Below are 55,081 nucleotides of genomic sequence, written 5' to 3' on the forward strand. Positions count from 1 at the left end.
CGGAAATTACAATTTTTTCAGAACCCAAATTTAATAATAATTTTTGCAGTATTGATTTATCTTTAAATGCCAATGTACCTAAAACAACTCTGCTACAAATTTTTGCGATGTCAATAATAGTAGATTCATCTCGTAATCCACCAGCTACTTGAATCGGAATTGAAATCTGATCAAGAATTTTCTTAATTATTGGTAGATTTGAACCAATTCCTAGAGTTGCATCAAGGTCTACCAAATGAAGCATGTCAGCACCGTTTGCTTCCCATTTTTTTGCTACTTCTACAGGATTGTCACTGTATACGGTTTTCTGGTTAGGATCACCTTTGTAGAGTCGTACTACTTGGCCATTCATTAGATCAATTGCAGGAATAACTTTCATTTTTTACACACATTTAAAAAATTTTGAATCATAATTTTTCCTACATTACCTGATTTTTCTGGATGAAACTGTGTTCCAAAAAAATTATCTTGTTCAATAACTGCAGGCACCTTAATTCCATAATCAGATTCTGCAGTAATAGCATCATAATTAATTGGGTTTACCCTATACGAGTGTACAAAATAAACCCAAGATTCATTTTTAACTCCTTCAAGGATTTTTCCAGATTTTTTAATTTCCAAATTATTCCATCCCATATGTGGAACTTTCATAGATTGTGGAAGTACTATCACATCTCCTTCAATTACACCTAATCCCTTTTCATTTCCTTCTTCACTTTTTTCAAAAAACATTTCCATACCAAGACAAATTCCTAAAACAGGTGTGTTGTCTTTGACATACTCATGAAAGTTAATTTTTGATTTAGATATGCTCTTGATTGCAGGATCAAAATTTCCTACTCCTGGAAGTAAAAGCCCAGAGTAAATGTTAGGCTTGTCAAAATTTGTAATAACATCTACAGTAGCTCCTGCTTTTTCAAGTGAGTTTTTTAGACTAAAAATATTTCCAGCTCCATAATCAAATATTGCTAAATTGACCATTACATAGAACCTTTAGTACTTGGAATTCCTTTTTGTTTTTTATCATATGAAGATGCTTCTCTAAATGCAACTGCCAATGATTTGATTGCAGCTTCAACTTTGTGATGATCATTATCCCCATACTTTACAGTGAGGTGAACACAGATGTTTAGATTTTGTAAAAGAGATTGGAAAAAGTGTTCTAAATCTTCTTTTGAAATACCTTCAATTGTGTTTCGTTTAATTGATAAAACTAGTTTCCAAAATGGTCTTTTAACTAGATCAATTGAAGCCTCAGCTAGAGACTCATCCATCGGTACTGATGCATAGCTAAATCTAGTAATTCCACTCCTTGTACCCAAAGCTTTGTCAATTGCTAAACCTATTGTAATTGCAGTATCTTCAATTAAGTGATGCTCGATTTTATCATTTGATTTTGCATTAACCTTCAGATCCATCATTCCATGTTTTCCAAAAGCCGTAATCAAATGATCAAGAAAACTAATCCCAGTTTGAATACTAGTTTTTCCAGTTCCATCCAAATTCACAGATGCCGATACTGTAGTTTCCCTAGTACTACGATTTATGGAACTTTTTCGTGGTTTCATATTTTTCACAGGAGATGTACTTTGTATTATTCTAAATTTAATACCTTCGGAAGTAAATGAATAGACTCTATTACCAACATTGCACCATTATTCTCAAATAATTTCAATTTTTCTTGTGGATTTTTACTAGTACCGATAATTCCACAAAAAATAACTTTACAACCTTGCTCTGTTGCCTTTTTAGCCATAATAAAATCCTCCATAGAATCTCCAACATAAATACAACATTTAGAATTCATTCCTTTAATTGAACGAATTAAAGATGCAGGGTTAGGTTTTGCAAGTTCTCTTGGCTCATCTTCTAAAAATACAGAATTTTTTTGATCAAATTCATCCAAAAGTATCTTAAGTGAATGCTTTACTGATTCTTTTCCCCTTCCAGTAACAATTGAAGGTTTTTTTGTAAATTTGTTTTTTAATTGTTTAATTAATAATTGATCAAGTATAACAACATCGTTTTCTATCAATCCAGATTCAGAAAATTGAGAGTGTTGTTTGAAAAGCTTCAAATACAATTCAGGACCATAAAAAATTTGATCAAATATTTTGTATAATGGATTATTTTGATGAGTTCCAGGATATGCTAATTTATTTTTAATATCACTAATGTCTACAAGTTTTTCAACATATTTTTCAACGGACAATATTCCTGAGGAATCAGCATTAGATATTACGTCAAAAATAAATTCATGTTGATCTTTTTTTAATTTTGTAGCAGCTATTAGAGAAAGAATTGATGCATATGTCAAATCAACTTCATCGTTAAATCCACCACTTGATTTGAATCCATCAATAATTTTAGAATCAATTTTAATACTATTTCTAATTTGAGAAAAATTTTCTAAAACATATTGTACAGTTTTATCTATTGCAAGATCATATGATTTTGTAATATCAATTAAAACTCCATCACAATCAAATATTATTCCATCTGTTGAAATGAGATCATCTAAGATAGAATCATCAATGTGTATTCCTAGTTGTTTTTCTGATAATATCATCCTAACAGATCTCGAATTGCAAGTAAAAATTTAGAATTCATTTCCTTTGTTCCAACTGTAACTCTAAGACACCCATCATGTTTTCCAATTTTTCCTAATGTTCTAATCGATATACCTTGCTCTGCAAGTGCATTGTAAACTCTTTTGTGAGATCCATGAGCGTCAAATAAGACAAAATTAGCCTTAGAATCAAAGACCTCAAATGCTTCATATTTTTTGAGGTTTTCAATTATTCTTTTTCTCTCATCTTTGATTATTTGTACAGATTCTTTCATTTGACTTGATTGATCTAATGCTATAATTGCAGATTCTATTGTTAGTGTACTTACGGGATATGGGTATTGTAGAACACGATTAAAAACATCAGTGAATTTTTTGTTTGCAATAAAATATCCTAATCTTAATCCAGCTAAACCAAATGATTTTGATAGTGTTTGAACTACAATCAAATTATCTTGAGTTTTTACCATGCTAGATAATGAGAAATCACCAAATTCCCCATAAGCTTCATCGATTATTATTAGTCCATCAAATGATTTAACTAATTTTTGTAGATCATTTTTTTGAAATTGAAATCCTGTTGGATTGTTTGGAGAATCGAGATATAGTATATCAGCACTTTTGGATAATTTAAGAAAATCATTAATGTCTAGCGTCATAGTACTGGAAAAAGGGATTGCGGTAACTGGAATAGAATATAATTTGCATCGTTCTTCAAAAAATCCAAATGTCGGATTAGATGTAATAACTTTGGTTTGTTTTGATGCAAAATTTGAAAGAATCAAATCAAGTATTTGATCAGAACCATTTCCAACACCGATCATAGATGAATGTACTTTAAGAAATTTTGATAGTTGATTAATTAGACGTTCTACTCCTCCCAATGGATATTCACGTATATCAGAATTTTTTTTAGCATTAGTAATTATATCCTGTTGAAATTGTTTTGATATAACATAATTTTCATTAGAATCAAGTTTAAGAGCATCAGGATGCATCTCAGGTTTTTGATATCCACCAAGAGAGCTTAATTCTTTAATCTTTGTTCCAATCCAATCTTGCTTCATTGTATTCTACCTCGAACAGCTTCATAGTGATTTGGAAGTCCTTCTGCTTCGGTAAATAGTTCCATATGTTTTGAAATTTTGGATAAAACTGGCTTTGATGTAGACACCTCAGTGTTAGTCTTGATAAAATCTAAAACAGATAATGAACCTCTTGTTTTACCAAATTTGTTTGTAGGTAAGATATGATTTGAGCCTAAAAGATAGTCACTTGCAGATGATGGAGTATCATGTCCTAGCAATATCAGTCCAGAAGAAGTGATTTTTGATGCAAAAGAATTAGGATTCTTTGTCATAATTTGCAAGTGTTCAGGTGACAATTCATTTGCTAGTTTTATCATCTCGGAATTATTTTTACATATTGCAATAAAGCCATTTTCTTTAAGACTGGTTTTGACATAATCACTTCGCTTAATTTTATTAATCAATTCTGTAATAATTTTATTTACAGATTTTGCTAGTTTTTCTGAATTTGTTATCAAAAAGCAAAATGTATCATTACTATGTTCTGATTGAGAAATGAGATCTAGCGCAACATATTTTGGATTTGCAGTTACATCTGCAATAATTCCTAATTCAGTAGGACCTGCAAGCATATCAATGGATGTCTTATCACTAATCATAGATTTTGCAAGTGTTACAAGTGCCCCACCAGGTCCAACTATTTTATCTACTTTAATGATTGATTTTGTGCCATATGATAAAGCGGCAATTGCCTGAGCACCTCCAATGCGATAAATTTCAGTTGCACCACAAATTTTTGCAGTTACAACAGTAAGAGGATCAACATTCCCATCAGAATTTGGAGGAGATACAACTACTATTCTTTTTACACCAGCAATTTTTGCGGGAATAACAGACATGATAACGGAACTAGGATATCTGGCTAAACCTCCAGGAATATAACATCCAACACTTTGAATTGGAATAAATTTTTTTGATATTTTAATTCCATTGGCATAGATAGTTTTGTTTTTTAGAATTGATTTTATAATGGATTCAGTTTTTTCTAATCTCACTTTAGCTTGTTGTATTGCAATTATTTCTTTTTTAGATACTTTGGAAAAAGCGTTGTTAATTTCATTTTGGGATAAACGTAATGAAGTGATTTTAGCTCCACTGAATTGTTTTTCATACTTTCTTATTGCTGAATCTCCATTTTTTTGTACATTTTTTAATATAGATTCAACTATGGATCTATTTTTTTGAGGCTGTTTTGGCAATATTTGAGCTGAAAATTTTTCAACATTAGTTACTCGAATTATTTTCATCAATTTTCTTCATCACGCTTAATCTCCTCTAGCTCTAGAATTTGTCTCGGTTCATGAACAACGAGTCCCTGGGCAATTTTTCGTAGTTTTGGAATTAATTTGTGAAAATCTTCTTTAAGAATCACTGTGTTAATTCCATACCATCCTTCTTCACTAAGTGGACTTATTGTTGGTTTTTTAAGAGAAGGTATTTGTTGTAAGAGTTTTTTGAGATTCTGTTCTTCCACGTTAAGATAAATGTGTAGATATTTTCTTCCATGTACTGCACCACGCATAAGAGTTACAATGTCAAATATTTTCTCACGTTTTTGTGGATCTCTTAGAGATTTTTTGTTAACAATCAAGTGTGCAGACGATGTTAGAACTTCATCAACAATTTTTAATTTATTTTGTTTTAGTGTAGTTCCAGTTTCAGTAACATCCATGATCGCATCAACGTCTTCAGGGGGTTTTGCTTCTGTAGCACCAAACGATAAATGAATTTGTACATTTTTGTTTGTACCAAGTCGAAGCCAAGGAGTCACAATTAGTGGATCTTTTGAGCTATAATATTTTTTATAGGATTTACATTGTTTTAGAAATTTGGACGCAGTCGTTAGATATTCAGAGGATATACGAAGTGTTTTTTTCTTTTTGCATAATCAGCAATCATTTCATCAAGATTTTTGTACTTGTATTTATCAGGAAATGCAACAACCAGTCGTATTTTTCCATATTCTAAATCCAAAATTGCTTCAACATCAGCACTAGTTTCACCCACCCAATCCTTTCCGGTGATGCCAACATCATACAGTCCTTCAGAGACAAGTGTAGGTATTTCTTGTGGTCTTAGCATCTTTACTATAATATTTGGATCATCAAGATATACTCGATAAGTCCTATCTTTTCTATTTACTTTGGTCCAAGACCTTTCAAGAAGTTTGAATGTTGCTTCTTCAAGGCTGCCTTTTGGTATAGCAAAACGAATTGGAGACATTTCTTATATGTCTCTAAACTTAGTATATAATAACTTCATTTATTTTTAAAATTATATCTATGAAATTTGTAAAACCAGTCATTTTAGGTTCGATAGCATTATCAGTTATTGTATTAGTATTTTATTTTGGATTTAACATTCAAGACATACCAAAGCAGGACATACCGATACAAAATAACTCCGATCCGATAAATTCAGAATTAATAAAATGGAGTGATGGAATCTTGTTTGATGTTTTTGTATATCCAAAAGATATTGTAAACATAGATGGAAGACAAATACCATTGAAAGGTACTTTCAAATTAAAACCAAATTTATCAGAAACTTATTCTGAAATTGGAGTTTATGATGAAAAAAATAAACCTCTAGTCATCATACCAGTATATACTGCAAGTGCATATTCAAAAAATGGTTTTTATGATTTTTACAGTGGTTATTGTAATACTTGTCTAACAACAAAAATTGTATCAATTGATGAGTTGAGAGAACAATCAAGTGCAAATGCTGTTAAAATTTTAGAATTATTGGGATATGATTCAATTACAGATATTGAATTGGATAAAAATCCAGACATATTAAAAAAATATGATAAGATCATATTGTTACATAATGAATATGTGACAAGAAAGATGTTTGATTCTATAACATCGCATTCAAATGTGATTTATCTATATCCTAATGCGTTATATGCTGAGATATCAACAAATTTTGAAGATAATACAATTTCGTTAATTAGAGGTCATAATTATCCAGATGAAGATATCAAGAACGGTTTTGATTGGGAATTTGAAAATACAGATCCATATGAATACGACAAAGAATGTAAAAATTGGAAATTCTACAATATTACAAATGGTAAGATGCTAAATTGTTATCCAGAGCAGATTATTTGGAAAGATGAGAAATTTTTAAAAGTTTTAAAAGAATTATAATCTAATTCAGACTTTGTAGTATTTCTTTGGCTTTATCAAGTGAAATTTTCTTTTCTTCAATCATTTTCTGAACAATTTTATCAATTTGTTCTGGTTTTGCACCCGCAGCAGCAGCAAGATTTCTTGCATGCAATCTCATGTGACCTTTTTGGATTCCTTCTGTTGATAGTGCTCTAATTGCACTATAATTTTGGGCAAGTCCAGTTGCAATCATTATGCATGCAAGCTCCTGTGCTGATTTAACTTTAAGAATTTTCATGCAAATTTTTGCAATAGGATGAACATTTGCAATCCCACCAACAATTCCAACAGATAAAGGAAGTTCTAATGAACCGACAAGATTTCCGTCACTATCTTTAGTCCAATTACTGAGAGAGCGGTATGAGCCTGATCTTGAAGCGTATGCATTAGCAGCTGCCTCAATGGCTCTATTGTCTTGGCCAGTTGCATTTGCGACAGCTATAACACCATTCATTATTCCTTTATTATGAGTTACAGCTCGATAAACATCGTTGTTGGCAAACTGATATGCTAAAACAATATCATTAACTACATCTTCTCCACCAATTTCATTTTTATCAAAAACTGCTGTAGCCTTTGCAATTCTATGAGTAGAATAATTTGATAAAATACGAAGTAGTGTTCTACCTCCAGTTATTTTTTCTAATAATGGTGAAACAGCTTCACACATTGTATTTGTAACATTTGCACCCATTGCATCACCTACATCAATTAACAGCTCAACAATCAACATTTTTCCAAAATCAGTATCAATTATTTTATAAGATACTTCTTTTGCACCTTTATTCATCTTAGATAATGTGTTACTCGTTGAATTTGCAAGAGATATAATCTCTTTAGAAGTTTCTTGTATTTTTTTAATTGCTAAGTCAATATCGACATCTAATACTTGAATTTGGCCTATACTGTAAGACTCGTCAGCTGTTGCCTTGAATCCACCCTTTATTCTTGCAATTTTTGCACCCTTTGAAGCTGCAGCAATCACGGATGGCTCCTCTATAACCATTGGAACAAGATAATCTTTATCATTAATTTTAAAACTAGTTGCTATTCCCAATGGTAAGGAAAAAGTACCAATAGCATTTTCAATCATTTTATCAGCTTTTTCAAAAGTGATACCACCATCATTGTTTTGTAAAATTTCCAACTCTTCAGCAGTCAAATCTGCAAAATTACCAACAATATCTAATCTTTCTTTTCGTGTCTTTTCAAAAAATTTTGAAATTGATGAATCGCTCATTTTTTTATCCTCAGTAATTTATCATCCATGCTATCTGGAAAACCTTTACCATCAGTATTTGAAGTAATTACATAAAGACTACCATCAGGGCTTTGCACGACATCACGTATACGTCCAACCCCGCTTAGTATGGTTTTTTGAGATGAAAGACCTTCAGAAAAATCTAGTTGGTATAGATTGGTTGCACGTAAGGAAGCCATGACAAAATCAGCCTCTAAAGATATCTTATCGCCAGAATAATACAAAATACCGCCAGGTTCAATGCTAGGATCATAACACATTATTGCATTTTCATATTTACCATTGCCTGAACACTGTTGCTCAGGCCAACCATAATTTTTTCCAGGTTTAATGAGATTAATTTCATCGTTTTTTTCAGGTCCAAGTTCTGACAAATACATTTGACCCATATCATCCCAGGTTATTCCCTGTGGATTCCTATGACCTAAAGAATAGACAGGAGAATTTGAAAATGGATTGTCATCTGGGATTGTACCATCATCATTTAATCGTAAAATTTTTCCCGATAAGGAATCAAGATTTTGTGGTAGATGTGAAGATTCAGATACGGTTCCAGTACCTACATACAATTTTTTATCAGGACCAAATTTTAAAAAACCACCATTTGTAAATACAGAGCCAGGTATTTTATCAAAGATAGTTTTTGCGTCAACTAATTTGTTTTCGGATTCAGTAATTTGGAGTATTTTATTCCACAGTTCTCCATTTTCTTCATATGTTAAAAAAACATAGATTAGATGATTGTTTGAAAAATCAGGATGTAGTGCAATTCCTAGTAATCCACCATCAAATACTTTTGCCGGACGCAATGCAGCAAGTGGCTCATCAAGCAGAGTATTATTTTGAATAACTCTAATTAGTCCATCTTTTTCTGTCACAAAAATTCTATCATCAGATATTGCAATGGAACGTGGTTCATCAAGATTTTCTGCTAAAATATCTACAGAATTATTTTCAGGAATTGGCGAAAGTGGTTCTGGAATTGGTAAAGAATTAGAAGAGAATGTCAAATAAAATATTGAAAACGATAATGCTGCTATAATTCCTGCAATTCTTAGTTTTTTGTCCATAAAAAATCATTCAATTGAAATCCTATTAATTACTTTCAAGAATTTGATAAAGCGTATATACGGCTCGTGCTCATTCACGTATCAGCGGGGTGGGGAAGCCAGACTCTTTAGGGCTAGGTCATCCCGGCGGGCTCATAACCCGCAGTTCAGTAGTTCAAATCTACTCCCCGCTACTTAGTTATCATATACACAAAACCATGAAGATGATTTATCAAATATTGATTCCTTGTTAATTCTACCAAATCTTTGTAACGGTCTACTAAGATGTCTATGTGCAGAAACTATTGGAATATACAGTTGCTTTTTGATTTTTCTAGGAATTTCTATAGTGATTTTATTTTCAGATTTGTTACCACATTTTATACATTGAAAACTTTGATTTTTGCCTTTTGATTTCATCTTTTTATTACATTTTTTACAAATTGGATTAGATGTTATCATATTTTTTTCAAGTTCAATGATATCAATAAACTCAAGATTTAGAATCCTTGGATGATTTTTTGATGCCTTTCTAATACCACCGCCAACGCAAACTTTGTCTCCTTTGATCAAACTTGATGCTACAGATGTTATTCCAGTAGGTTTGTACACAGCACAACGTAATTCATATCCATTTGAATTAATAGAGAAAAAAACATGACCACCTTTTACTATCTTTGGTTCATCAGATATAATACCAGTAATTTTTCCAGAAGCATATGGTTTAATATTTTTTGGATTTAATTCATTTTTTAAATGGTCTCCCGTTCCTTGATTTGATTTGAATATCATATGACCGGATAATTTTTCACTTGTTTTCAAAATTTTGGTTGCATGTAATAGTGAATCTATATTTTCGCCACGTACACCATAAAAAACAGGATCAGGGCCATGAGGAGTAATTAAAACTCGCTCTTTTCTATTATCAAAGCTGTTAAATGTAAACGGTAATGTTTTTTCCTGCATTGTCTTTACACTTTTTGCAGAAAGATTTCGTTCTTTTCCAAATTTAGAATTTTTTCTATAGCTTAATAGCTCCAATGTGTGATCTTTAAAATCATAACCAATTGCTCCAATAGCACCTACAAGACCTTGACCATTTCCTTGATAAAAAAATTCCATATTATTTTTTCTGGCAAATTTTTTTGCATAATTTCTGTTTATCAATTGCCATAAAGCTAATTTACTAAATTTAGAAAACTGATCTGGTATTTCTTTATTCTCATAGAAAACTAACCCAGGATTTGCACCATTTTTTATATCAGAATATTTTTCAACTAGATTTTTAATCTGATTTTTAATTTTAGATGGATTTTTTGTTCTTATTTTCATAGAAACCGCACCGTTTCCTCTTGTTTTCCACGGAATGTTTGGATTAAATCTAATTAATTTTGGAAAATCTAGAAATTCAATATCTTGTTTTTTTAGCAAATCAACAATTTTGTAGGCAAGAAAAGTTGTGCACATTCCTTTTGGAGAATCTGTATCATCAAAACCAATATTGAGTACTTGTGCATCAGCCATAAACAAATAATAGAATTTCAGACATTTTTAGTTGTTGGAAGGTACAATTGGTTTAAATTAATAACGCCATACTTTTAGCTGGAATTGATTGTAATAGATGAAGAGCGTATCTTTAAAGAAATTGAAACAAAGAAGCCTGCATCAGTGTCTCTAAACGGTCCAGATGGAATTCTGCCTCAAGTTCAAGAAACTGCCATAAATATTACTAGACGGTTTGGGATTCCTGCATATGTGTTAGCTGATACAACCTGGGGAACATGTGATCTAAATTCAAATGGTTCCAAGGTATTAGGAGCTGAAATTCAATTTAATATTGGACATACAATAAACACCGAATCAATTGAAAAAAATCTTATTCTAATTAATGCATTTGATGATGTTGAATTTGACAGCGTTGCCAAAAAATGTGTTGATGTTCTTAAGGGAAAGCAAATATCACTGGTAACTGATAGTCAGCATTTACATCAAATGGATAGAGTAAATGAAATTTTAACTAACGGTGGAATCCAAGTGAAAATTGGAAAAGGTAAAGGACAGTTAAATGATGGACAAGTATTTGGATGTGAGTTTTATCCAGCCACAGAACTTAAAGACAAAGTTGATGCATATGTATTCTTAGGACAAAGCAATTTTCATGCAGCTGGAATAGCTCTATCAACTAACAAACCAACTTATGTTTTAGATCCATATTTTAACGAAGTACGAGAAGTAACCGAATTTGCTCAAAAATTAAAAAAGAAAGCCACACTTGCAATATACAAAGCAGCTGATGCTCAGTCCTTTGGAATAATCATAGGTCTCAAAGAAGGACAGTTATCCAAAGTATTTGCTTTAAAATTTAAAAAAGAATTAGAAAAAGAAGGAAAAACTGTTCAATTATTTGCATTAACTGACATCACAAATGAGAGATTAAAAAATCTAAAAGGAATTGATGCATTTATTCAAGTAGCATGTCCTAGAATTTCTACAGATAATCAATTTGACAAGCCTGTTCTTTCAACACCACAGGCAAACGCACTTTTAAAAATATTAAGACATGAAAGCGTTGATGAGTATCTAGAGATTCCTCATTGGCTTTAAAATTAAGATACTAGTTTTTGAAATTTTTGATTCCCAATTAATTTTTCAAAGGATTTAGTTTTTTTTGCTTTGATTTTATATTGAATTCCTTGTGAAATTGCTTTTTCAAGTGCATCAAGTGAATCGTCTAACCTAGAAAGCATTGCAAGATTACAAGATTTGTCAAATAAAACATCGCCATTCTTAGGATAATCCTCTAAAATGATATCGCAACATTGATTTGATTCTTCAAAACTATTTAGTGAAAACAAGATTCTTTCTTTATGATATAGAACTATGTTGTATTTGGGATTATTTTTCAAAATAGTATTGCAATAAATTAATGCATCAGTAAATGTGCCTTTTTTTCTCAAGGAAGATATTTTGTTTACTAAAACAGATAGATCATTTGGGTCTAATTTTAATGCAATATCATAACATTGAATGGCACCATCATAATTTTTTAATTTATTTAGTGCGTATCCCTTGTTGTTAAGCGATGCAATATGATTTGAATCCTCACTTAAAATTTTATCATAATAAACAATTGCTTCTTGTAATTTTCCTTTTAAAAATAATCTATTTGCTTCATCAAGAAGTGAATCAATTTTTGGATTACCAGTCATAATTGATTCTAAATTACGGTTTCATTAAGATTTTACCAAAGAGACCTTTGCCAGTTAACATTTTAGTATGTGCTTCTGCTGCTTGTTCAAATGTATAAACAGAGTCAATAATTGACTTTATTTTTCCCTGAGACATCCAATATAGGGCCTGTTCTAATTCAGATCTAGTTCCCTGAGTTGAGCCTAAAATATTAATTCCTTTGAAAAAAATATGTCGTAAATCGGTTTTAGCATCATATCCAGTTGTTGCTCCAGTTGTAACAATTGTTGCACCATACTTTAACAAAGTTAATTCTTTATTCCAATGCGAACCACCAATATGCTCAAAAATTACATCTATTCCGGAAGAATCACCAAATGGTTTGATAATTTTTTTAGCAATATCACGAACTTCTTTATGCCAATCTTCTTTTCTATGATCTACTGCATAATCAGCACCTAGTTCTAATAATTGATTTAATTTGTCAGGGCTAGCAGTTGCAATTACGGTACAACCAAATAATTTAGCTATCTGAATTCCATAATTTCCTACACCCGAACTGCCACCCATAACCAATACCAATTGTCCAGGTTGAATCTTTGCTCTACCAACTAACATATGCCATGATGTGAGCAAAGTCATAGAAGCTGCAGCTGCAGATTCATACGTTACATTATCAGGTATTTTTACAACATTTACTTCTGGTAAATGTGTAACTTCACAATATCCACCCCAAAGTGGACCAGTTTCAAATCCCCAAATTTTTCTCTTTTTGCAATCATATTCTCGTCCACTTGTACATAATTTACAAACTCGACATGACATATTTCCATGAGATACAACTCTATCACCAATTTTGATATTTTTTACATCTTCACCTATTGCAATTACTTCTCCTGCAGCATCAGTACCAGAGATGTGAGGTAATGGTACAGCTAAAGGTTTTCCTCTCATCCCCCAAATATCATCATAATTCAAAGAGGCGCATTTTACTTTGAAAACAACTTCATTTTGTTTTGGGATTGGTTCAGGAATATCTTTGATTTTTAAAATTTTTGAAAAATCATCATCGGAAGTATAATTATCATATACTAGGGCTTTCATGATTATTTCAAACTTTTTCCAGTTATATGATTTGTCAAAGTAGGTTCTGTCAGATTATCATAATAAAAGAAAAGAACGGGTATTATGTACTGGCTTACAACACAGGATGTATATGATTTCTTGTTTGTTATAGATGATGTCAGTTGTTTTAAGATCTTGTAATCTGACAGAACCCTAAATTAGGCTCAAACCACAAACAATTATAATCATAACTCTAAAAAATACAACATGTCTGAAATTGCTGCACTTCCAGGAGACAAAATAGCATCTATTGAAGAATATGAAACAGGCTACAATACTTTTGATGACGGAGATATGGTCCGTGCATCAACTGTAGGTAAGACAGAACTGGACAAAGAAGCTAGAGTTGCAAACATAAAACATCCAAAGATGATATCAATTCCTAAAGTAGGAGACATCATTATTGGAACTGTAGCAGCAGTAATGTCTTCTATGATAGCAGTATCAATTGATTACATTAATGGTAAACCAACCACTTCTAAAGTTGAATGTATTTGCTCAACAAGAAATCTTAGAAAAAAGAATGTTGCTTTGGTAAACGATATTGTTACACTAAAAATTTTGAATCATCTAAATGGTACAATTCATGCAACAATTGAGGAACCACATTTGGGCGTATTATTTACAAAATGTAGAAAATGTGGTAAAAAAGTAGTCCAGATGCGCGATGCCATAAAGTGTACAGAATGTTCTTGGATTGATGAAAGAAAACTTTCAACAAATTACGGTAATAGTGATTTCGTAAAGCTGAGAGAGTAAGAAATGACTAGTGTTTCGTTCCAAGGCGAACGAGGGGCATACAGTGAAGCAGCAGCTAAGGCATTTTTCAATACTGAAATTAACGTATCTCCTCTTCCGACCTTTGCAAAAGTTTTAGAAAATACAATACAAGACAAAACAGAGTATTCTATTTTACCAGTAGAAAACTCATTGGAAGGAAGTATTGGAGAAAGTTATGATTTACTGTATTCAACATCACTTAATGCCATTGGTGAAATTTATCATAGAATTGAACATTGCTTGATAGGAAGTGGTTTGTTAGAGGAGATAGATACAGTTTACTCTCATCCACAAGCATTGGGACAGTGTAGGAATTTTATCGAAAAACACAACATGAAGACAGTACCTTCGTATGATACTGCAGGAAGTGTAAAGATAATCAAAGAATTGAATAAAAAAAACATAGCATGTATTGCAAGCAAAGATGCATCTAAAATTTACAATATGCCTGTAATATCAGAAAACATTGCCAATAATCTGAATAATTATACAAGATTTCTGATATTATCAAAAAACAATAAGGAAGAAACTGGAAAAGACAAGACATCAATAATTTTTTCAATAAAACATGAACCTGGATCATTGCACAGAATTATAGAAAAATTTTACAACTATAATGTTAATTTAACAAAAATTGAATCACGACCTACCAAGACAAATACATGGGAATATAATTTCTACGTGGATTTTGAAGGTCATGCAAAAAATCCAAAGATTGCAGAGATGTTAGTAAAAATCAAAGATGAAACATTATTTATGAAGATACTTGGATCTTATCCTTCTGCAAAGTTAAACTAGAATCCTTTTGGCTTTCTTAAAGTAAAGCCCATGCTAAAGCCAATAATGATAATTCCAGATATTATTACCATAAGATCATAAGTAAACCATATTGGATCAGAACTCCTAATCAAAACACCAGTAATGGTTAATTCAGAATTACCAGTGTTTTGAATCTTAATTTTTGTTTCACCATCTGCTAAATGAACCCAATCTAAAATCAATGGTACGTCAATTCGATTTTTGAATGATTCCATTATTTTTTCTGAATCTTTAGGAGGAATTTGTAATCCGAGACTTGGACTTTCAAGTTTAAGATCAAAAGCGTCACCTGAAATTTCCATATGTTGCGGAGTATGATTTGGAGCAGGAATTGTATAAAATGTTGAATCACCTACTGCTACAACATAATTTTCATTAATTGTAATTGTTCCAATATGTTGAATTAAAGAAAATCCTCCAATTCCAATAATAGCACTTCCTACAATAATTCCAATGATAGTTCTTTTGGATAACACAAATGAATGATTTGGAATGCAGTTTAAAAAATTACCGGAAAGGAGAATCAATTTTTAGCATGCCACAAAATGAAAGTCATAGACAAATATCTTTCAGATATAACTAAATCATGCAAACTGCAATCCAGTACAAAACCGTTGTAGAGCCATACATGTCATCAATTCTAGTTAGAAGAGAGCCCAAACACGCTCTTCTAACTAGTGAAGTAAAAATTAATCCAGACTTAATGGGGTTATCATGTCTAGTTATGGATGAAGAATATGATTATGCTTATCAAAATAAGAGGAGGTGTACTTGAAAAGAATGAAAACAATATTAGGAATATCCTTAATGGCTATCTTGGTAACTGCTCTAATTGCTCCAGCATTACAAGAGACACATGCTTATCCAGTAAAAGCTGATAATTCTGAAAAATTAAAACCAAAATCATTTGGTGTAAAAATAAAAGATAAGATACCAACAATGGATTCACAAAACATTAAACATAATATCTTTGATGGAATAAAAGAAGAAGAAGTTAAAGCATATAAGAAAATTTACGCAGAGGCATATGCAAAACAAGCTTTGAAAAAACTCTACAAATTAGGATAATATCTTTTGTAGATCTTATTTTTTCATATTTATTTTTTTAGTATTAGATTTTAAAAAAAAATAACTACATCAAAGATACGTCGTGTGGTTGGCTTTCAGCAAACCCTGCCCTAGACATTTTGATAAATTCTGCATTTGCTTGCATTTGTGGAATTGTGTGTGCACCACAGTAGCTCAGACCAGAACGAACGCCACCAGTTAATTGTTTTAAAATATCTGTCACTGTTCCTTTGTATGGAACCATTGCTTCAACTCCTTCTGCAACATAATCATTAAGATCTTCATCAAGTGAAATTGAACCTGTTTCTTTTGATTTTCTTCCTAGAGAAGCTCCAAGGGAGGCCATTCCACGATATATCTTGAATCGTTTGCCATTTTTAGTCAATACAGTACCAGGGGATTCATCAGTACCTCCTAGCATACTTCCCACCATTACAGAAGATGCACCTGCTGCCAATGCTTTTGTGGCATCACCTGATGTTCTAGTTCCACCATCAGAAATAATTGGAATGTCATAATCTTTTCCAATCTTTGCACAATCCATTACTGCAGTTAATTGTGGTACTCCAGAACCCGTAATTACTCTAGTAATACAAATTGAGCCAGACCCTACGCCAACCTTTACTGCATCTACTCCAGCCTTGATTAGATCCTCAGCACCTTGTGCAGTTGCAATATTTCCAGCAATTAATTCACACTTAGGAAATGCCTTTTTGATGTTACGAATTGTACTTATTGCGTTTTCACTATGACCATGTGCAATATCAACAACTAGTACATCTGCACCTGCATCTAGTAGAGATTCTGATCTTTCCATAAAATCTCCTTTTACACCTACTGCAGCGCCAACAAGAGGCCTTCCTTTCTTATCTTTTGATGCAGAAGGATAATCTTCAATATTTGTAATGTCTTTGCTTGTAATTAGACCTTTAATAGAGCCATTATCGTCAATTATCGGTAATTTTTCAATTCTATGTTGATGTAAAATTTTCTTTGCTTCATCCAAGCTTACACCTAGTTTGGCAGTTACAACATCTTTTGTCATAACATCTTTGATAAGATGAGTAGTATCAGTTTCAAACAAAAGATCCCTATCAGTAACTATTCCAACCAATTTGGAATTTGAGTCAATAACTAAAAGACCAGAAATTTCTTTTTCTTCAGCATAATTTATTGCATCTTGAATAGTTTTATCAAGATTAATCACATATGGATTTTCAATCATTACGCTTCCTGAACGCTTTACTTTTAGAACTTCATTTGCCTGTTCTTTAATTGTCAAAAACCTATGAATAATTCCTATTCCTCCAGCCCGAGCCATTGCTACTGCCATAGCAGATTCAGTTACCGTATCCATATTTGCACTAACAAATGGAATGTTAATTGAAATATTACGGGATAATTTTGTTTTTAAATCCGTTTGAGACCTGCTAGTGATGTCAGAATATTTGGGTACGAGAAGAACATCATCAAAAGTTAATCCTTCTTTGAATTCCAATGAAACCTTGTAAAGATGGTCTAAGATGGATTATAAGCCTTTGTGTCGCCCAGACAGTTTTGATGCAATAGTAATGGCATCTTTTGTTTCTGCTACATTATGAGTACGAATTATATCGGCACCATTAAGAACAGATACAACTTCGGCTGCAAGAGATCCAAATAATCGATCTGAAACATTTTCCTTACCTAAAAGTTTTCCAATAAATGATTTGTTTGAAACTGAGATCAAGATTGGATACCCCATCTTAATAGATTTTAAATTTTGAATAATAGAAAGATCTCTGTCTATCCAATCAGATTTAATTTTTGTAAAAAAAGATCCACTTCCAGATTTTCTAAAAAATCCAATAGCAGGATCTAAAACAATCTTGCTTGACAGAATACCAGCAGTTTTTGCAAGTGCAATACTGTCTTTTAAGAGATTTTTGGTCGATTTGGGATCTCCAGATACAGTTTTTGAATCAAACGCACATAAAACAAGTGAGGGAGAATAATCTTCGATCACATTAATCATTTGATCATCATATTTTAAGCCAGAAATATCATTAATTATTTCAATTCCATATTCTAAAACAGACTTTGCAACATTGGCCCTACATGTATCAACCGATATTGGCAGATTAGATACATTTTGAATAATCTTAATTGCATTTAGAATTCTGTTTGTTTCTAATTTTTCAGATATTAATGTCGAAAGATATGGTGCAGTGGACATTCCTCCAACATCAATAAAATCTGCACCATCAATTTCCATCTGTTTTATTGTATTTGCAATCTGTTGTTTTGTTACTTTAATTGATTTTTTGTAAAATGACTCAGGACTAGTGTTTAAAATTGCCATTATTCGAATCTGGTTCTTTCCTCCTACGCCTATATTTCCAAGCTTAGTCACATGATTTATCATAAACCATGTCAATTTGAGTCATATGGTGATTGCCGGGTGGGATGAAAAATATGCAACGATTCGAAAAGAATTCAAATATAGCGAAGAACAAGATAGAGAATCAGCAATAATTTTAGATTCAATTTTAAGGAAAAATATTTCTAATAAAAAAATTAGAGATGAAATATCTGGAAAAACAGTGTTTGTAATAGGTGCGGGACCTTCATTGTCATTAGCCATACCAAAATTGAAAAAATTTAAAAAAGTTGTAAAAATTGTAGCCGATAGTGCAGTAAAACCATTGATAGAGAATGGGATAAAACCAAACATTGTTGTAACAGACTTGGATGGAGATGAGTATTCTTTGAAAAAAGTTGGCAAAACAGATTCAATTTTTGTGGTTCATGCACATGGCAATAATATTAGTAAATTACAACTTGCTGAAAATTTTAAAAATTGTATTGGAACAACTCAAACAAACCCATTTAAAAAAATACAAAATTTTGGCGGCTTTACAGATGGGGACAGATGTGTTTTTCTTGCAGATCATTTTGAGGCAAAGAAAATTATTTTATTTGGAATGGATTTTGGAAAAAAAATTGGAAAATATTCCCAAACAAAAGCATCAGAAAGACAAATCAAATTAAAGAAACTAAGAAGAGCTAAATTGCTTTTGGAATGGCTATCAGAAAATTCAAGATCGCAATTATTTACAACATCAAGCCAAATTAATGGATTTGAAAAAATATCATATAATGAACTTGATATTATAATTACCTAGAATGCATTTAATACCCATATACATATCAAAGAAATTATGAAGTTTTCAGACGAGCAAATACAAGATATTATTGCCATGAGGGACAACATTGTCAAACAAATGGATAAGCATCAAAATGCTATTGAGACATTACAGAAAAATTTGGCAATTTTAGATTCAATATTAAAAGAATCTAGTTTTACAAAAGCTTCTGCCATTAAACAAGCAAAGACATCAGAATCATCAAAAAATATCCCTATTGAGCCTACTGAAAAATTAGAAAAAAGCACAATTCCAATAACTAGTGGAAGTGATGGCAAGATTATTGCAAATGCTTACATCACACCTGATCAAGTTTCAATAATTTTAGCAGAAAATATGGAGATAAATGCAGATACTCCACCCTTCAAATCATTCTTTATTGATAGAATCATTGGAGAGATGAAACGAAAAGATTCTGCGGAAGCTGAAAATGGTAAAATTCAGAAAGAATCAGTTATTGATTATATTATTAACAAAAATGGTTCAGATATACGAGAAATAATCATTAAAAATTACAGACAAAAAGAAAGAGTAAATGAAATAATCAACACCGCGGGATGGTCACTTACACGAATGCTTGAAAAAATCAAAAAGTGATTTTATGGATAAGATAGTAGTTTTAGATTTTGGGTCTCAATATAGTCATTTGATCTGCAGAAGAATAAGAGAATTTTCTGTGTATGCAGAGCTAGTCCCTTTTGATATCAGTCTTGAAGAACTACAAAAGCACAATCCTAAAGGAATTATTTTTTCTGGGGGTCCATCAAGTGTCTATAACTCCGATGCTCCAGTTCCTGAAAATAAAATTTTTGACATGAATCTACCGTTACTAGGAATCTGTTATGGACATCAATTAATTGTAAATAAGTTTGGAGGAAAGGTAAAAAGGGCTAACAAAGAATATGGTTCATCACTACTAACAATTGATAACAATAAGAATCTGTTAAGCGGAATTGGAGGTTCGGTCAGAGCATGGATGAGTCATGGTGATGAAGCAGAACAAATACCGCCAGGATTTAAAGTAATAGGGCACACTGAAAGTGCAAAGGCTGCGGCAATTGCTTCAGAGGAAAGATCAATCTATGGAATTCAATTTCATCCAGAGGTGGTTCACACAGAACAAGGAACTGAAATTCTCAAAAATTTTGTTTTGAAAGTTTGTGGAGCTAAACAAGATTGGACAATGGAGGGATTCATAGATTCTGCAGTGAATAAAATTTCAAAAATTGAAGGAGATGTTTTATGCGGTGTTAGTGGCGGAATAGATTCAACAGTAGCTGCATTACTTATTCACAAGGCAATTGGTAATAGACTAAAATGTGTTTTTGTAAATAATGGCCTATTACGATTAAACGAAGAGATAGAAATCAAAGAGATGTTTGAAAAAAACTTTAATGTTAATTTTACAATGGTTGATGCTGTTCAAGATTTTTTAAGTAAATTAAAAGGCATTGAAGATCCTGAGAGAAAAAGAAAGATCATAGGTGAAGAATTTATCAATGTTTTTACAGATTTTGCAAAAAATAAAGGCCCTTTCAAATGGCTTGCACAAGGTACGTTGTATCCAGATGTAATAGAGAGTGGAGTTTCAAAAGGTCCTGCGGCAGTGATAAAATCCCATCATAATGTTGGGGGACTGCCAGATTGGCTCGATTTGGAAATTTTAGAACCTTTACGTGAGTTATACAAAGACGAAGTTAGAAAAATTGCTAAAATTTTAGGTGTTCCAGAAAAACTTTTCATGCGACATCCATTTCCAGGACCTGGACTTGCTGTAAGAATTATTGGTGAAGTAACTCCAAAAAAGCTGCAAATATCAAAAATAGCAAGTAAAATTGTTGAAGATGAATTGACAGCATCTGGATTTTACGGTAAAGTCTGGCAAGCATATGCAGCAGTAGGCGATGATAAAGCAGTAGGCGTAGTTGGCGATGAGAGAAAATACGGAAACATTGTAATGATTAGAGTAGTAGACTCTATTGATGCAATGACAGCTGATTGGACAAGATTACCGCATGAATTACTAGAAAAAATCAGTAATAGAATCACAAATGAGGTTGAAGATGTAACATGGGTAACATATGCTATTTCAAGTAAACCTCCTGCAACGATTGAGCCACAATAAAACAATTACATTCAAACAACTCAGATTGCTCTCAAGTTTGATGTTCAAAAGACCTTTTTAATACAAAATAATTATAATAAATTCATGATAGTAATTCCTAGAGAAATTAAAGAGTTTATTGAGTTACAAGGAATTTTTGCAGTAGGAACTACTGGAGTAAATAATATACCAAATATATCTCCAAGAATTTTTTTTAGGGTTGATGAAAATGTCATCTATTGGTTAGATTTTTTTAAACATAAATCTTACAAGAATATACAAGCAAATCCATGGGTAACTATATCTGTTTTTAATAAAGATGATTTGAAAGGATTTCAATTTAGAGGAATTGTAAATTTTATAACAGATGAGCCAACAAAATTAGAAATAAAAGAATCAATCATCAAAAAAATATTAGAAAAAAATTCATCAGAGAAAATAAAAAAATTGAGTGAAAAAATAGAAGTTCAAGTCATACGGTTTGAGCCAAAAGTATGTTATTCATTAAATCCAGATGAATTTAGTGATATGTGTATAGGATCTGACGTAGATTCAACTCAATTGTTTCAAAAGTAATCCATTAATAATCAAATTTTTTTGAGATTGGTATGGGTTTTCATGTATTTGATACATATGTCAAATCTAAAGATGGACATACTATGCATTTTGATGTAATAACTGACAAAAATAATATAGAAAACGCAATCATATTTGCAAAAGAGTGGCTAAATAGCATTGGAGAGAAAGATGTGGTGGTTACAACAAAAGAGTGTAGATTTTGCCATACACAATCAGTATCTGAAGAAATAGAAATTGAGATAATGACAAATGGTTATTTTATTGCAAAAATGGAAGGCTGCCCCAATTAAAATATGAAAAATTATGCATGCTATTTGGTTTACATTTTCGAAAAATGATAGAGAGTATCTAAAAAATACAATTGATGAAATTTCAGAAAAATATCATGCCCCAAAATTTGAACCACATATTACAGTTTATGGATTAATAGATACAGAAATTAACGAAATTGATAAAATTATGAAAGAAGTAATTTTAAACCAAAATTCATTTTTAGTTCAAAAATCAGAAATTTTGCAGTCTGAGGAATTATGGAAAACAGTATTCATTGAATTAAAATCAAATGAGCAGATGGAGTTAATTCATAAAAATTTTAAAAAACATTTTGACAGAGTATCAAGATATCAGTTCAAACCACACATAAGTCTAATTTATAAAATCTTACCAATTAAAGAAAAAATGAAAATAATAAATAATTTAGATATTAAAAATGAATTTCAGGTAAGCAAACTAGCAATACAAAAATTTTCTCCAGATATAAAAAAATGGAAAATTGTAAAAGAATATAATTTAAAAAATAATTAAACGTAAAATGAAAAAGAATCTATTATAAAATTTTATAATAATGCTGCACCAAAGACTCCAGCAGAATCACCCAACTTGTTTTGTAAAATTGGCGTATCAACTAAATCTGAAAAAACTTTCTGATATACTGAGTCTTTTCCTTCAGTATATAAAAAATCAATATTAGATAAGCCTCCCCCTAAGACAATTACATCAGGATCTAAGATATCAATAACATTTGCCAATCCAAATCCAAAATTTTCCAAAAACTCATCTTTCCATTGTTTAGAATTATCGATATTTTGTAAAATTTCAGGCATGTTTTGTGATTTTCCAGTAAGTTCTTTCCATCGATTTTCTAATGCTGGACCACTAATGTATGTCTCAACACAACCTTTCTTTCCACAATAACAATTATTTCCATTTTGATGTAATGTATGATGTCCCCATTCTCCTGCGATATTTGTCCTTCCTTGGTGAATCTTTCCATTGATAACTATTCCTCCGCCCACACCAGTTCCCATAATTATGCCAAAAACTACGTCAAATCCTTTTGCAACACCTAATGTAGATTCAGCCATTGCAAAACAATTTGCATCGTTCTCCATAGATATTTTTTGACCTAATTTTTTTTCTAAATCCTCTTTAAGTGATTGCCCAATAAGACATTGAGTATTACTGTTTTTTATCAAACCCGTTTTTTTTGAAATTGCACCAGGGGAGCATAATCCTATAGAATAATTTTTCACATTTGCTAAAAGTTCGGAACTCAATGAAGTAATTGTATCTAGTATTTTGAAATAATCATTTCTGGGGGTTGGAACTCTTTTTCTTTGAATAATGTTTAAATTTTCATCAAGTAGAATTGCCTCTGTTTTAGAACCGCCTAGATCTATTCCTAGTTTGTACAACAATAATTCAATACAGTTAGGATTGCTTAAGTTTTAGCTAAATTTGTTAAATTATTTTATCGTGCGCCAGAAACAGAAATTACATCATCGATTCTGAGAATCATGCAAGCTGCTTCTGTTGCCGATTTAATTATTTGTTCTTTTACTGCTAGCGGTTCTACAACATCTATGGAGAGCATATCAGCAATTCTTGTATTTCGTGCATCAATTCCAGTCCATTTACGACCTTGGTTTTGTTTTGCTCTTAATGTAGCCATTGTATCAATTGGATCCATTCCAGCATTTTCTGCTATTGTAAGAGGAATTATTTCAAGTGCCTCAGCATATTTTTTGATTGCAAGTTGTTCCCTACCATCAAAACTATCTGCCCATTCTTTAAGTTGGGATGCTGCGTATGATTCTGGGGCTCCGCCACCTGCAACAATTTCTGGTTTTTCAATTACATCTTTTACTACCATTAAGGAGTCATGTATGGAACGATCAACTTCATCAATTACTCTTTGTGAACCACCCCTGATAAGCAAGGTAACAGACTGTGGATTTTTACAACCTTCAACAAATACCCATTTATCAGATTCAACTTTCTTCTGATGAGCAATATCTGCAATACCAAGATCTTTTTCTGTAAGATCATCGAGGTTAGAAATAACACGTCCACCGGTTGCTTTACCAAGTTTTATCATATCACTTTCTTTAACACGTCTAACTGCCATGATACCATATTTTGCTAAATAGTGCTGTGCAATATCATCAATTCCTTTTTGACAAATTAATACATTAACACCAACATTGTGAAGTTTGTCAACCATTGTTTTGAGCATTCTATTTTCTTCTTCCAAAAACATTTGCATTTGTGTTGGATCTGTGATTCTAATCTCTGAACTCATCTCAGTCTTTTCAATTTCTAAGGCGGAATTCAACAATGCAATCTTTGCTTTCTCAACTTTTGTTGGCATTCCACTATGAACAACTTCTTTGTCTAAAACAATGCCTTTGATAATTTGAGTATCTGTAATAGAACCACCGGCTTTCTTTTCAACTTTAATATTTTCAAGATCAACTGAATATGTCTCTGCCTTCTTTGTTGCAACTTTTAAGATTGCATCAACTACAACTTTAGAAAGTACATCACTATCTTCTGAGATTAATTTAGACTGCATACTGGTTGTGGCAATTTTGAGAAGTGTTTCTCTATCATCAGGTAGGATTTTTTTTGCCATTTGAGAATAGATCTCCAATGTCTTTTCAGCTGCTGCTTGATAACCTTCAATAATTACAGAAGGATGAACATCTTTTTTGAGAAGATCTTCTGCTTTAGCTAAAAGAGCACCACCAAAAACTACTGATGATGTGGTTCCATCTCCTACTTCATTATCAACTGTTTTTGAAATTTCCACCATCATTTTGGCAGCTGGGTGTTGAACATCAATTTCTTTTAAGATGGTTGCACCATCATTAGTAATAGTAACATCACCTAAGGAATCAACTAGCATTTTATCTAATCCTCGTGGCCCTAAACTACTTCTAACTAACTCAGCAACTAGTTTAGCAGCAGCAATATTGTTATGTTGAGCGTCCTTACCTTTTTGTTGTAACGCACTCTCTTTTAGAACTAAAACTGGTCCATTTGGAGTTTGTTGAATTGATGCCATTTAGATAAACTACAATCCTCGTGATCCCCCTTTTTAACATTACTTAGCAGATTGGGTTAATGTAAGATCGTTTTTTTACATCAACAATCCCTCCAGAAAGTATTCGAATAGAGGGAAGAGCAAGAAAAGGTAAGAAAAGCGGGATCAAATGAGGTCGTGAAAACTTGCATCCAGAATCTACAATTGAATTATTTATTTGCTGAAAATTAGTTAAAACTTTTTCAAACGATTCAGTAGAAATAATTCCTGCCAATTGTAATGGTAATGATGCAATAATTTTTCCAGATTTTACTACGACAAGTCCTCCTTGATTTTTGATAAGAATATTTGCAGCTATGGACATGTCAGAATCATTAGATCCAATTACAATCATGTCATTTTCATGAAAACTCCAAGTAGATGCAAATGCACCTATATCTGCTCCAAAATTTTCAAGAAATCCTATAACATGTTTGTTAGTTCCATGAATTCTATCAAAAGAAGCTACTTTCCACACGTCCTTATCCAAAGAAGTTAAAACGTTTCCATTTTCAGTAAATAATTCAACAGAACTGGGTTTTGTTATAATTTCAGTTTGCATAAAAATAGTATTTGCAAAAACACTTTTCTTTTTTGACTTGATAACAAAATCTTTGGGAGAGAGTTTTTTTAATTTGATAGTTTTTTTAATCCATGGAGGAATTGCTTTTTTCTTTACCGAAGTAACAATACTACCGTTAGATACAACTAATTTTCCACCAACAAAGACTTTGTTAGGTTTTACAGATTTTAAATCATCAAAAATTAAGATGTCGGCAAGCTTTCCTGGAGCAATGCCACCTAGGTCTTTATTCATGTTGTAATAATCAAAGCAGTTTTTTGAAGCCATTGAAATAGCATCAATTGGGTTTAGACCAAGTTTGATAGATTCCCTTACACAATGATCAATATGGCCATACTGTATCAAGTCTGTAGGATCAAGTCCATCAGAACAAAACATCAGTCTATCCAGATTAATCCCATGAGACAAAACACATGGAATAATTTCTTTCAAGTCACGCCTAATTGATCCTTCTCTAATCATAATCCACATTCCTAGACGTAATCTTTCTAAAACCTGATCAAAATTGATAGGTTCATGACAAGATAGAATTCCAGATGCAACGTATGCATTAAGTTTTTTTTCACTTGCTCCAGCAGTATGTCCATTAATTATGCAATCTCCTTCCAACATAGCACTCAAAGATTTCATTGTTTTAGGATCTCGTAAAGTTACTTTGGTCCATGAAAAAACTTCTCCCAGTCCTAAAACGTGAGGATGTTTTACTGCTAATTTTTCCTGTGATAACGATAAAGTTTTACTATTACTAAATTTTCCATCTACTGGTAGACCTCCTGGAACAACTTGAAATATTCTAATTGGTAAATTTTCGCCTAGTTTTAGAAATTCTTGAAATCCTTTGTATCCAGATACACTAACAATGTCTATTGGATCTGAGAAAAGAGATGTTACACCACATAGTAGTGATTTTTTTGCAAGTTCAGATGGTAAAACAAATTGATCTATGTGTAAATGCGGATCAGCAAAACCTGGACCTACATATTTTTCTTCAATATCAATAATAGTTGTTTTTGATCCAACTGCATGTCCAGCATCTGGTCCAACATATGCTATACGATCATCTATTATTGCGATCTGTATTTTTGGAATAATTTCTTTAGTATAAACAGACACCAATGAGCAGTTTTTTAACACAAGATCTGCTTTTTTGTCACCCATAGCTACTGAATTTAATGAAGAAATCGAATTTGCTAGGCTCGAAGTCACAAATTTTCTTAGATTATGCACCTATTATAGATTCAATGCTTAAATTACCGTTGAGGCGGTTTTTTTCATATGAACATACCCAAGGTTATGCGAAAGTATTGTGCAAAATGTAAAACACATACTGAGCAAAAGGTCTCCATATACAAGGCTGGAAAAAGAAGGGGTTCAGCAAGAGGAGAACGTAGACATGCTGAGCGTAAACGAGGGTATGGTGGACAAAAATTCCCAAAACTTGCAAAACCTGCAAAAACTACAAAGAAAGTGACTCCTATAATGACATGCACAGTATGCAAAAAGAAATATAATAAAATAGGCATTAGAATTAGAAAATTTGAGTTGGTGGCAGCATGAAAAAAGATCACGTTGAAATTCCAAAGCCATCAAGTAAATTCCAGAAAGTTAATTGTAATGAATGCGGTGAATTACAAGTGGTATATTCTCATGCTTCACAAGTTGTTGTATGCAATTCTTGTGGGAATAACATTGCAGAACCAACAGGTTCTAAAGCAAAAATTAATGGTAAGATCTCAGGCAGTGCCGAGTAAATCATAATCTTGTTTTGTATTTAGATTAAAAGCAATTCTTTTGTCATCAATTATTATAAATTTTTCAGATATATTTTCCATAGTTAAAATTTTTTCTGCATTTACTAATGAAATTCCAGAATAACAGCATTGTTGATTCTCAAACTCAAACCAATAATCAGATGAAAGATGTAAAGAATCAAGAAATTTTTTTGTAATAATGATTGTCGTCCAAACATTTTCTAAATTACATTGAGTTATAATTTTTTTAATAATATCACCATCTAAAAAAGGTAAATCAGCTGATGCAATCAAAACAAAATCATTTAATGATTTAAGAACTAAATTAAGATCATTTACATAACCATCACCAGGAGTATTAAAAAGTTCAATACTATTTTCTTCTAAAAATTTCTTTGTTTGTGGGGAGTTAGAACTAGTGATTGCCAATATTTGTGAAAAACAATCAGAATCTCTTAAAGCATCAAGAACATGAAGTATTACAGGCTTTTTATATTTTAGAAGGAGTTTTTCTCCAGTTAAACTCATTCGACTTCCTTTGCCACCTGCCATCACAATGCCAATCATACTGAAACAAAACCAAAAGAGATGCTAGTCGTGTCAATTCATTAGTAGCCCCAAAAACATCACCAGTGATTCCCCCAAAGCTACGAGTACTCAAAATAACTAGGAACATAGTTAAAGTCACGCCTATTCCAAATACAAGTAAACCTATGTGACCACCAAGCAAGATCATAGGGATTAAAGTAATGATGGTAGATAGTAATAATTTATTTTTATTTTTCATCATCTCGATAAAAGGAGAATTGGAACCTAGAGAGGCAGATTTTCCGATACTTGCCATTAAAACCATTGAAAATTTTGCAATTATTTCACTTAGTAAAATTGCTAAAAATAATTGATATCCAGTAGATAATGATATCACAATTAACAATCCCACAATATGCAAAACTATTGTTACCATTCCTGCAGAACCAGTAGAGAGATCTTTCATTGCTGCAAGTTTTTGTTCTTTTGTACCTTTTACCATTAAACCATCAGCAAAATCTGCTAAACCGTCAGTATGATGTATACCTGTAAGTATTGCAAATGAAGTAACAACTAGTAAACTTACTATCAATGGATCTAAAAATAATGAGAGTCCAAATCCTATTGATCCAACAATTAAACCAATTACAATTCCTACAACTGGAAAAATATACATGTATTTTGCAATTGTTTCAAGATTTGAATTACCAATTGGAATGATAGTCAGAAATGAAAAAACAGAGCCAATTTCCTTAAGCATGAATCCACCAACCTAAATATGATAAAAGTAAAAGAAGTGGAACTACAACTATTCCACAAAATAATATCGATGTAACTTTCATTATTAAAATTGCTGATCTGACATGATCTTTAGTAAATGAAATATTTCCATCACCTAATGAATAGTGATCCAGTTTTTCAAATTTTGTTCCTAATGCTCCTGCGATAGCTGCCATCGGATATCCGGCATTAGGACTTTGAGTTTTCTTTCCATCACGAATCATTATTTCAAAAGATTTTTTCCAATTATTTCCTAGAATCATAGCACTGATTACCATGATAAATCCAGTAAGTCTTGATGGAATGTAATTCAAAATTGTATCACATTTTGCTCCAAACCACCCAATATTTTTGAAAATATCTGTTTTGTATCCAATCATAGAATCAGCGGTATTAACTACCCGATAAACAAAGGCACCAGGTAAACCAAAAAATGCAAAATAGAAAAGAGGTCCAGTTATACCATCAACTGTATTTTCACTAATACTTTCTAGTACACCTGAATATACGTGATTTTTATCAAGATTTTTAGTATTTCGCTTTACGATCATCGATAAATTGTCTCTAGCAGAAGAAATGTTGTCCTGCTCTAGTGCAGTAACAACTGCTATTGCATGTTTTTCCATTCCTTTTATTGCAATAGTTGATTTTAGCAATACACTTCCTACGATTATTGAAATAATTATGTAGATGTAATCTATGGAAATTAAGTTAATTCCAATTTCCAAAAAAATAACTAATGATATAATTATTCCAATAGAAATTAAAATAATGAAAATACCTCCAAGTTTTTCCAAAGTTTCTGATGAATTTTTTGTATGAGGGGTCAATTTTGCAATTAAGGATCCAATCCAAGCAGTAGGGTGAAACTTATTTCTTGGATCACCAACTGTGAAATCTAATACGAGCGCAAAAAATACAATTAGGATTGATTCAATTATCAACTAATCATCCTCTCTATTTCAGCAATATTCAAATTTGATTTTACTAATTTACTTAGTTTATCAATTTCATTTTCTATTTTAACAAGATTTTTCTTATTCCAAGTCAAATTCTTGGCATTAACATTCAAAGAATCTTCCTCAGGTAAATCTAAGTTAATCATAGGTATAGTACCTATTACTGGTCGATTTGTTATTTCTTTAATTTTTTTAAAACCTGGTTTTAGTATATTGATATCACCTCGAAATTTATTAATTACATAACCTTTGACTAACTTTTGATATTTTTTCTCTAGAAGAGCCATGGTACCTATGATACTGGCAAATGAACCACCTCTATCAATATCTGAAATCAATAATACTGAAGAATTGGATATTTCTGCCATTTTCATATTTGCAATATCAAATTTTTGCAAATTAATTTCAGCAGGAGAACCAGCTCCTTCCAAAATAATCAAATCGTGATTTTTTTGAAGATGTTTAAATGATTTAGTAGCAATCGTTAGTCCTTTAGTTGTTACAAATTTTTTATAATATTCTGAAGCATGCATTTTTTTAAACAGTTTTCCATTGAGGTATACATCACTATAGTAATTTCCCAGAGGTTTCAACAAAATTGGATTTAGATCTGAGGTAATTTCACATCTAGCTGCTATTGCTTGGATTGCTTGTGCACGAGATATTTCAAAATCATTTGTTTTATACGCATAATTTGACATATTTTGAGACTTGAAAGGTGCTACTGAAAATCCCTTATCTGAAAAAATTCTACATAGAGATGTAACAAGTGTTGTTTTTCCAGATCCAGATGATGTACCCTGTATCATTAATGATTTCATAATCTCTCCAAAGCATTGATTAATTTTTGATTTTCTTGTCTTGTTTTTACAGCAATTCTGATATAATTATTATTTAATCCCCGAATTGTTTTACAATCACGAACTAAAATTTTTTTTCAAGTAGTTGTTTTTGTAATACGTTTGATTTTATTTTTGTTTTGATTAAAATAAAATTTGTAGAGGTATCAATACATTGAAAATTTTTAAGTTTAGAAATGCTATTTATGAGATACATAGATTCTTTTTTGATTAGTTTTTTAACTTTGTCTAAATAAAATCTATCTGAAAGAGCAGCAGATGCTGCTTGTTGTGCCAATCCAGAAATATTCCAAGGAATGTTAATTTTATTTAAAACTATAGCCATTTGTTTTGAACCTATTCCATAACCAATTCGTAACCCAGCTAATGCAAATGATTTTGTCAAAGATCTTAAAATAAACAAATTGTTATATTTTCTAATTAGATGAATAATGGATTCATCATAATCTGGCACTAATTCAATAAAACATTCATCTACAAACACTAAAGTTTTGTGTTTATTTGCTAATATGATTATTTTTTGTAATGTTTTTTTTGAGAGTAAATTTCCCGTAGGGTTGTTTGGATTACAGATGAAGATGCATCCATTATTTGGAATTTTAGAAATAAATTCATCAATATTTTTTTCTAGATCCATGGTTTTAAAAAATGTAATTTTTGCCCCACATAGTTTTGCTGCAGATTCATATTCACCAAATGTTGGAATCGGAATTAAAACAGGTGTTTTATTGGATAGAAAAGTTCTACAGAAATTATAGATTATTTCTGTAGCCCCATTTCCTACAACAATTTGAGAAGATGGTATTTTGGTATAATGTTCTAGATTTTTTCTAAGTTGGCTAGAATCTGAATCAGGATAGATTTGTATTGAATATATCTGATTTTTTATTGTTTTACGAACAATAGAAGAAATTCCAAGAGGGCTAATATTTGAGCTAAAATCCACAATATCTGAATTGGAATTATTTATTGAAAATGGGCCCCCATGATGAATTCGTTTATGTTCAGATATGTAGGGATTAATTCTCATAGTTTGAAATATTCTGTGCTAATATAGTATGTTTTGGTTAAATTCAGAAAACGATTATTAATTGTATGAATGGATTTTTAGATCATGAATAAGAAAAGAGTTGCAATTGTAGGAGTTACAGGTTCAGTAGGTCAAGAATTTGTATTATCATTAAATAATCATCCTTGGTTTCAAGTTACACAGATAGCAGCATCTGAGCGATCTGCTGGAAAAAAATATCTTGAAGCAATCAGAGATCCCAATAGTGGAATAATTTCATGGGAAGTAGACGGACAAATTCCTGAATACATAAAAGAAATGACTGTGAAAAATATTAGCGAGTTAGATTTAACTCAATTAGATTTGGTATTTTCAGCAGTTGAATCAAAGGCAGCTAGAGATATTGAAACTAAGATAGCAGCAGAATTACCAGTTATTTCAACTAGTTCAGCTTATCGTTATGAAGAGGATGTACCAATTCTAATTCCTGGAATTAATGATGAACAATCAGAGTTATTAGAAATACAAAAAAAGAATAGAAATTGGAAGGGTTGGGTTGCACCTCTCCCAAATTGTACCACTACAGGTTTAGCAATTACTTTAAAACCGCTTTATGAAAAATATGGTGCAAAAAAAGTGATGATGACTTCAATGCAAGCAATATCTGGTGCAGGTCGTGCTCCTGGTGTATCTGCAATGAACATCACAGATAACATCATACCATTCATTGCAAAAGAAGAAGAAAAAGTAAGAATTGAAACTAGAAAAATCCTAGGTAAATTGATAAACGGAAAAATTCAAGATGCTAACATTAAAGTCAGTTGTACATGTACTAGAGTTCCAGTAATTGATGGTCATACAGAATCAGTGTTTGTGGAAACTGAAAAGGAGATTGACTCACAAAGAGCCAAACAAGTTTACGATGATGCTAATAATGAGAGTACTGTAGTAGGACTTCCTTCATCTCCTGAAAAGTATTATGCATTTCATGAAGATCCAACACGACCTCAACCAAGAATGGAACGTAGCGTGGGTGATGGTATGACGACAACAATTGGAAGAGTTGAAAAAGAAGAATTATTTGATCATGGATTAAAGTATGTGTTATTCTCACATAATAAAAAAATGGGTTCTGCAAAAGGAGCTGTTTTGTTAGCAGAGATGCTTTACAAAAAAGGTAAAATTTAGAGTATTTTTTGAAATTTTTACAATAATAACTTTATAAGAACCAGAAATCTAGATCGTTTCGAGAGTTTTAAATGGTAAAAGTTGATGAGCTAGATTTACAAATTTTATCTGAGTTGTCTAATGATGCTTCAATTTCAATTCCAAGATTATCAAAAAAAATCAATGTAAATTCATCAGTAGTCTACTCTAGAATTAAACGGCTGATAAAACGTAAATTAATTGAACGTTTCACAATTGTCGTAAATGATACAGAACTCGGATATAATGTGAAGGCATTAACTGGGATAAATATGGATACAAAAAAACGAGACCATATAATTGAAGAATTGTTCAAAATAGAAGGTGTTAGAGAAGTTGCCGAAGTTACAGGAAGATTTGATATTCTGGTAACTATGTATGCAAAATCATTAGATCAAATGCATAAGATGGTATCAGAAAAAATTGGACGTATTGAAGGAATACAGTCATCAGAATCATTTATAGAAATGAAGTCACGTTCAAAAGCAATGCCATATAAATCATCAAAGGATAGCGACTAACATTGCAAAAGCAAAAATCTGAATCTCGTGTTGCAGTATATTATGAATTAACTAAACCAAAAATTTGGTATCTGTTAGTTTTTACAGCATTTGGAGCTACTTTAACAGCATCCAATATTTACGGAATTGAAATTTCTTTACCCACATGGGCATTAATGCTATTTTCTGTTGCTGCTGGTTCTGCTGCAGCCAATACGCTAACTAACTATCATGATAGAGATATAGATGCAATTATGGAGAGAACAAAAAATAGACCTCTTCCTTCAAAAAGAATTCATCCAGCAGAGAAAGCAAGAAATTTCGGACTTGCATTAGCAGGAATCTCTCTTGTATTAGCATTTGGAATTTCATTTACAACAACTTTAGAGCAAGGAATTTGGGCAACAATCTTTATTGCATTTGGTTTGGTAAACAATATTCTTGTATATTCATACATGTTAAAACGAAATTCTAGAACAAATATTATTTTAGGAGGTTTATGTGGTGGCTCCCCACCGATGATTGGTTGGGTAGCAGTGACTATGACAGATTTATGGACAATGGGTTTAGCAATGGCAGGCCTTGTGTTTATTTGGATTCCAATGCATATTTGGGCTTTGACTTTGCATTTCAAAGAAGATTACAACAAAGTTAATGTTCCAATGTTAACTGCTGTACAATCTGAAAAGACATCGGCAAGAGCAATTGCGGGTTCAACTTTTGTTATGGTACTTTTTTCAATTGCGCCATTCTTTTTAACAACAGAAAATGGAGAACCTATGGTGGGTCCAGTTTATCTTTGGACTGCTATAGCTTCAGGTGCTTTAATGATAATATTATCAGCATGGGTAATTGCAAAACCAATGGAAAAAGCATCGTGGACTTTGTTTAAGTTTTCTAGTCCATATTTGGCAGTTTTGTTTATTGCATTAATGGTAGATTCAGCATTATAAAATACTGTTATTGATATCTAAACTGTTTAGCTCTTTTGTAATTTCAGAATGAGATTCAACAAGTAATTCAATTTCATGTTGTAATTGAGATGAATTCCAGTCAGATTTAATCAACATAGTTAATTTTGTAACAATACTCCATTGAAGATTATTTTGTTGATCAATTAACTCAAGAAATCTTTTCCCTTTTTCATCTTCAGACATAATTTTTTGATATTATACAATCATAAAAAGTTAACAGGAATATCTTGATATCAAATGAACACAACTCGTTTTTTAAAAATAAATTTACAATTTTGCTTCAATGGTAATTATATAATTTTATAATTTTATTAGTGAATATGAGCAGTAAAAGATATTGAAATGCAGCATAACAGAATGCAAGAGTAAAGCTGAACAACCAGTCAAAATAGGACTAAAAGAAACCAGAAACTTATGTAAATATCACTATAATTTATTCAAAAATAGGGACGAAAAATACCCACCAAACTTTAGCAAGGCATCAGAATTTAAAGAAAAAATAAACTAAGTATAATTTCGGCGTTAAAGAATAATTGAAAACTTTAACATCTACTATTTTTAATACATTTTATGGCTACAAGTAAAAAAACCAAGTCAAAAAATAAACCAGCAAAAAAAGCAACTTCTAAACCAATCAAGCAAACAAAAACTACATCAAATAAGCCAGAATTTGAAAAAGCTTGGAAAGAATACAATTCAGCATTAAGTGTATGGAAAGAATCACTTGCCCAATGGCAAAAAGCTACAAACGATACATTAATGACATATCATGATGCCTGCCAAAGAGCATTAGAGTCAGATACAGAATTATTAAAAAAAGTCAGTTCCAGTTGGGAAAATACTTGGCAAGAAATAGGTCCAGAATACATTAAGCAACAAACCAAAATGATTGAAAATATCTTTAAAGAAACGAATATCGAGTCAATTAAAAAATTCAATGAGCAATGGGAAAAATTTCTAAAAACATCTGGCGACGATTCAATTAAAGCATATCAAGAAGCCATAAAACAATTCAATCAAGCTTGGCAAAATACTCATACATAATTTTAATATTTTTTAATTCAAATTAATTATTTTTTTATTATTTCATTAATGTAATTTCATTTGAAAAATAAATGATGTCTAACACATCATTTAGATTAAATGGTTTTACAAGAAATGCAAGTACTCCTAACTTAGTGCATTCATTAAAAATATCCTGATCATCATTTCCAGTTATTACAATAATTTTTGAGGAATGATCTTGAGATCTAATTTTTTTTAGAACACTTAATCCATCAAGGTTAGGCATTACTAGATCTAAGAAAATAAGTTCAGGTTTACTAGAGTAATATTTTTCAATTGCTTCAATACCATCACTAGCTTCAGCTACAACATTATGATTATGAGCTAAAAGAAAATCTTTAAGGAGTGAACGGGATTCCTCAGAATCATCAACTATCATAACTCTAGTCATACATTATAAACAACATTGATGAATTTAGGGGTATGAGTGTATAAGATAATGACTTACACTTATGATAGCCACAAAAAATAGGATTATAATTGGTCTAATTGAATTTGATTTCAAATGGATATTTCAATAGAACCATGGAAGAAATTGGTAATTCATGAGGTTATTGAATATAAATTCGATGACTGGGTAAAGCAAATAGCATTTAGCACCAGATCATCAGGAGGTGCAATACCAACAATGCAATGGACAAACGGAATTGTTTTTTCTCCTGCTAATTTTCCAACAACAAACGTTACAGTTGAAGAACAATTAAAGGGAATTCTTCATTGGTCATCTGTATCTTTTGCAATTAAAGAAAAATTTGAAAAACAGATAGTAATTGAAAACGCAACGATTAATCTTGTGGATGTTAGCGTAAATGAAATCTTTAAAGAACTTGCACTAAATCTTAAAAAACAATCAAAATTTGCAATTAATTCTGGCAAAATATAATGAATATAGAAAAAGAAATCGAAGAGTTGGAATCCATTCTAAAAAAGATTAAACAATTTGAACCAGATCCATACTATGTAAATTATTATTTTAATTCATATCTTTTTTCAGTAAATAATGCATATCATGGAATTTTTGAAGAGGCAAATAGAGATTTTGGATTATTCATAAGGGAATATACTAAAGATGCCTTTTTAGAAAAAGCAACTAAAAAAAATGATCAAAAAGCATTTAGTTTTGGCATATGGTTTGAAAAAAAGTATGATGAATATCATCAAAGCGATTATCCAAATTTTATTAAAAAATGCTGCAAGTTTCAAAATGACGGTAAAAGACTTCCGAAAGTCAAGATAATGATTAATGCAAAGAAAAGATACGTCAATGATCCTAATCAAGAAATTATATGTAATATGAAAGATGGAAAAATAGGATCAAAGGAAGAGATACAGATAGAAATTAGAAAGCAGTTACCAATATTTTTAGAAATAATTAATTACAAAAGAAATAATTTTAATGAACCAATTATAAATAAAAATCAAGTTTCTGTTTCAACATTTTTAGATATTGATGGAAATGAAGATATGAATATTTTAGATGCATCTAAAAATTACTTATCTGTTTTGAAAAAGATTGTATTTGAGGCTAGAGAGAAAATTAAAGAATTAACTAGATGGCCATAATTATTAAAATCGCAGTGATAAAAATTTGTTAGATATTTTTTCTAATAAATAAAATAAGATTAACTCTTAATTCATAGGATTATTTGTATTTGGGCCACATAGTATTCCAGGTTTCTGCAAATTTTTTCATCATCTCGCCATAAGCTTTCATACTTTCCATCCCAGATGAATTTAGAGTTTGTTGCCAATTTTCTGCAACTTGTTTGAATGTAGATGCATTAGCTTCATTAAGTGATTTTTGCCAAGCTTCTCCAAATTCTTTGAAAGATTTTATTCCAGCTTCATTAAGTGATTTTTGCCAATTTTCACCAAACGCCTTCATAGTATCTACGCTAGATTCTTTGGCTGCTTTTTCCCAAACCTCATTAAATTTGGCTTGCATTTCATTTGTTGCTTTTTGTATTTGTTCAAATACGGTTTTCCAATTTTCAAGAGATTTTGAATATTCTTGCCAAAGAGAATCCCAATGATTTGATTTTTCTTCAGAGGTCATAAACTATATTTGTCCTTGAGACACTTAAACTGTTCCCTAAAAATTATTTGCTAGATTTTTTACGATTTTTTAATCTCTCTTCCATTCTAATTTTCCCTTCTGCAAATTTTTGCCTATCTTCATCAGTTTTAAGTAAAAGTTTTGGAGCGTGGGTAGGTTTTCCATTTTTATCTAATGCAACAAAAGTTACAAAAGCTGTACCAGTAATAGTCTTAATTCCAGTTACAATATCTTCCGCTTCTGCTTTTACTTCAATTTCCATTGATGAGTTATGAACATAATTTATTCTTGCATTTAATTTTAAAACATTGCCAACAAAAACAGGTTTTATGAAATTTACACTATCCATACTCACAGTTACTGCATTTGATTGAGCATGTCTTTGTGCTACAATACCTGCAACCATATCAATATGTTTGAGAATTTCACCCCCGAATACGTTTCCGGCGGGATTGGCATCTGAAGGAAACATTCTAACAATTACATGTGCACTAGATTCTTCAGGGCTTTTTTCTTTTTGGGTAAATTTTTAGGGTTATTTTGCAATAAGACAGTTTAGATTTAATCTAATTTAATTTAATCAGTTATACGAATTACTATTTGAAATAATTATCTAGTTTAATTTTATTTATTTTTGGAATTTTTGCTAATTCAAATCCCTCTTGACGTTTTGAAAGGGATTTAGTGGCATCTATACCCATTTTTGCAGTCTTTAAGTTCTTTTGATCACTAGAAGGATCTAAACTGGATCCTCGTACATTTTTTATTACTAAAAGATCTGTGTCAGCTTGAAATCTTGTTGCCATTGCATATTCAACAGATTCGGCATTATTAGGATTAATGTCCTCATCTACAACTGTTACTTGTTTTAATGAACGATGAGATTCAAATGTTTTTTTAATTATTTTTTTAGGATCAGAATCTTTTTTCTTTTTTATTTGGACTACTGCATGTAACCAGTTACATCCTCCATTTGTCATAGATACTTGTTTAGTTTGAGGAAATGATTTTTTTAGTTCTCCATTTAATTTTGATTCAATTGGCATTCCCATCAGTAATCGATGTTCAGAGAAGCCTGAAAGAACATCATGAAAAATAGGATTATTTCTATAGTATAAAGATTCTAACTCAAAAATTGGTTGAGATCTATGGTGGTCATAAGTTTGTAGCATTTCTACCATCCACTCTTGATGAGTTTTATCTTGTAGAATTTTTCCCTCCATTACAATTTCAGTTCCTGAAGGAACATGTAATCCAGTGTAAGGAAGTTTAGATAATGTAAGTTTTCCACCTAAAAGTGAATTTGCAATATCGATTTCATCTTTACCCCATTCAGCTTGATATGCGCCTGCAATAGATATTGCGGGATGCACACCAATAGTTACTGCAACTTTCAGATCTTCATTATGTTCCTTAGCATCAATAAAACATCTGTGTAGATGTCTTCCTTCTACCATTCTAATCGAAAAATGAGTTTTATCAATCGGCATCAATCTATGAAAAGATGAATTTTGCTCACCAGTTTCAGGATTCTTAACATATGCAATAGAAGAAGTGATGAAAGGTCCTGATTCTTTTTCAAAATGCGTAACAATAGGCATGATAGAGATGTTTTTGGATTTATTTTCCATGAATTTTCCTGAAGAAATAACTTTTGGTTTTTTTGCTTTTTTAATTGCAGAAATCATATTTTCATGAATTTTTTCTTCAGTACTTCCAATTGCTTGAGCAAATCTTTTCCTAGTACCAACAAGATTGGCAACTAAATTAAAGTCACTTTCCGCAATATTTTCAAATAAAATAGCAGTAGAGCCATCAACTTTTGCAGTAATTCCTGCAATTTCATATTTTGTTGATACCTTTTTTTTAATAATTTTTAGTTCACCGCTTTTCTTTATCAAGGAAAGATAATTACGTAAATCTGTCAATTCTGAATCATCTCCATAATTTCAGTCATTATAGTTTTTGCAGTATTAGGATCTAATTCTTTTTGAATAAATGCTGAAACAATTGCAATACCTTTCATTCTAGTACTGATTCTTTCTGCAGTTAATTTGAGAAATAAAGATTCAGTTCTGGAGGGGATTACAGTTGTAGTAACAGGTGTTGGACCAGTAGCTAATGAGACGACCATTGAACCTATCTTATCAGATCTTTCTGATATAGAAACAAAATAGCCATTTTCAAACTTCATTATTTTTAAAAAAAAGCTACGGCCCTCCAAATCAATGGTTTTTTGTAAAAACCCATTTGGAGAGTTCAATGTGCTATGAACAAATCTTATGCTTTTATTGCTATTGATTCAGTTTTTGGGATTGATTCCAATTTTATTTTAGCAACTTTTGGTGCTTTAGCAACTTTTGGTGCTTTAGCAACTTTTGGTGCTTTAGCAACTTTTGGTGCTTTAGCAACTTTTGGTGCTTTAGCAACTTTTGGTGCTTTAGCAACTTTTGGTGCTTTAGCAACTTTTGCTTTTGGTTTAGCTTTGATTACTATTTCCTCTTCAATTTCTGGTTGAGATTTTGCAATTGTTTTTGCTTCAATAGAATCAGCTTCTACTCTAGCACGAAGTTTTGCTTTGTATTTCAGGTTTCGTGGTTTTGTTCTTAATCTGTATCCACAACATGGACACCAAAGACCTTCCCATTTGATGAATATTTCACAAATTTGACATCGACGTTGTCCAGAAGCATATCTTCCGGTTCCGACAGGCTTTTGAGCCTTGTATCTAACGCAAATTCCTTTACAAGTCATCTTAGTAATTTATTATAGAATTCATAACTATATAAGGATGGATAGATAATTTTTTCAAAATATTAATAAGAAATATGAAATAATTTTAAGTTATAATGCGATCAATGTTATTTGTTTGCAAGAAAAACACAAAATCTTCAATAAATATGTATAGCTAATTTGAGATTAATTTTTTCAAAAATTATTCGTATCTATAATTAAAAAATGGAGATAAAGATCGAATTTTCATTAAAAAATCATCCGGTTATTGAAAGTGGCAAAATTGAATAACGAAATCCTTCTCTTTGAGAGATATATTTTGCAGAGAGCATATCACGTTTTCCTCTTTGATTAAAATTTTTAATTTTTAAACTGGTTTTATGTTCATCAACAAACTCTAATTCAAAAGAAGAACAAAATTTCAGATTCAGCATATTTACTATTTCTTTTGCAATGTTCATGTTACCATTGCCTATTTTGATTATTTTTCGTCTGGCTCGTAGACCCCCTAAAATTTTGATAATATGTAATACTAATTCTTCAACAGATGAATTAAAAGAGCTTTCAATTTCTCTTCCATAATAAAATACAGAGAGACCAATAATTTGACCAGGATCAATTCCAATGATTAGATCTTGTTCATAACCCATGGATAATTTTTGAATCATTAATCCACGAATTACTGTGGGATGTTCTTCGAGTATATCCTCATGTAACATAGGTTTTTCACATTCCAATGGAGCTTCTTTTCTAGTAGTCAAAACTAAATCTCCATCATAATTTAGGATGTCTTCTGGGAGTATAGAATCAAATGATATGTTCAGAGCCTTCAAGGAAATGGAAAATCTATAATATGGTTTACCGTACGTAGTAGCAATTCCAATACGAGAGTTCAGTAATGGATCGATGTTAGAGTTTAACAAATATCTGATTTAGGTTTATGCCTTCAAAACAGTTGACACGACATGTTTCACTGCTTCATCAAAATGAGCATCAATATTTGATTGAATTTCAGATAGTTTAGATTTACCTTCTTTAGTAATTTTTTCAGATTCTACAGCAGCTTTGGATTTTGAAGCGTTGATTATATTTTCAGCCTCTTTTGTAGCCATTTCTCGTGTTTTTTCTAAAAGTTTATCAATTTCATTTATTGCTTTTACTGAGAGCTGTTTTTTCATATCAGCCACTTTACCGTTAAGTGAGTCTAGATTATCCTCTAAGCCATTTAATGATTGAATAATTCCAGTTACTTTAGATTCGGCCATACTACTCATAATGTTATTTTTTCAAATCCATTACTTAAATCATTCATTTTATGGACATTTTTAGGCATAAATAAGAATGAGATATCATCCAGAAGTCAAAAGAAGTATTGCTCTGGCCAGATCGCCTTTGGCTTCTTCTAGAGCAGTTTTAGCCTTTTCTTCATCTACGCCAGCTTGCTGACTTACTAGTTGAATATCTTCTTCAGAAAATATTGGGACTTCTAATTCTCGTTCTTCATAACTATCAGCAGTAACTGTGAAAATAGAATTATCCTTAGCCTTCATTTCTGTTACAGATGGTTTTGAAACAATGATCTCTTTTTTATCAGTCTTAATTATTACCTCTTGAACATTTGGGATCTCTTTCATATCAAGACCCATCTTATCCATCATTCTTCGCATTTCACGATTTCCACCGCGCATCATGATGTTGATTCCCCTCTATGACTTTTTAAACTATCTCTAACCCTAACAGCCATTCCTCTATTAAAATCAGAAATCATTTCAGAAGACAATACTGCTTTTCCTACTGCAATTACTTTATTTTTATAAAGTACTGGAGTATCAGATGCAATTCGTATATTTTTGCCACACCATACAACATGTTTACAGAAGACGGATTTTCCATCTTGAACAAATGGTGCTGCTTCCTGATTAACTTCTAAACAATTTTCTTTGAATTTTTTACTTTTTAACAAAATCTGAGCAAAATAGGGACTAATAGCCAAGCCCCCATCGATTCTCAAGGTACATAGTAATTTGCCTTTTTCAGATACAGTTTTAATTCTACCAGTTTTTCTTGAGAATACAATTTCAATATTTTTAGGTAGGTACTTTGAAACTCCACTTCCAAATAATGCATCAAGTGTGTGTTTTAATTTCAGAGTTTGATCCACTTATACCATAGATAAATTTCGGAATATTAGTTCAATGCAAGTATATATTGTTAGGGATAAACTATATAGATTGTAATCTTTAACATAGTTTATGGATGAAAAGGAAGAAACAAGAAAAATTCAATTTACAGGTAAATCATCATACATAGTTTCATTACCAAAACAATGGGTCATGGATCTTGGTCTTAAACAAGGAGACCAAATTAGAATGGTAAGAAAAGATTCATCAACATTAGAGATTTATCCGCCAAAATTTGAAACTAGATCTCAAAAGAAAGAAGATGCCACAATTGAGATAGAAAATGAAGAAACATTTGCAATTGTAAGAAAATTAATTTCATTGTATTTTTTAGGGTATAAAACAATCAACATCAAACCAAAAAGTGGAAGGCTTAATCCCAATCAAAGAAATGCTGTAAAAGAAGCTGTAAAAAGAATGTTGATGGGTTCTGAAATAATATCAGATTCTAGTAGTGGAATTACAATTCAAGTTCTTGTTAATTTACTAGAACTCAGTGTCGATGGTGCAATCAAACGTATGATTCATCTAGCAAAATCAATGTCAAATGATGCAATTTTAGCAATGAGTGAAAATAATTTAGAATTAGCCCATGAAGTAATCAATACCGATGATGAGGTAGACAGATTTGGGTTTTATATTATTAGACAGTTAAAAATTGCAATTCAAAATGAACATATGTTAAAAGAAATGGGATTTAAAAATGCTAGAGATTGTCTAGGATATAGATTAGTAGTAAAAAATATTGAAAGAACTGGAGATCATGCAGTGCTTATAGCAAATGACATAATAGAATTTAAAAAACCAGTAAAGAAAGATATCGTAGAAAAAATTCAGGATATGAACGAATTTGCATTATCGGTTTTAGATGATTCATGTTTAGCATTATTCAAAGAAGATTATGTCCAAGCTGAAAAAACAATTGAGAAGACAAGTGAGATTGTAAAATATGAGAAAAAAGTAAGAGATGCATCAAAATCGCTTAAAGATGATGAAGAAATCTATAGAATTCGACGAATGACTGAAAACATAAGGCGAATATCAGAGTATGCTAGTGACATAGCAGAAATTGTTCTCAATATGAATATAGAAAAATCATTAAAAAAGACTACATAATTATGCCTAAAATAGACATAAAGCAATGATTTTTGTATTAAAATAATTAGTGAAGCTTTAACTTGAGCAACTCGTGGCAGTATAATAAATAAAATGAATTCTGCAATACTAATCACATATGATAAAGAAGATGCAGTTACTGAAGCTATTGGATTATGTGATGCAGCGGGAATACGAGTAATTCATACAATAAAACAGCATTTTCTAAAAAAACCAAAATACGGAATAGGCGGAGGTGTATTAGAAAAATTAATAGAAATTGCAGATAAACTCAAACCAGATGTTATTGTTTTTGATGAAATATTAAAGCCAAGTCAAAATTATAATCTAGCTTCAGCATTGCATAGAGAGATTCTAGATAGAGAAGCACTTATTCTAGAAATTTTTGAAACTAGAGCATCAAGTGCCGAATCTAAATTGCAAGTTAAATTAGCTCAACTTCGATATGAATTGGTTAGAGCTAAAGAAAAAGTACGGCTTTCTAGCATGGGAGAGCAACCAGGATTTATGGGAATAGGAAAATTTGAGATTGATGTTTATCATGACGATATTAAACATAGAATGCAATCAATAAAATCAAAACTTGAAAAAGCTGGAAAACAAAGAGAGCTTCACAGACAAGGAAGAAAAAGACTTGGATTTAAGACCATTTCACTTGCAGGATATACTTCATCTGGAAAAACGACATTATTTAATAAAATTACAGGTGAATCAAAAGAACAAAGTAAAAGTCTATTCACTACTCTCTCTACAACTACAAGGAGATTTTCTATAGAACAAGAACCATTTTTAATTGCAGATACAGTTGGGTTCATCAGTAAATTACCTGCATATATGATTGATGCATTCAAATCAACCTTAGAAGAATTAATCCATACAGATATCATAATAGTTGTAATCGACATTAATGATTCTTTGTTAGAATTACGAAAGAAATTTGCAAGTTGTATGAGAACTTTAAGTGAATTAGGTGTTGAAATGGATAGAATAATTTTTGCTTTAAATAAATCAGATTTATTGACATCTGAAGAAATTGAAGAAAAAATAGAAATTCTGAATTTAAAAGATTATAAAAAACGAATTACAATATCATCTAAAACAGGACATAATCTTATAGAGTTAAAAAATTTAATCAAAGCAATTATTCAAAATCAAAAATCGCCAGAATATAAAAAAGATACATCAATTGGATTTGATAATACATATGGTAATTGAAGTTGTAAGAATAGGACAACGATTGGTAAGAGATGATAGAGTTACCACACATGTAGCTTTAGTTGCTAGAGCTTTTGGTTGTAGTAAAATATTCATGACTGAAGTTAATCCAGAAATTAAAGATACATTAGAAAAAATAAACAATACGTGGGGCGGAGATTTTGTTGTTGAATTTATTGATAATTGGAAATCAATTGTAAAAATGAAGAAAAAAGATAGTAAAATAGTTCATCTCACAATGTATGGAGAAAGCATTAATGATGTAGATATGCAACTTAGAAAAGAAGAAAATTTACTAATAGTTGTAGGTGCTGAAAAAGTTCCAAGAGAAATCTATGAACTTGCAGATTATAATGTAGGAATTGGAAACCAACCCCATTCTGAGATTAGTGCATTGGCAATTATTCTTGATCGCATTCAGAAAGGGGAGCAATTTAAGAATAGTTTTCCCGGGGCTAAAAGAAAGATCATACCCACGAGAAATGGCAAAAATGTACTTGTAAGAGGAACAAGGGATTAATAATAGAAAATTATCAATCAATAAAGTTGGTAGACAAATACGAAGACCCTTTTGTTAGAATTGCATCCATGATAGGAGGAGATGAATATCTCAAAGTCGCTAGATCACTTTTGAAGGCAGAAGATGCTACGGATGAAGAAATTGCAAGTTCTACAGGTTTGAGAATAAACATGGTAAGAAAGGTTTTGTATGATCTCTTTGGAAAATCACTAATCACAGGAATTAGAGTTAAAGATGAGCGTAAAGGATGGTTTGTTTATCGATGGAGAACTCGTAGAGAAGAAGTAGAACATTTCATAGAAAGTCAAAAAAAGAAAATTACAGAAAGATTGCAACAAAGATTTGATTATGAAAATTATTCAGATTTTTATCATTGTGGAAATGAAGATTGCCATAGAGTTACTTTTGAGGATGCTTTAGAAGGAATGTTCAAGTGTCCATCATGTGGGAATGTATTGAACTTAAAAAAGAATGATAAATCAAAAAAAGCATATTCTAAAAAAATTGATGAAATTAAAAAAGATATGCAACAGACGTTCTAGCATTAATGCTAGAAAATATTAGTTTTTAAAAATTTGGGATCTAAGTTACTAAATTAAATAGGAGAATTGGTGAGATACATCCTGAATCAAATAACTACAATAAATCCAGCAACTGGTGAAGAAATTTCTAAATTTAATCCAATGGATAAAGATCAAGTATTTCAGCTAGTTGGAAAGGCAAGAAGAGCTTTTCCTGAATGGAAAAAAGATTATGAAAAACGTCGTAGTTACATCTACAATTTAGTTGAATATTTAAAAAAGAACAAAATGGAATTGGCAAAAGTTGCAACATCTGAAATGGGAAAAACAATCAAAGAATCAATTGGTGAAGTTGAAAAATGTGCTTGGGCCTTAGAGTATTATGCTGACAATGGAGATAGTTTACTTGCTGATGAAGTATTAAATACGGATGCAAGAAAAGCTTTCTTACTTTTGAACCACTTGGAGTGATTGGTTCGATCATGCCATGGAATTTTCCTTATTGGCAAGCTCTGAGATTTGCTGCGCCTTGTTTAATGGCAGGAAATGTAATCGTAATGAAACCTTCTAGAGTAACCATGCAATCAGGTCTTGAGATTGAAAAAGCATTTACAGAATCTGGAGTACCAGATGGAATATTTCAAACAGTAGTAGGAAGTGTAGAATCTGCCAATCACTTAATTGATTCTGATGTCAATGCAGTGACATTTACAGGAAGCACTGATGCTGGTGCAAAAGTAGGTCAACGAGCTGCTATGAATTTAAAAAAATGCGTTTTAGAACTTGGAGGAAGTGATCCATTTATTGTATTAGATGATGCAATTATTGAAAAAGCTGCTGAAGGTGCTGTTAAAGGTAGATTCATCAATTGTGGACAAAGCTGTGTTGCATCTAAAAGATTTTTTGTTGGAAAAATATTGCTAAAGATTTTATTGAATCATTTATTAAAAAAGCTTCACAACTAAAAGTTGGAGATCCTACTTTAATTGAAACTGACATAGGACCTTTATCAAGTAAAGGTGGATTAGAAACAATTTCAGGAATTGTAGAAGATGCTAAAGAGAAAGGAGCTGAGATTCTTTTAGGTGGTTCACAAATTGATGGAAAGGGATACTTCTATCAACCTACAATTCTTACCAATGTTAAACCAAATATGAGAATTGCTAAGGAGGAAACGTTTGGGCCAGTTGCACCCATAACTATAGTTGAAAATGAAAGTGAAGCAGTGAAATTGGCAAACAATACAGAGTTTGGATTAGGAGCAAGTATTTGGACCAAAGACTTGGCAAAAGCTGAAAAAATGTCAAGAAGAATAGAATCAGGGATAGTTAGTGTAAATAATGTGGTTATTTCAGATCCAAGAATTCCTTTTGGAGGAATAAAACATAGTGGATTTGGAAGAGAATTATCAAGATACGGAATACTAGAATTTGTAAATATTAAATCTGTTAGATTTTATGATAATTTGAGTCATCATCATTACGTAGAATAAGTTATCATTAATCATCATCTTCATCATAATCACATTCTTCTAACTCTATATGAGTTGGATTACGATTATCATCAAAGTAGATTTCTACACATATATCAGATGCTAAAGTTGAGGCTAAAGTTTCAGCTAGATCCTTTGGAAAATTACTATCTAGACTAGAATTTGATGAATATTTGTACTCAGTAATTTCATCTTCATGATAGAAATCTATCTCTATATTGCCATTTACATATTTTCTGACTCCAACAACCTGACCAAATATGCTGTAAGCCAAATCTAACTTCCCTGTTTTAAAACATCTCTAGTGAGAGTTTCAGCTAATTGTTCATAGTGTTCTCTAGTTTTTCCAGTTTCTTTTAATTTTGATTCTTCAATTTCATTGAGTTCCTTATCGACCTTTTTTGAAACATATTGTAAGCGTGCTTCAGCCATCATGAATAATTTATTATTTTCTTTCCATAAATGTTCTGTTATGTGTTCTACATATTGTTGCATATCAGTAATCAATTTTGTAGAATCTCCTGTTAAAATATAATTTTTGGCAGAGACTTCCATTTCTTTTCCAATTTCTCTAGAACGCTCGTGATCTATCAACATCATTGCTATAGGGCCCATGTGACGTGGCATTCCCGCTTGTTCTAATGCAGGAAATAAAGAATTTTCTTCCTTACTATGATGACAAACATCTGTAAAATTTTTAGAGAAATCAATAACAGGCAACAATATAGATTCAGGAATTTGTTTACCATCATTTAGAAGTTGAATTGTTGATTCCATTGCTTTGATAACTTTTTCAATTAGCTCATGATCTCGTCTTAATGATGTAGTTGACACAACTATTACAAATAAAATCCAATATCTATATCTTATTCAGATTTTAAATAATTAAAAGATAGGAAATTAGTTAACGAATTATTCGTTAACAATTTTGTGTCTTTAACGATTAGAGAGGCTTTTTGCTTTAACAAATGCCCAAATCTTTTTTGTCATTTCACTTGGTGCAATAGGTTTGTTACCAAAAACTTGTTCTACAGTTTCTTTACGACCTGCAAAACTAATTGCATAACCACCAAATGCTGGTTTTTTGGACTTGCTTGATGATTTTGCTGCAGTTTTTGATTTTTTACTAGTGCTTTTAGTTGTAGTTTTCTTTTTTGTAGCTTTCTTTTTTGCTGCCAATTTCTTATTATATTTTAAATTAAGTATAAGAACTTACACTTTTGTATAATGCAAAATCAGGTAATTTTCTAGTTTTTTTATTGTATTTAATCTGAGTCTAGGGGATTTTTTGATTTTATCAAAACCTTTTCCTTGAACAAATGTGATTGCATTGGTTCCTCCAATAATAAATGGAGAGAGAGCAATCAAAATTTCATCAAATAGATCATTATGAATAAATTGCCAGTTAACAGTACCGCCGCCTTCCACCAAAATATTTTTAATTTTTCTTTTACTTAGATGATTCATTAAAGATTTTATGTTCACTGAGTTTTCACCAGTCATTATAATTTCAACTGGAAATTTTTTTAATTTTTTTAAATTTGATTTACTAATTTTTTTTGAAACAGCAATAATAGTTGGAATTTTATTAGATGTTTGTAAAATTTTTGAATCAACGTTAATTGTTCCTCTTGAATCTAAAATTATTCTTATAGGATTTTTTCCCTTTACGTATCTTACTGTAAGCAGTGGATCATCCCTTTGAACTGTGTTTTTTCCTACAAGAATTGCATCAACTTTTGAACGAAGTTTATGAATTCTTATTTTATCTTTTTTTGAAGATAGTTTTGAATCTCCTAAACGTGTAGCAATTTTTCCATCAATAGAAATGGCTGCACTTAAAATTACATGTGGTCTAGATTTTTCCATGAACTATTTTACCTCCAATCATCACAGCACGAATACTAGATTCTGATGCTCTATGAACTATAGATGCGTGAATATTATGCATTGGCTCTAAGTCTAATGCATGTTTGTTGATAAAAATACCATCTGCAAGTTTACCAATTTCAATTACTCCAATATCTTTATTCAAATTTTTCCACCATTCACAGTAGCCATTTTTAAAATTTCTTTTGGCTCTATTCTTTTTTTATGAATACCCATTGTTACTTTCCACAAATAATCCATCTCCCTAAACATATCTGGTGAATTAATCATCACATTATCAGTACCTAATCCTACAGTGCAACCAACTTTTTTAATTAACTCAATATCAGGAATTCCTTCAGCAAGTGCAGCGTTTGCTCTTGGGCAAATTACTATTCCAGAAGTTTTTTTTGATGCAGAGCGCAGATCATTTAATGATGCATGTGTCATATGTACCAAAAAATGGGGTTTCATTGTAAGTGCACGTGTGGTTTCAGATATTCCGGTAATCTTTTTGGATTTAGAAACACTTTGTTTTGTTTCAGATGAATGAATAGCACGAAGTTTAGGCGTGGAAGAGTAGTAATTTAGTACAGACAAGCTGTTTTCATTTGCTCCACTTACTCCAATTCCATCACATTTTTTTAATAATTCTACAAGTTCATTCATTTTAGTTTTAGGCATAGGTTTGTTTTTTTTTATTTCAGATGTTCCTTGATAGAATTCTAATCTACCAAGAATAATTCCACGTATTTGTAATTTAGATAGAATTTGTTTTAGTAGTAAAACACCTTCAAATCCACCTTCTCGAAAATCTACAAAAGTTGTAATTCCTTTATTTATCATAGACTGACAGGAATATTTCATAAAACTTGCTAGATGATTTTTTTCAGTATTTTTTAGAATTAATGGTTTTACACCAGACACAGGATGAATTCTTTTATCAACAGAACTATTTAGAACAACATCTTTTCCAATAGAATCGCCTATATGAGTATGACAATTTACAAATCCTGGAATTAACAATAAACCTTCACAATCAAAGAATTCATCTTTTGTATTTGTTCCAATACTGGATTTTATTTGTTTGAATCTTGAATCTTGAATTTTTATATCAGTTTTTGGAACAAAATCTAATTCTTTACCTAATAGAACACTAACATTTTTGATTAGCATGATAATTCATACACTGTTGGTTTTTCTTTTCCTGAATCTCTAATTTCTCTTATTGTATCAAGAGATTTTGTTGCAAGTTTTACAGCATCTCTAGCATTTTTGGCATTACCTATTCCACAATTCAAAGTAATATCATCTTCATTTTGAATTAATTTAATGAAATCTTTAACGGATTGTTTAGCTTCATCGTTTGCAACAACCATAAAATTATCTCCACCCATAAAAAATGTAAGAGAGTTTTTTTGTAGGAAAAATTTTGACATTTTTGCATATAGATTAAAAATTATGGAAGTAGTTTCATAGGGAGAAATTATTTTTCTTCTTGATGTAAGATTCTCTACATCAAAATGCATTATGGATACTTTGTTGTCAGAACGACCATTAATAAATCCAAAAATTGAAAAATCCTTGTTTAGAAAGATCTCATTTTTTTACCTTCATATGCTTTCAGATTTGCAGCAAAGGGGGAATCAGCATAGCCAATAGACATGGATAATCGCATATCAAAAGATTTTTCAAGATTTTTTTGAATTTCAATATGATCCTCCAAGGTTAATCCATTAGAAACTACAAAAAATTCATCTGCTCTATTTAAAAAAACAAGACAATTTTTTTCTGAGAATAACTTTTGAATTTCTTGGTATAACGATGCCTGAAGCATTTGAAGCGCATGCTCTCTATCACTACCAAGAGTTAGAGTCCATGGGCCATATCCACTAATCTTCAATATGCTAAGCTGGATCATTTTTGAATCCTTTCTAATTCATTGAAGATTTTTACAACTGATTCCACTGCACGTTCTGCTACTGGTCGTATTCTGGCATATGCGTGTCTATCCTGCATTCCAGGCCCAGTTATTCCTAAAGATACAGGTTTTTTATATTTAATAGATAATGCTGTAAGCGCATTTGCCGTAGAATGGGCAATTACTTCATCATGTTTAGTTTGTCCTTTAATTATTGCACCAAGAGTAACCACTCCATCAACATCATTTTTTTGTAACAATGCATCAATAATTATAGGCATATCAAATGCACCCGGGACTTTACAGGTATAATTTATTTTTAATTTCATTTTTTTTGCTTTTTCCTCTGCAACAGAAAGCATCCTGAAAGTCACCTCTTCATTGAATTCCGAAACCACTATAGCAATATTCAAAATTAATGCACCTTAGCAAATTCTAATAATTCTTTTCCATCAATTAATGGAATTGCATTTTGTTTTGCATACTTTTCTGCCTTATCAATAGATAAAGCAGTATAAGTTTGAGCATCCATCATTTCACAAATTGCAGTAACTGGAGTCAATCCTGCAATTTTACTAAGATATACAGACATTTCGGTATGACCTTGTCTTTTTGATAATAATCCTTCTGAGGCAATTAATAATGGAACATGACCTGGTGTTTTAAAAGACGAAACAAATTTTTTCTTTTTGTTTTCTACCTTGAAAATATTGGCCATTTCTCTTATTGTTAATGATCTGTCTTTATCTGTTATACCAGTATAAGTTTGATAATGATTAACTGAAATTGAAAATGTTGGATGATCACCATATGGGGCAAGTCCCATGATCATCTCTTTATTAGAAATTGGGGAGTCTGCTAAAATTTCATGCATGTACCGTAATTCTAGAGAATTTGCAAAATTATGTTCAATTGCAATACACAAAAGTCCACCCGCATGTTGTCGCATCCTTGCAACATGTTCTGGAGTTACAAATTCTGCAGCAACTACCATGTCTATCTCATTTTCTCTTCCTGCAGAATCAAATAATAATACAAACTCACCGCGTTTTAATGATTCAATCCCAGATTCAAGAGACATATGCAAAAATCAGCAGTAAACTAATTATAAAGTTTACTAAAAAATTGGTAATTACTACAAAAATGGTACTATAATAATTTTATTTTAAAATGTATTTACCTAGTATATCAGTCTCAATGTTAATCTTATCACCAACATTTTTGATTTTAAAATTGGTCTTTTCCATTGTATGAGGAATTAGACATACTGAAGCAAGATTATTTTTAATATCTACTACGGTTAGACTAATTCCATCTATTGCAATCGAACCTTTTTTCACAACATATTTTGTCAAGTTTTTTGGAAGTTCAAACCAAACTTGAACTTCTTTAGGTTTAGTTTCTATTTTTTTAATGGTGCCAACACCATCTACATGACCTAAAACAAAATGTCCTTCTAATCTAGCGCCAGCTTTTAGACTTCTTTCAATGTTAACAATATCACCAGGTTTTAGATTCCCTAGATCAGTTTTACTGGTAGTTTCCTCGATCATTTCAAAAATGCATTTAGAGTTCGAAAGTTTGGTAGCTGTAAGACAAACTCCATTCAAAGATACACTTTGTCCTATTTTCAAACCTTTTGCATGTTTTCCTAAATTTACCGTCATTTGAATAGAACTTCTAGTTTTTGTGTTTTTGGAAATTTTCTCAATTTTTCCTATTCCCTCAACTATTCCAGTAAACATCATTTATGTTGTAAAATTTCTTTGTATAAATTGATTTTCTTGTTAATGTGAATTTTATTTTTTATTGGATAATTCATCAAATTCGTTTTGACAGAATTGATGAAAAACAGTACACTTATTTTTTTTGGCATCAGCAATGATTTTTGTCATATCTTTGACTAAAACACCCTGTGCGGCTAAAAAAGCCTCATCAGTCATACCTAATTTTTCAAACGCTTTAGATTTAGCAATTGATGCTTCGTTTAAGCTAGGATCTTCAATTTGTGCTTTATCATAAAACTCAATAGATTCTTTATAATTTTTTAAATGGTTTAAGGAAATAGCCTTATTCATCAATGCAGTAATGTCGTTACTATCAATTTTTAGTGTTTTATCATAAAATTCTATAGCTTCTGTATGTCGATCTAATTCATTTAGTGACAGACCTAAACTATTGAATGTCCAAGTATCTGCAGAATCGTGTTCAAGTATAATGTTACAGCAAATTATAACATCATTATATCGTTTTAATTTTTCAAGGGAGTAAATTTTATTTTTTAAAGCATAGTTATCATAATTTTTTATTTTTAATACTTTATCACAATAGATGATTGCATCCTCATATCTTGCTAAATGTATTAAAGCCAATGCAGAATTTTGAAGTGCCACCATATCATTTTGATCATTAGAAAGTAACTTTTGACAATAATTGTACATTTCATCATATTGTCCAGATTCAAACATTCTTTTGATTACAACCGTAGGGTCTAGTAGATTAATCAATTGTACCATTACAATATTGGGATAACAAGTCTTTATTCTATTCGAAAAGATAAAAAATGTTATTTAATAAAATTATTTCAATACTTTTCTAAGAGTTTCATTAAGGACCTTAGAATAACTGTATGAAGATTGCTCTTGCTGAATCATTTTTGCTTGACGAAGTCTTATTTTTTTATCCAGATCATCATCAATCATTATTGTTACACGTTTACTCATTGTACTTAGTAATTTATGATGATTTCAATATAACATTATATGAAATGTCCCAATTGTGGGAATGGATTTAGTCATTAATTACAGAGATAATTTGTTCCATGTTAAACGGTTTACGGATCAAGGGAATAGATAATTTTTCTAATTTTTCTTCAGTTGAATAACTACCATCTCCACTCACCGCGATGATTTTTGCATTAGAATTTATTTCTTGAATTTTTTTGATTGCATAAAAACCACTTCCATTTGGCATCATTATATCAATTAAGACAACATCAGGGGTTTTTTCTTTGTAAAGTTTGATTGCAGTTATACCATCATAACCACTACCCGCAACTTTAATGCCCCTTTCCTCCAAAAATTCACCAAATAATCTAACTGTATCTTCATCATCATCAATTACAATAACTGAACGTTTCATAGTCATGATTAATCACACATGCTTTAATATTTTGTATTATTTTTTAATAGTATATGGGAGGAATTGACAGATTAATTGCTAAAGCATTATCTCAAAAAATTAAACAAAAACTGGATGAAGATGAATTAAAAATTTTAGAAAGAGAGTTGTTCTTAGAACATGGAATGTCAATAAAGCTATCCATAGAGCATTTTGATAAATTGAATTTGGTATTAAAGAACATTTTAAATCTAAATAGAAAAAAATTTGAAAATGAATGTCTAAACGAAGTAATCAAAATTCAAAGAAAAGGTGGTAAATACTCTGTTAGAATAATTGATCAAAATCTATTAGATTCACTATTAGTGTTATGTGGAGATAATGAAACTAGACAAATGCTGAATTGTCTTTTTGAAAACGAGCTAACCATCCCTCAAATTTTAAGTGAAGCTCAAATTCCAAAAACATCTGGATATAGAAAAATTGAAAATTTAATCATAAATGGATTAATTGTAGAATCTGGCAAAGTACTTAGTGAGAGTAAAAGAATTTCAAAATACAAATGTGTTTTTGACGAAATAAAGATTGAAATGAAAAAGAATGATATTGTGTTTCAAGGAGTAATAAATGAACAAATTTATGATAAAAGTACTTGTATCGACTTTTAAAAGTATAAGATTAGAAAATAATTCATAAGAAAATTCTAAATTGATGTAGATTTTACAATTTCAAGTACGGTTTTAGCTTGTTTAAAGTGAACCTCATCA

Annotated in this window: 73 protein-coding genes, 1 tRNA gene and 2 pseudogenes (2 of these 76 running past the window's edge); 27 read left to right on the top strand and 49 right to left on the bottom strand. The window is 31.1% G+C overall.

Translation table 11 applies throughout. The features are described 5' to 3' along the window. The 8 genes in view from hisA to hisG (DSQ20_RS10930) are tightly spaced (at most 26 nt apart) and all read right to left on the bottom strand, a layout consistent with a single transcriptional unit that may run on beyond the window. On the bottom strand, positions 1-379 hold the 5' portion of the coding sequence (gene hisA / locus DSQ20_RS09225; RefSeq protein WP_179365402.1) for a 1-(5-phosphoribosyl)-5-[(5-phosphoribosylamino)methylideneamino]imidazole-4-carboxamide isomerase. The gene continues 329 nt to the left of window position 1, outside the view; 379 of the gene's 708 nt are visible here — the first part of the coding sequence; it begins with the start codon at positions 377-379; its stop codon lies beyond the left edge, outside the window. Continuing rightward, positions 376-981 carry an imidazole glycerol phosphate synthase subunit HisH gene (gene hisH / locus DSQ20_RS09230; RefSeq protein WP_179365403.1) on the bottom strand — a complete coding sequence of 202 codons (606 nt, stop codon included), beginning with the start codon at positions 979-981 and terminating at the stop codon, positions 376-378. Before hisH ends, hisA begins: the two co-directional genes overlap by 4 nt. Further along, positions 981-1,568 (bottom strand): imidazoleglycerol-phosphate dehydratase, encoded by a 588-nt coding sequence (locus DSQ20_RS09235; RefSeq protein ID WP_179365404.1) that lies wholly within the window; start codon positions 1,566-1,568, stop codon positions 981-983. The genes hisH and DSQ20_RS09235 overlap by 1 nt, the downstream gene beginning before the upstream one ends. A 26-nt stretch (positions 1,569-1,594) precedes the next feature. After that, on the bottom strand, positions 1,595-2,569 hold the full coding sequence (locus DSQ20_RS09240) for an HAD family hydrolase (RefSeq protein WP_179365405.1): 975 nt from the start codon (positions 2,567-2,569) through the stop codon (positions 1,595-1,597). Beyond that, positions 2,566-3,636, bottom strand: a complete 1,071-nt coding sequence (hisC, locus tag DSQ20_RS09245; RefSeq protein WP_179365406.1) for a histidinol-phosphate transaminase — start codon at positions 3,634-3,636, stop codon at positions 2,566-2,568. The genes DSQ20_RS09240 and hisC overlap by 4 nt, the downstream gene beginning before the upstream one ends. Then, positions 3,633-4,904, bottom strand: coding sequence for a histidinol dehydrogenase (gene hisD, locus DSQ20_RS09250; RefSeq protein ID WP_179365407.1), 1,272 nt, complete (start codon positions 4,902-4,904; stop codon positions 3,633-3,635). Before hisD ends, hisC begins: the two co-directional genes overlap by 4 nt. After that, entirely contained in the window at positions 4,904-5,518 is a 615-nt protein-coding gene (hisG, locus tag DSQ20_RS10925; protein WP_255458402.1) for an ATP phosphoribosyltransferase, read from the bottom strand. Before hisG (DSQ20_RS10925) ends, hisD begins: the two co-directional genes overlap by 1 nt. Next, positions 5,500-5,880 (bottom strand): ATP phosphoribosyltransferase, encoded by a 381-nt coding sequence (gene hisG / locus DSQ20_RS10930; RefSeq protein ID WP_255458240.1) that lies wholly within the window; start codon positions 5,878-5,880, stop codon positions 5,500-5,502. Before hisG (DSQ20_RS10930) ends, hisG (DSQ20_RS10925) begins: the two co-directional genes overlap by 19 nt. A 59-nt stretch (positions 5,881-5,939) precedes the next feature. Between hisG (DSQ20_RS10930) and DSQ20_RS09260 the strand changes: the two genes are divergently transcribed. Then, the gene (locus DSQ20_RS09260; protein WP_179365408.1) at positions 5,940-6,812 is read left to right on the top strand and encodes a hypothetical protein; all 873 of its coding nucleotides are present in this window, start codon (positions 5,940-5,942) and stop codon (positions 6,810-6,812) included. Between the two features lies 1 nt (position 6,813). On the opposite strand, the gene DSQ20_RS09265 is transcribed toward DSQ20_RS09260, so the two are convergent. Then, positions 6,814-8,073: a hydroxymethylglutaryl-CoA reductase, degradative gene (locus DSQ20_RS09265; protein WP_179365409.1), complete on the bottom strand. Its 1,260-nt coding sequence runs from the start codon at positions 8,071-8,073 to the stop codon at positions 6,814-6,816. Beyond that, entirely contained in the window at positions 8,070-9,164 is a 1,095-nt protein-coding gene (locus DSQ20_RS09270; protein ID WP_179365410.1) for a PQQ-dependent sugar dehydrogenase, read from the bottom strand. Before DSQ20_RS09270 ends, DSQ20_RS09265 begins: the two co-directional genes overlap by 4 nt. Positions 9,165-9,247: 83 nt before the next feature. Here DSQ20_RS09270 and DSQ20_RS09275 point away from each other — a divergent pair. Beyond that, a tRNA-Met gene (locus tag DSQ20_RS09275) sits at positions 9,248-9,337 on the top strand. 1 nt (position 9,338) lies between these two features. Here the strand turns inward: DSQ20_RS09275 and DSQ20_RS09280 are convergent. Continuing rightward, positions 9,339-10,667: a tRNA(Ile)(2)-agmatinylcytidine synthase gene (locus DSQ20_RS09280; protein ID WP_179365411.1), complete on the bottom strand. Its 1,329-nt coding sequence runs from the start codon at positions 10,665-10,667 to the stop codon at positions 9,339-9,341. Positions 10,668-10,751: 84 nt separating this feature from the next. On the opposite strand from DSQ20_RS09280, the gene dph2 reads away from it, so the two are divergent. After that, positions 10,752-11,747, top strand: coding sequence for a diphthamide biosynthesis enzyme Dph2 (gene dph2, locus DSQ20_RS09285; RefSeq protein ID WP_179365412.1), 996 nt, complete (start codon positions 10,752-10,754; stop codon positions 11,745-11,747). A gap of 2 nt (positions 11,748-11,749) precedes the next feature. Here dph2 and DSQ20_RS09290 read toward each other — a convergent pair whose 3' ends face one another. Further along, positions 11,750-12,352, bottom strand: coding sequence for a tetratricopeptide repeat protein (locus DSQ20_RS09290; protein WP_179365413.1), 603 nt, complete (start codon positions 12,350-12,352; stop codon positions 11,750-11,752). A 13-nt stretch (positions 12,353-12,365) separates the two neighbouring features. Further along, complete coding sequence (locus tag DSQ20_RS09295; protein ID WP_179365414.1) at positions 12,366-13,436, bottom strand: zinc-binding dehydrogenase; 1,071 nt, start codon at positions 13,434-13,436, stop codon at positions 12,366-12,368. A 228-nt stretch (positions 13,437-13,664) separates the two neighbouring features. Here DSQ20_RS09295 and DSQ20_RS09300 point away from each other — a divergent pair, with 228 nt between their 5' ends. Together DSQ20_RS09300 and pheA are read left to right on the top strand one after the other, a co-directional pair. Then, a complete protein-coding gene (locus tag DSQ20_RS09300) occupies positions 13,665-14,216 on the top strand; it encodes an exosome complex RNA-binding protein Csl4 (protein ID WP_007551420.1) in 552 nt (183 codons plus the stop codon). Between the two features lie 3 nt (positions 14,217-14,219). Beyond that, positions 14,220-15,035 (top strand): prephenate dehydratase, encoded by an 816-nt coding sequence (pheA, locus tag DSQ20_RS09305; RefSeq protein WP_179365415.1) that lies wholly within the window; start codon positions 14,220-14,222, stop codon positions 15,033-15,035. On the opposite strand, the gene DSQ20_RS09310 is transcribed toward pheA, so the two are convergent. Next, positions 15,032-15,532, bottom strand: a complete 501-nt coding sequence (locus DSQ20_RS09310) for a hypothetical protein (protein WP_179365416.1) — start codon at positions 15,530-15,532, stop codon at positions 15,032-15,034. The genes pheA and DSQ20_RS09310 overlap by 4 nt on opposite strands. A 110-nt stretch (positions 15,533-15,642) precedes the next feature. On the opposite strand from DSQ20_RS09310, the gene DSQ20_RS09315 reads away from it, so the two are divergent. Continuing rightward, a complete protein-coding gene (locus DSQ20_RS09315) occupies positions 15,643-15,831 on the top strand; it encodes a hypothetical protein (protein ID WP_179365417.1) in 189 nt (62 codons plus the stop codon). Next, complete coding sequence (locus DSQ20_RS09320) at positions 15,828-16,124, top strand: hypothetical protein (protein WP_370464187.1); 297 nt, start codon at positions 15,828-15,830, stop codon at positions 16,122-16,124. The genes DSQ20_RS09315 and DSQ20_RS09320 overlap by 4 nt, the downstream gene beginning before the upstream one ends. Positions 16,125-16,188: 64 nt before the next feature. Here the strand turns inward: DSQ20_RS09320 and guaB are convergent, their stop codons facing one another. Both guaB and folP read right to left on the bottom strand, forming a co-directional pair. Next, positions 16,189-17,622: an IMP dehydrogenase gene (gene guaB, locus DSQ20_RS09325; RefSeq protein WP_179365418.1), complete on the bottom strand. Its 1,434-nt coding sequence runs from the start codon at positions 17,620-17,622 to the stop codon at positions 16,189-16,191. A 30-nt stretch (positions 17,623-17,652) separates the two neighbouring features. Continuing rightward, positions 17,653-18,528: a dihydropteroate synthase gene (folP, locus tag DSQ20_RS09330; protein WP_179365419.1), complete on the bottom strand. Its 876-nt coding sequence runs from the start codon at positions 18,526-18,528 to the stop codon at positions 17,653-17,655. Positions 18,529-18,550: 22 nt separating this feature from the next. Here folP and DSQ20_RS09335 point away from each other — a divergent pair, with 22 nt between their 5' ends. From DSQ20_RS09335 to DSQ20_RS09360, 6 genes are all read left to right on the top strand, one after another. Continuing rightward, positions 18,551-19,288 (top strand): 6-hydroxymethylpterin diphosphokinase MptE-like protein, encoded by a 738-nt coding sequence (locus DSQ20_RS09335; RefSeq protein ID WP_179365420.1) that lies wholly within the window; start codon positions 18,551-18,553, stop codon positions 19,286-19,288. A 36-nt stretch (positions 19,289-19,324) separates the two neighbouring features. Next, a complete protein-coding gene (locus DSQ20_RS09340; RefSeq protein ID WP_179365421.1) occupies positions 19,325-19,906 on the top strand; it encodes a hypothetical protein in 582 nt (193 codons plus the stop codon). 4 nt (positions 19,907-19,910) lie between these two features. Further along, positions 19,911-21,434: a glutamine-hydrolyzing GMP synthase gene (guaA, locus tag DSQ20_RS09345; protein ID WP_179365422.1), complete on the top strand. Its 1,524-nt coding sequence runs from the start codon at positions 19,911-19,913 to the stop codon at positions 21,432-21,434. A gap of 84 nt (positions 21,435-21,518) precedes the next feature. Next, positions 21,519-21,989 (top strand): pyridoxamine 5'-phosphate oxidase family protein, encoded by a 471-nt coding sequence (locus DSQ20_RS09350; protein WP_179365423.1) that lies wholly within the window; start codon positions 21,519-21,521, stop codon positions 21,987-21,989. Positions 21,990-22,021: 32 nt separating this feature from the next. Continuing rightward, complete coding sequence (locus DSQ20_RS09355) at positions 22,022-22,282, top strand: DUF2024 family protein (RefSeq protein ID WP_179365424.1); 261 nt, start codon at positions 22,022-22,024, stop codon at positions 22,280-22,282. Positions 22,283-22,295: 13 nt separating this feature from the next. Beyond that, positions 22,296-22,796, top strand: a complete 501-nt coding sequence (locus tag DSQ20_RS09360; protein WP_179365425.1) for a 2'-5' RNA ligase family protein — start codon at positions 22,296-22,298, stop codon at positions 22,794-22,796. Positions 22,797-22,828: 32 nt separating this feature from the next. Here DSQ20_RS09360 and DSQ20_RS09365 read toward each other — a convergent pair whose 3' ends face one another. Genes DSQ20_RS09365 through DSQ20_RS09375 form a run of 3 tightly spaced genes read right to left on the bottom strand, consistent with a single transcriptional unit; the run spans position 22,829 to position 27,097 of the window. Further along, positions 22,829-23,686, bottom strand: coding sequence for an ROK family protein (locus DSQ20_RS09365; RefSeq protein ID WP_179365426.1), 858 nt, complete (start codon positions 23,684-23,686; stop codon positions 22,829-22,831). 56 nt (positions 23,687-23,742) lie between these two features. After that, on the bottom strand, positions 23,743-25,338 hold the full coding sequence (gene thsB, locus DSQ20_RS09370; protein WP_007551435.1) for a thermosome subunit beta: 1,596 nt from the start codon (positions 25,336-25,338) through the stop codon (positions 23,743-23,745). Positions 25,339-25,381: 43 nt separating this feature from the next. Then, entirely contained in the window at positions 25,382-27,097 is a 1,716-nt protein-coding gene (locus DSQ20_RS09375; protein ID WP_179366378.1) for an adenine deaminase, read from the bottom strand. Between the two features lie 117 nt (positions 27,098-27,214). Between DSQ20_RS09375 and DSQ20_RS09380 the strand changes: the two genes are divergently transcribed. Both DSQ20_RS09380 and DSQ20_RS09385 read left to right on the top strand, forming a co-directional pair. Next, positions 27,215-27,496, top strand: coding sequence for a 50S ribosomal protein L44e (locus tag DSQ20_RS09380; RefSeq protein ID WP_048110071.1), 282 nt, complete (start codon positions 27,215-27,217; stop codon positions 27,494-27,496). Beyond that, complete coding sequence (locus tag DSQ20_RS09385; protein ID WP_007551438.1) at positions 27,493-27,690, top strand: 30S ribosomal protein S27e; 198 nt, start codon at positions 27,493-27,495, stop codon at positions 27,688-27,690. The genes DSQ20_RS09380 and DSQ20_RS09385 overlap by 4 nt, the downstream gene beginning before the upstream one ends. Here DSQ20_RS09385 and DSQ20_RS09390 read toward each other — a convergent pair. The 5 genes from DSQ20_RS09390 to DSQ20_RS09410 form a co-directional block, all read right to left on the bottom strand. Continuing rightward, entirely contained in the window at positions 27,673-28,218 is a 546-nt protein-coding gene (locus tag DSQ20_RS09390; RefSeq protein WP_255458242.1) for an NTP transferase domain-containing protein, read from the bottom strand. The genes DSQ20_RS09385 and DSQ20_RS09390 overlap by 18 nt on opposite strands. Then, positions 28,181-28,978: an adenosylcobinamide-GDP ribazoletransferase gene (gene cobS / locus DSQ20_RS09395; protein ID WP_255458243.1), complete on the bottom strand. Its 798-nt coding sequence runs from the start codon at positions 28,976-28,978 to the stop codon at positions 28,181-28,183. Before cobS ends, DSQ20_RS09390 begins: the two co-directional genes overlap by 38 nt. Next, the gene (locus DSQ20_RS09400) at positions 28,971-29,942 is read right to left on the bottom strand and encodes a cobalamin biosynthesis protein (protein WP_179365428.1); all 972 of its coding nucleotides are present in this window, start codon (positions 29,940-29,942) and stop codon (positions 28,971-28,973) included. Before DSQ20_RS09400 ends, cobS begins: the two co-directional genes overlap by 8 nt. Beyond that, complete coding sequence (locus tag DSQ20_RS09405; protein WP_179365429.1) at positions 29,939-30,778, bottom strand: cobyric acid synthase; 840 nt, start codon at positions 30,776-30,778, stop codon at positions 29,939-29,941. Before DSQ20_RS09405 ends, DSQ20_RS09400 begins: the two co-directional genes overlap by 4 nt. 103 nt (positions 30,779-30,881) lie before the next feature. Next, on the bottom strand, positions 30,882-31,847 hold the full coding sequence (locus DSQ20_RS09410; RefSeq protein WP_255458244.1) for a histidinol-phosphate transaminase: 966 nt from the start codon (positions 31,845-31,847) through the stop codon (positions 30,882-30,884). An 84-nt stretch (positions 31,848-31,931) separates the two neighbouring features. Between DSQ20_RS09410 and asd the strand changes: the two genes are divergently transcribed. The 3 genes from asd (at position 31,932) to DSQ20_RS09425 (ending at position 34,485) form a co-directional block, all read left to right on the top strand. Beyond that, positions 31,932-33,014: an aspartate-semialdehyde dehydrogenase gene (gene asd, locus DSQ20_RS09415; protein WP_179365430.1), complete on the top strand. Its 1,083-nt coding sequence runs from the start codon at positions 31,932-31,934 to the stop codon at positions 33,012-33,014. Positions 33,015-33,085: 71 nt separating this feature from the next. Continuing rightward, positions 33,086-33,553: an Lrp/AsnC family transcriptional regulator gene (locus DSQ20_RS09420; RefSeq protein WP_007551446.1), complete on the top strand. Its 468-nt coding sequence runs from the start codon at positions 33,086-33,088 to the stop codon at positions 33,551-33,553. Between the two features lie 2 nt (positions 33,554-33,555). Then, the gene (locus DSQ20_RS09425) at positions 33,556-34,485 is read left to right on the top strand and encodes a heme o synthase (protein WP_007551448.1); all 930 of its coding nucleotides are present in this window, start codon (positions 33,556-33,558) and stop codon (positions 34,483-34,485) included. Here DSQ20_RS09425 and DSQ20_RS09430 read toward each other — a convergent pair. Continuing rightward, complete coding sequence (locus DSQ20_RS09430; protein WP_007551449.1) at positions 34,480-34,689, bottom strand: hypothetical protein; 210 nt, start codon at positions 34,687-34,689, stop codon at positions 34,480-34,482. The genes DSQ20_RS09425 and DSQ20_RS09430 overlap by 6 nt on opposite strands. Before the next feature lie 387 nt (positions 34,690-35,076). On the opposite strand from DSQ20_RS09430, the gene DSQ20_RS09435 reads away from it, so the two are divergent. Continuing rightward, on the top strand, positions 35,077-35,550 hold the full coding sequence (locus DSQ20_RS09435) for a hypothetical protein (RefSeq protein WP_007551451.1): 474 nt from the start codon (positions 35,077-35,079) through the stop codon (positions 35,548-35,550). Between the two features lie 37 nt (positions 35,551-35,587). Here DSQ20_RS09435 and DSQ20_RS09440 read toward each other — a convergent pair whose 3' ends face one another. Then, positions 35,588-35,962 carry a response regulator gene (locus DSQ20_RS09440; protein WP_007551452.1) on the bottom strand — a complete coding sequence of 125 codons (375 nt, stop codon included), beginning with the start codon at positions 35,960-35,962 and terminating at the stop codon, positions 35,588-35,590. A gap of 114 nt (positions 35,963-36,076) precedes the next feature. Here DSQ20_RS09440 and DSQ20_RS09445 point away from each other — a divergent pair, with 114 nt between their 5' ends. Together DSQ20_RS09445 and DSQ20_RS09450 are read left to right on the top strand one after the other, a co-directional pair. After that, positions 36,077-36,454 (top strand): hypothetical protein, encoded by a 378-nt coding sequence (locus DSQ20_RS09445; RefSeq protein ID WP_007551453.1) that lies wholly within the window; start codon positions 36,077-36,079, stop codon positions 36,452-36,454. Continuing rightward, on the top strand, positions 36,454-37,134 hold the full coding sequence (locus DSQ20_RS09450; protein WP_179365431.1) for a hypothetical protein: 681 nt from the start codon (positions 36,454-36,456) through the stop codon (positions 37,132-37,134). Before DSQ20_RS09445 ends, DSQ20_RS09450 begins: the two co-directional genes overlap by 1 nt. Before the next feature lie 79 nt (positions 37,135-37,213). Here DSQ20_RS09450 and DSQ20_RS09455 read toward each other — a convergent pair whose 3' ends face one another. The 9 genes from DSQ20_RS09455 to DSQ20_RS09495 all read right to left on the bottom strand — a co-directional run bounded on the left by DSQ20_RS09455 (position 37,214) and on the right by DSQ20_RS09495 (position 42,521). Continuing rightward, positions 37,214-37,627 (bottom strand): hypothetical protein, encoded by a 414-nt coding sequence (locus DSQ20_RS09455; protein WP_007551457.1) that lies wholly within the window; start codon positions 37,625-37,627, stop codon positions 37,214-37,216. Between the two features lie 43 nt (positions 37,628-37,670). Then, positions 37,671-38,099, bottom strand: coding sequence for an acyl-CoA thioesterase (locus tag DSQ20_RS09460; protein WP_117439754.1), 429 nt, complete (start codon positions 38,097-38,099; stop codon positions 37,671-37,673). Positions 38,100-38,223: 124 nt separating this feature from the next. Next, the gene (locus tag DSQ20_RS09465; protein ID WP_179365432.1) at positions 38,224-39,555 is read right to left on the bottom strand and encodes a UbiD family decarboxylase; all 1,332 of its coding nucleotides are present in this window, start codon (positions 39,553-39,555) and stop codon (positions 38,224-38,226) included. Then, positions 39,552-39,890: a proteasome assembly chaperone 4 gene (locus DSQ20_RS09470; RefSeq protein ID WP_179365433.1), complete on the bottom strand. Its 339-nt coding sequence runs from the start codon at positions 39,888-39,890 to the stop codon at positions 39,552-39,554. The genes DSQ20_RS09465 and DSQ20_RS09470 overlap by 4 nt, the downstream gene beginning before the upstream one ends. A 17-nt stretch (positions 39,891-39,907) precedes the next feature. After that, positions 39,908-40,381 carry a hypothetical protein gene (locus DSQ20_RS09475; RefSeq protein WP_179365434.1) on the bottom strand — a complete coding sequence of 158 codons (474 nt, stop codon included), beginning with the start codon at positions 40,379-40,381 and terminating at the stop codon, positions 39,908-39,910. Positions 40,382-40,617: 236 nt separating this feature from the next. Further along, entirely contained in the window at positions 40,618-41,193 is a 576-nt protein-coding gene (locus tag DSQ20_RS09480) for a hypothetical protein (protein ID WP_179365435.1), read from the bottom strand. Positions 41,194-41,298: 105 nt separating this feature from the next. Further along, positions 41,299-41,634 (bottom strand): hypothetical protein, encoded by a 336-nt coding sequence (locus tag DSQ20_RS09485; protein ID WP_007551463.1) that lies wholly within the window; start codon positions 41,632-41,634, stop codon positions 41,299-41,301. A 75-nt stretch (positions 41,635-41,709) separates the two neighbouring features. Beyond that, entirely contained in the window at positions 41,710-42,051 is a 342-nt protein-coding gene (locus tag DSQ20_RS09490) for a nascent polypeptide-associated complex protein (protein WP_007551465.1), read from the bottom strand. Beyond that, positions 42,048-42,521, bottom strand: a complete 474-nt coding sequence (locus tag DSQ20_RS09495; protein ID WP_007551466.1) for a PUA domain-containing protein — start codon at positions 42,519-42,521, stop codon at positions 42,048-42,050. Before DSQ20_RS09495 ends, DSQ20_RS09490 begins: the two co-directional genes overlap by 4 nt. A gap of 91 nt (positions 42,522-42,612) precedes the next feature. Between DSQ20_RS09495 and DSQ20_RS09500 the strand changes: the two genes are divergently transcribed. The 5 genes and pseudogenes from DSQ20_RS09500 to DSQ20_RS09520 all read left to right on the top strand — a co-directional run bounded on the left by DSQ20_RS09500 (position 42,613) and on the right by DSQ20_RS09520 (position 47,404). After that, positions 42,613-43,656: a phosphate uptake regulator PhoU gene (locus tag DSQ20_RS09500; RefSeq protein ID WP_007551467.1), complete on the top strand. Its 1,044-nt coding sequence runs from the start codon at positions 42,613-42,615 to the stop codon at positions 43,654-43,656. 93 nt (positions 43,657-43,749) lie between these two features. After that, positions 43,750-44,871 (top strand): GTPase HflX, encoded by a 1,122-nt coding sequence (hflX, locus tag DSQ20_RS09505; protein ID WP_007551468.1) that lies wholly within the window; start codon positions 43,750-43,752, stop codon positions 44,869-44,871. After that, positions 44,861-45,391 carry a tRNA (cytidine(56)-2'-O)-methyltransferase gene (locus DSQ20_RS09510; RefSeq protein ID WP_179366380.1) on the top strand — a complete coding sequence of 177 codons (531 nt, stop codon included), beginning with the start codon at positions 44,861-44,863 and terminating at the stop codon, positions 45,389-45,391. Before hflX ends, DSQ20_RS09510 begins: the two co-directional genes overlap by 11 nt. 26 nt (positions 45,392-45,417) lie before the next feature. Next, on the top strand, positions 45,418-45,933 hold the full coding sequence (locus DSQ20_RS09515; protein ID WP_007551470.1) for a transcription factor: 516 nt from the start codon (positions 45,418-45,420) through the stop codon (positions 45,931-45,933). Positions 45,934-46,074: 141 nt separating this feature from the next. Then, a pseudogene (locus DSQ20_RS09520) lies at positions 46,075-47,404 on the top strand (NAD-dependent succinate-semialdehyde dehydrogenase). 7 nt (positions 47,405-47,411) lie between these two features. Here DSQ20_RS09520 and DSQ20_RS09525 read toward each other — a convergent pair. From DSQ20_RS09525 to DSQ20_RS09580, 13 genes and pseudogenes are all read right to left on the bottom strand, one after another. Continuing rightward, a complete protein-coding gene (locus DSQ20_RS09525) occupies positions 47,412-47,678 on the bottom strand; it encodes a hypothetical protein (RefSeq protein WP_179365436.1) in 267 nt (88 codons plus the stop codon). A gap of 2 nt (positions 47,679-47,680) precedes the next feature. Continuing rightward, a complete protein-coding gene (locus DSQ20_RS09530) occupies positions 47,681-48,238 on the bottom strand; it encodes a hemerythrin domain-containing protein (protein ID WP_179365437.1) in 558 nt (185 codons plus the stop codon). Positions 48,239-48,340: 102 nt separating this feature from the next. Then, a complete protein-coding gene (locus DSQ20_RS09535; RefSeq protein ID WP_179365438.1) occupies positions 48,341-48,583 on the bottom strand; it encodes a hypothetical protein in 243 nt (80 codons plus the stop codon). A 33-nt stretch (positions 48,584-48,616) separates the two neighbouring features. Further along, complete coding sequence (locus DSQ20_RS09540) at positions 48,617-49,273, bottom strand: 2,5-diamino-6-(ribosylamino)-4(3H)-pyrimidinone 5'-phosphate reductase (protein ID WP_179365439.1); 657 nt, start codon at positions 49,271-49,273, stop codon at positions 48,617-48,619. Next, positions 49,260-50,449 (bottom strand): annotated as a pseudogene (locus DSQ20_RS09545) (amidohydrolase family protein). The gene DSQ20_RS09540 and the pseudogene DSQ20_RS09545 overlap by 14 nt, the downstream one beginning before the upstream one ends. Next, complete coding sequence (locus tag DSQ20_RS10935; RefSeq protein ID WP_255458247.1) at positions 50,443-50,802, bottom strand: GTP cyclohydrolase IIa; 360 nt, start codon at positions 50,800-50,802, stop codon at positions 50,443-50,445. The pseudogene DSQ20_RS09545 and the gene DSQ20_RS10935 overlap by 7 nt, the downstream one beginning before the upstream one ends. 59 nt (positions 50,803-50,861) lie before the next feature. Beyond that, positions 50,862-51,194: a GTP cyclohydrolase IIa gene (locus tag DSQ20_RS10940; protein WP_255458248.1), complete on the bottom strand. Its 333-nt coding sequence runs from the start codon at positions 51,192-51,194 to the stop codon at positions 50,862-50,864. Then, the gene (ribH, locus tag DSQ20_RS09555) at positions 51,191-51,607 is read right to left on the bottom strand and encodes a 6,7-dimethyl-8-ribityllumazine synthase (protein WP_179365440.1); all 417 of its coding nucleotides are present in this window, start codon (positions 51,605-51,607) and stop codon (positions 51,191-51,193) included. Before ribH ends, DSQ20_RS10940 begins: the two co-directional genes overlap by 4 nt. 2 nt (positions 51,608-51,609) lie before the next feature. After that, positions 51,610-52,275, bottom strand: a complete 666-nt coding sequence (ribB, locus tag DSQ20_RS09560; protein ID WP_007551481.1) for a 3,4-dihydroxy-2-butanone-4-phosphate synthase — start codon at positions 52,273-52,275, stop codon at positions 51,610-51,612. Between the two features lie 79 nt (positions 52,276-52,354). Beyond that, a complete protein-coding gene (locus tag DSQ20_RS09565) occupies positions 52,355-52,939 on the bottom strand; it encodes a riboflavin synthase (protein ID WP_048110542.1) in 585 nt (194 codons plus the stop codon). 54 nt (positions 52,940-52,993) lie between these two features. Then, a complete protein-coding gene (locus tag DSQ20_RS09570; RefSeq protein ID WP_179365441.1) occupies positions 52,994-53,662 on the bottom strand; it encodes a tetratricopeptide repeat protein in 669 nt (222 codons plus the stop codon). Between the two features lie 111 nt (positions 53,663-53,773). Continuing rightward, positions 53,774-53,917 carry a hypothetical protein gene (locus DSQ20_RS09575; RefSeq protein WP_007551484.1) on the bottom strand — a complete coding sequence of 48 codons (144 nt, stop codon included), beginning with the start codon at positions 53,915-53,917 and terminating at the stop codon, positions 53,774-53,776. Between the two features lie 67 nt (positions 53,918-53,984). Next, complete coding sequence (locus DSQ20_RS09580; RefSeq protein ID WP_179365442.1) at positions 53,985-54,335, bottom strand: response regulator; 351 nt, start codon at positions 54,333-54,335, stop codon at positions 53,985-53,987. 53 nt (positions 54,336-54,388) lie between these two features. Between DSQ20_RS09580 and DSQ20_RS09585 the strand changes: the two genes are divergently transcribed. Further along, entirely contained in the window at positions 54,389-54,982 is a 594-nt protein-coding gene (locus DSQ20_RS09585; protein WP_179365443.1) for a transcriptional regulator, read from the top strand. 35 nt (positions 54,983-55,017) lie between these two features. Here DSQ20_RS09585 and DSQ20_RS09590 read toward each other — a convergent pair whose 3' ends face one another. Next, positions 55,018-55,081, bottom strand: partial view of a CoA ester lyase gene (locus DSQ20_RS09590; protein ID WP_179365444.1) — the 3' portion only. 803 nt of this gene lie beyond the right edge of the window; only the last 64 of its 867 coding nucleotides appear in the window; its start codon lies beyond the right edge, outside the window; its stop codon occupies positions 55,018-55,020.

This window comes from Nitrosarchaeum sp. AC2 (assembly GCF_013407385.1).
Lineage (GTDB): Archaea > Thermoproteota > Nitrososphaeria > Nitrososphaerales > Nitrosopumilaceae > Nitrosarchaeum > Nitrosarchaeum koreense.

Excerpts from the sequence above, each read along its gene's own strand:
- hisH (WP_179365403.1), bottom strand. The coding sequence starts at position 981 with ATGGTCAATTTAGCAATATTTGATTATGGAGCTGGAAATATTTTTAGT.
- DSQ20_RS09235 (WP_179365404.1), bottom strand. The coding sequence starts at position 1,568 with ATGAAACCACGAAAAAGTTCCATAAATCGTAGTACTAGGGAAACTACA.
- DSQ20_RS09240 (WP_179365405.1), bottom strand. The coding sequence starts at position 2,569 with ATGATATTATCAGAAAAACAACTAGGAATACACATTGATGATTCTATC.
- hisC (WP_179365406.1), bottom strand. The coding sequence starts at position 3,636 with ATGAAGCAAGATTGGATTGGAACAAAGATTAAAGAATTAAGCTCTCTT.
- hisD (WP_179365407.1), bottom strand. The coding sequence starts at position 4,904 with ATGAAAATAATTCGAGTAACTAATGTTGAAAAATTTTCAGCTCAAATA.
- hisG (WP_255458240.1), bottom strand. The coding sequence starts at position 5,880 with ATGTCTCCAATTCGTTTTGCTATACCAAAAGGCAGCCTTGAAGAAGCA.
- DSQ20_RS09260 (WP_179365408.1), top strand. The coding sequence starts at position 5,940 with ATGAAATTTGTAAAACCAGTCATTTTAGGTTCGATAGCATTATCAGTT.
- DSQ20_RS09265 (WP_179365409.1), bottom strand. The coding sequence starts at position 8,073 with ATGAGCGATTCATCAATTTCAAAATTTTTTGAAAAGACACGAAAAGAA.
- DSQ20_RS09270 (WP_179365410.1), bottom strand. The coding sequence starts at position 9,164 with ATGGACAAAAAACTAAGAATTGCAGGAATTATAGCAGCATTATCGTTT.
- DSQ20_RS09280 (WP_179365411.1), bottom strand. The coding sequence starts at position 10,667 with ATGGCTGATGCACAAGTACTCAATATTGGTTTTGATGATACAGATTCT.
- DSQ20_RS09290 (WP_179365413.1), bottom strand. The coding sequence starts at position 12,352 with ATGACTGGTAATCCAAAAATTGATTCACTTCTTGATGAAGCAAATAGA.
- DSQ20_RS09295 (WP_179365414.1), bottom strand. The coding sequence starts at position 13,436 with ATGAAAGCCCTAGTATATGATAATTATACTTCCGATGATGATTTTTCA.
- DSQ20_RS09300 (WP_007551420.1), top strand. The coding sequence starts at position 13,665 with ATGTCTGAAATTGCTGCACTTCCAGGAGACAAAATAGCATCTATTGAA.
- pheA (WP_179365415.1), top strand. The coding sequence starts at position 14,220 with ATGACTAGTGTTTCGTTCCAAGGCGAACGAGGGGCATACAGTGAAGCA.
- DSQ20_RS09315 (WP_179365417.1), top strand. The coding sequence starts at position 15,643 with ATGCAAACTGCAATCCAGTACAAAACCGTTGTAGAGCCATACATGTCA.
- folP (WP_179365419.1), bottom strand. The coding sequence starts at position 18,528 with ATGATAAATCATGTGACTAAGCTTGGAAATATAGGCGTAGGAGGAAAG.
- DSQ20_RS09335 (WP_179365420.1), top strand. The coding sequence starts at position 18,551 with ATGGTGATTGCCGGGTGGGATGAAAAATATGCAACGATTCGAAAAGAA.
- DSQ20_RS09340 (WP_179365421.1), top strand. The coding sequence starts at position 19,325 with ATGAAGTTTTCAGACGAGCAAATACAAGATATTATTGCCATGAGGGAC.
- guaA (WP_179365422.1), top strand. The coding sequence starts at position 19,911 with ATGGATAAGATAGTAGTTTTAGATTTTGGGTCTCAATATAGTCATTTG.
- DSQ20_RS09350 (WP_179365423.1), top strand. The coding sequence starts at position 21,519 with ATGATAGTAATTCCTAGAGAAATTAAAGAGTTTATTGAGTTACAAGGA.
- DSQ20_RS09355 (WP_179365424.1), top strand. The coding sequence starts at position 22,022 with ATGGGTTTTCATGTATTTGATACATATGTCAAATCTAAAGATGGACAT.
- DSQ20_RS09360 (WP_179365425.1), top strand. The coding sequence starts at position 22,296 with ATGCATGCTATTTGGTTTACATTTTCGAAAAATGATAGAGAGTATCTA.
- thsB (WP_007551435.1), bottom strand. The coding sequence starts at position 25,338 with ATGGCATCAATTCAACAAACTCCAAATGGACCAGTTTTAGTTCTAAAA.
- DSQ20_RS09375 (WP_179366378.1), bottom strand. The coding sequence starts at position 27,097 with ATGGGTGACAAAAAAGCAGATCTTGTGTTAAAAAACTGCTCATTGGTG.
- DSQ20_RS09380 (WP_048110071.1), top strand. The coding sequence starts at position 27,215 with ATGAACATACCCAAGGTTATGCGAAAGTATTGTGCAAAATGTAAAACA.
- DSQ20_RS09385 (WP_007551438.1), top strand. The coding sequence starts at position 27,493 with ATGAAAAAAGATCACGTTGAAATTCCAAAGCCATCAAGTAAATTCCAG.
- DSQ20_RS09390 (WP_255458242.1), bottom strand. The coding sequence starts at position 28,218 with ATGAGTTTAACTGGAGAAAAACTCCTTCTAAAATATAAAAAGCCTGTA.
- cobS (WP_255458243.1), bottom strand. The coding sequence starts at position 28,978 with ATGCTTAAGGAAATTGGCTCTGTTTTTTCATTTCTGACTATCATTCCA.
- DSQ20_RS09405 (WP_179365429.1), bottom strand. The coding sequence starts at position 30,778 with ATGAAATCATTAATGATACAGGGTACATCATCTGGATCTGGAAAAACA.
- DSQ20_RS09410 (WP_255458244.1), bottom strand. The coding sequence starts at position 31,847 with ATGAGAATTAATCCCTACATATCTGAACATAAACGAATTCATCATGGG.
- asd (WP_179365430.1), top strand. The coding sequence starts at position 31,932 with ATGAATAAGAAAAGAGTTGCAATTGTAGGAGTTACAGGTTCAGTAGGT.
- DSQ20_RS09420 (WP_007551446.1), top strand. The coding sequence starts at position 33,086 with ATGGTAAAAGTTGATGAGCTAGATTTACAAATTTTATCTGAGTTGTCT.
- DSQ20_RS09430 (WP_007551449.1), bottom strand. The coding sequence starts at position 34,689 with ATGTCTGAAGATGAAAAAGGGAAAAGATTTCTTGAGTTAATTGATCAA.
- DSQ20_RS09435 (WP_007551451.1), top strand. The coding sequence starts at position 35,077 with ATGGCTACAAGTAAAAAAACCAAGTCAAAAAATAAACCAGCAAAAAAA.
- DSQ20_RS09440 (WP_007551452.1), bottom strand. The coding sequence starts at position 35,962 with ATGACTAGAGTTATGATAGTTGATGATTCTGAGGAATCCCGTTCACTC.
- DSQ20_RS09445 (WP_007551453.1), top strand. The coding sequence starts at position 36,077 with ATGGATATTTCAATAGAACCATGGAAGAAATTGGTAATTCATGAGGTT.
- DSQ20_RS09450 (WP_179365431.1), top strand. The coding sequence starts at position 36,454 with ATGAATATAGAAAAAGAAATCGAAGAGTTGGAATCCATTCTAAAAAAG.
- DSQ20_RS09455 (WP_007551457.1), bottom strand. The coding sequence starts at position 37,627 with ATGACCTCTGAAGAAAAATCAAATCATTGGGATTCTCTTTGGCAAGAA.
- DSQ20_RS09460 (WP_117439754.1), bottom strand. The coding sequence starts at position 38,099 with ATGTTTCCTTCAGATGCCAATCCCGCCGGAAACGTATTCGGGGGTGAA.
- DSQ20_RS09475 (WP_179365434.1), bottom strand. The coding sequence starts at position 40,381 with ATGACTTGTAAAGGAATTTGCGTTAGATACAAGGCTCAAAAGCCTGTC.
- DSQ20_RS09485 (WP_007551463.1), bottom strand. The coding sequence starts at position 41,634 with ATGAGTAGTATGGCCGAATCTAAAGTAACTGGAATTATTCAATCATTA.
- DSQ20_RS09490 (WP_007551465.1), bottom strand. The coding sequence starts at position 42,051 with ATGATGCGCGGTGGAAATCGTGAAATGCGAAGAATGATGGATAAGATG.
- DSQ20_RS09500 (WP_007551467.1), top strand. The coding sequence starts at position 42,613 with ATGGATGAAAAGGAAGAAACAAGAAAAATTCAATTTACAGGTAAATCA.
- hflX (WP_007551468.1), top strand. The coding sequence starts at position 43,750 with ATGAATTCTGCAATACTAATCACATATGATAAAGAAGATGCAGTTACT.
- DSQ20_RS09510 (WP_179366380.1), top strand. The coding sequence starts at position 44,861 with ATGGTAATTGAAGTTGTAAGAATAGGACAACGATTGGTAAGAGATGAT.
- DSQ20_RS09540 (WP_179365439.1), bottom strand. The coding sequence starts at position 49,273 with ATGGAAAAATCTAGACCACATGTAATTTTAAGTGCAGCCATTTCTATT.
- DSQ20_RS10935 (WP_255458247.1), bottom strand. The coding sequence starts at position 50,802 with ATGCATTTTGATGTAGAGAATCTTACATCAAGAAGAAAAATAATTTCT.
- DSQ20_RS10940 (WP_255458248.1), bottom strand. The coding sequence starts at position 51,194 with ATGATCCAGCTTAGCATATTGAAGATTAGTGGATATGGCCCATGGACT.
- ribB (WP_007551481.1), bottom strand. The coding sequence starts at position 52,275 with ATGTCTCTTGAATCTGGGATTGAATCATTAAAACGCGGTGAGTTTGTA.
- DSQ20_RS09565 (WP_048110542.1), bottom strand. The coding sequence starts at position 52,939 with ATGTTTACTGGAATAGTTGAGGGAATAGGAAAAATTGAGAAAATTTCC.
- DSQ20_RS09570 (WP_179365441.1), bottom strand. The coding sequence starts at position 53,662 with ATGTTTGAATCTGGACAATATGATGAAATGTACAATTATTGTCAAAAG.
- DSQ20_RS09575 (WP_007551484.1), bottom strand. The coding sequence starts at position 53,917 with ATGAGTAAACGTGTAACAATAATGATTGATGATGATCTGGATAAAAAA.
- DSQ20_RS09580 (WP_179365442.1), bottom strand. The coding sequence starts at position 54,335 with ATGAAACGTTCAGTTATTGTAATTGATGATGATGAAGATACAGTTAGA.
- DSQ20_RS09585 (WP_179365443.1), top strand. The coding sequence starts at position 54,389 with ATGGGAGGAATTGACAGATTAATTGCTAAAGCATTATCTCAAAAAATT.